Origin of the sequence: Streptomyces sp. NPDC101227 (assembly GCF_044767545.1) — a bacterium.
Classification (GTDB): Bacteria; Actinomycetota; Actinomycetes; order Streptomycetales; family Streptomycetaceae; genus Streptomyces.
In genome coordinates this window covers 57,373-114,839 of record NZ_JBIWOD010000017.1, presented here as the reverse complement: position 1 = coordinate 114,839, position 57,467 = coordinate 57,373, and the positions used below count along the sequence as shown (strand labels likewise).

General features: G+C 71.8%; 47 protein-coding genes and 1 pseudogene (2 of these 48 only partly in view). 28 read left to right on the top strand and 20 right to left on the bottom strand.

The genetic code is table 11. From position 1 onward, the window contains the following. Together ACIRPT_RS31710 and ACIRPT_RS31705 are read right to left on the bottom strand one after the other, a co-directional pair. Window positions 1-923, bottom strand: the 5' portion of a protein-coding gene (locus ACIRPT_RS31710) for a sulfotransferase (RefSeq protein ID WP_403833364.1). 43 nt of this gene lie to the left of the window's left edge; the window shows 923 of its 966 coding nt (coding positions 1-923); the start codon lies at window positions 921-923; its stop codon lies off the left edge, out of view. 58 nt (window positions 924-981) lie between these two features. Then, entirely contained in the window at window positions 982-1,875 is an 894-nt protein-coding gene (locus ACIRPT_RS31705) for a family 3 encapsulin nanocompartment shell protein (RefSeq protein WP_403833361.1), read from the bottom strand. A gap of 282 nt (window positions 1,876-2,157) precedes the next feature. Between ACIRPT_RS31705 and lysW the strand changes: the two genes are divergently transcribed. Genes lysW through ACIRPT_RS31615 form a run of 18 tightly spaced genes read left to right on the top strand, consistent with a single transcriptional unit; the run spans window position 2,158 to window position 19,682 of the window. Continuing rightward, window positions 2,158-2,328, top strand: coding sequence for a lysine biosynthesis protein LysW (gene lysW, locus ACIRPT_RS31700; protein WP_403833358.1), 171 nt, complete (start codon window positions 2,158-2,160; stop codon window positions 2,326-2,328). Continuing rightward, window positions 2,328-3,194, top strand: coding sequence for a RimK family alpha-L-glutamate ligase (locus ACIRPT_RS31695; protein WP_403833356.1), 867 nt, complete (start codon window positions 2,328-2,330; stop codon window positions 3,192-3,194). Before lysW ends, ACIRPT_RS31695 begins: the two co-directional genes overlap by 1 nt. Continuing rightward, a complete protein-coding gene (gene argC, locus ACIRPT_RS31690) occupies window positions 3,191-4,216 on the top strand; it encodes an N-acetyl-gamma-glutamyl-phosphate reductase (protein WP_403833354.1) in 1,026 nt (341 codons plus the stop codon). Before ACIRPT_RS31695 ends, argC begins: the two co-directional genes overlap by 4 nt. A gap of 30 nt (window positions 4,217-4,246) precedes the next feature. Then, entirely contained in the window at window positions 4,247-5,113 is an 867-nt protein-coding gene (locus ACIRPT_RS31685) for a transketolase (RefSeq protein ID WP_403833351.1), read from the top strand. Beyond that, window positions 5,110-6,069, top strand: a complete 960-nt coding sequence (locus ACIRPT_RS31680; protein ID WP_403833348.1) for a transketolase family protein — start codon at window positions 5,110-5,112, stop codon at window positions 6,067-6,069. The genes ACIRPT_RS31685 and ACIRPT_RS31680 overlap by 4 nt, the downstream gene beginning before the upstream one ends. Then, window positions 6,066-7,784: an AMP-binding protein gene (locus tag ACIRPT_RS31675; RefSeq protein ID WP_403833345.1), complete on the top strand. Its 1,719-nt coding sequence runs from the start codon at window positions 6,066-6,068 to the stop codon at window positions 7,782-7,784. The genes ACIRPT_RS31680 and ACIRPT_RS31675 overlap by 4 nt, the downstream gene beginning before the upstream one ends. An 11-nt stretch (window positions 7,785-7,795) precedes the next feature. Beyond that, window positions 7,796-8,941, top strand: a complete 1,146-nt coding sequence (locus ACIRPT_RS31670) for an acyl-CoA dehydrogenase family protein (protein ID WP_403833343.1) — start codon at window positions 7,796-7,798, stop codon at window positions 8,939-8,941. Then, entirely contained in the window at window positions 8,938-9,870 is a 933-nt protein-coding gene (locus ACIRPT_RS31665; protein WP_403833341.1) for an MBL fold metallo-hydrolase, read from the top strand. Before ACIRPT_RS31670 ends, ACIRPT_RS31665 begins: the two co-directional genes overlap by 4 nt. After that, the gene (locus tag ACIRPT_RS31660; protein WP_403833339.1) at window positions 9,871-10,887 is read left to right on the top strand and encodes a ketoacyl-ACP synthase III family protein; all 1,017 of its coding nucleotides are present in this window, start codon (window positions 9,871-9,873) and stop codon (window positions 10,885-10,887) included. Between the two features lie 12 nt (window positions 10,888-10,899). Continuing rightward, window positions 10,900-11,544 (top strand): hypothetical protein, encoded by a 645-nt coding sequence (locus ACIRPT_RS31655; RefSeq protein ID WP_403833337.1) that lies wholly within the window; start codon window positions 10,900-10,902, stop codon window positions 11,542-11,544. Then, window positions 11,531-13,237, top strand: a complete 1,707-nt coding sequence (locus tag ACIRPT_RS31650; protein ID WP_403833335.1) for a GH3 auxin-responsive promoter family protein — start codon at window positions 11,531-11,533, stop codon at window positions 13,235-13,237. Before ACIRPT_RS31655 ends, ACIRPT_RS31650 begins: the two co-directional genes overlap by 14 nt. Further along, on the top strand, window positions 13,234-14,091 hold the full coding sequence (locus tag ACIRPT_RS31645) for an SAM-dependent methyltransferase (RefSeq protein ID WP_403833333.1): 858 nt from the start codon (window positions 13,234-13,236) through the stop codon (window positions 14,089-14,091). The genes ACIRPT_RS31650 and ACIRPT_RS31645 overlap by 4 nt, the downstream gene beginning before the upstream one ends. Window positions 14,092-14,132: 41 nt before the next feature. After that, window positions 14,133-15,548, top strand: coding sequence for an NAD(P)/FAD-dependent oxidoreductase (locus tag ACIRPT_RS31640; protein ID WP_403833330.1), 1,416 nt, complete (start codon window positions 14,133-14,135; stop codon window positions 15,546-15,548). Next, the gene (locus tag ACIRPT_RS31635; protein WP_403833328.1) at window positions 15,545-16,663 is read left to right on the top strand and encodes a hypothetical protein; all 1,119 of its coding nucleotides are present in this window, start codon (window positions 15,545-15,547) and stop codon (window positions 16,661-16,663) included. The genes ACIRPT_RS31640 and ACIRPT_RS31635 overlap by 4 nt, the downstream gene beginning before the upstream one ends. A gap of 8 nt (window positions 16,664-16,671) precedes the next feature. After that, the gene (locus ACIRPT_RS31630; RefSeq protein ID WP_403833325.1) at window positions 16,672-17,439 is read left to right on the top strand and encodes a DUF6182 family protein; all 768 of its coding nucleotides are present in this window, start codon (window positions 16,672-16,674) and stop codon (window positions 17,437-17,439) included. After that, complete coding sequence (locus ACIRPT_RS31625) at window positions 17,417-18,052, top strand: LysR substrate-binding domain-containing protein (protein ID WP_403833323.1); 636 nt, start codon at window positions 17,417-17,419, stop codon at window positions 18,050-18,052. The genes ACIRPT_RS31630 and ACIRPT_RS31625 overlap by 23 nt, the downstream gene beginning before the upstream one ends. Beyond that, window positions 18,049-18,843, top strand: coding sequence for an alpha/beta fold hydrolase (locus ACIRPT_RS31620; RefSeq protein ID WP_403833320.1), 795 nt, complete (start codon window positions 18,049-18,051; stop codon window positions 18,841-18,843). The genes ACIRPT_RS31625 and ACIRPT_RS31620 overlap by 4 nt, the downstream gene beginning before the upstream one ends. Continuing rightward, complete coding sequence (locus tag ACIRPT_RS31615) at window positions 18,837-19,682, top strand: class I SAM-dependent methyltransferase (RefSeq protein WP_403833318.1); 846 nt, start codon at window positions 18,837-18,839, stop codon at window positions 19,680-19,682. Before ACIRPT_RS31620 ends, ACIRPT_RS31615 begins: the two co-directional genes overlap by 7 nt. A gap of 138 nt (window positions 19,683-19,820) precedes the next feature. On the opposite strand, the gene ACIRPT_RS31610 is transcribed toward ACIRPT_RS31615, so the two are convergent. Beyond that, complete coding sequence (locus tag ACIRPT_RS31610; RefSeq protein WP_403833315.1) at window positions 19,821-20,702, bottom strand: LysR family transcriptional regulator; 882 nt, start codon at window positions 20,700-20,702, stop codon at window positions 19,821-19,823. A 228-nt stretch (window positions 20,703-20,930) separates the two neighbouring features. On the opposite strand from ACIRPT_RS31610, the gene ACIRPT_RS31605 reads away from it, so the two are divergent. The 4 genes from ACIRPT_RS31605 to ACIRPT_RS31590 all read left to right on the top strand — a co-directional run bounded on the left by ACIRPT_RS31605 (window position 20,931) and on the right by ACIRPT_RS31590 (window position 26,248). Next, window positions 20,931-21,371 carry a helix-turn-helix domain-containing protein gene (locus tag ACIRPT_RS31605; protein ID WP_403511585.1) on the top strand — a complete coding sequence of 147 codons (441 nt, stop codon included), beginning with the start codon at window positions 20,931-20,933 and terminating at the stop codon, window positions 21,369-21,371. Between the two features lie 84 nt (window positions 21,372-21,455). Then, entirely contained in the window at window positions 21,456-21,974 is a 519-nt protein-coding gene (locus tag ACIRPT_RS31600; RefSeq protein WP_403833313.1) for a hypothetical protein, read from the top strand. After that, a complete protein-coding gene (locus ACIRPT_RS31595; protein WP_403833311.1) occupies window positions 21,971-23,206 on the top strand; it encodes an MAB_1171c family putative transporter in 1,236 nt (411 codons plus the stop codon). Before ACIRPT_RS31600 ends, ACIRPT_RS31595 begins: the two co-directional genes overlap by 4 nt. Before the next feature lie 63 nt (window positions 23,207-23,269). Next, window positions 23,270-26,248 (top strand): glycine--tRNA ligase, encoded by a 2,979-nt coding sequence (locus ACIRPT_RS31590; protein ID WP_403833308.1) that lies wholly within the window; start codon window positions 23,270-23,272, stop codon window positions 26,246-26,248. A gap of 245 nt (window positions 26,249-26,493) precedes the next feature. Here ACIRPT_RS31590 and ACIRPT_RS31585 read toward each other — a convergent pair whose 3' ends face one another. Beyond that, complete coding sequence (locus tag ACIRPT_RS31585; RefSeq protein WP_403833305.1) at window positions 26,494-28,653, bottom strand: RecQ family ATP-dependent DNA helicase; 2,160 nt, start codon at window positions 28,651-28,653, stop codon at window positions 26,494-26,496. Window positions 28,654-29,306: 653 nt separating this feature from the next. Here ACIRPT_RS31585 and ACIRPT_RS31580 point away from each other — a divergent pair. Continuing rightward, window positions 29,307-29,835: pseudogene (locus tag ACIRPT_RS31580) on the top strand (hypothetical protein); the annotation flags it as partial. Window positions 29,836-30,246: 411 nt separating this feature from the next. Here the strand turns inward: ACIRPT_RS31580 and ACIRPT_RS31575 are convergent. The 4 genes from ACIRPT_RS31575 to ACIRPT_RS31560 form a co-directional block, all read right to left on the bottom strand. After that, a complete protein-coding gene (locus ACIRPT_RS31575) occupies window positions 30,247-30,894 on the bottom strand; it encodes a hypothetical protein (protein ID WP_403833302.1) in 648 nt (215 codons plus the stop codon). A 66-nt stretch (window positions 30,895-30,960) separates the two neighbouring features. Next, the gene (locus ACIRPT_RS31570; RefSeq protein ID WP_403511604.1) at window positions 30,961-31,662 is read right to left on the bottom strand and encodes a ribonuclease HII; all 702 of its coding nucleotides are present in this window, start codon (window positions 31,660-31,662) and stop codon (window positions 30,961-30,963) included. 221 nt (window positions 31,663-31,883) lie between these two features. Continuing rightward, window positions 31,884-32,792 carry an ADP-ribosylglycohydrolase family protein gene (locus ACIRPT_RS31565; protein ID WP_403511607.1) on the bottom strand — a complete coding sequence of 303 codons (909 nt, stop codon included), beginning with the start codon at window positions 32,790-32,792 and terminating at the stop codon, window positions 31,884-31,886. Between the two features lie 11 nt (window positions 32,793-32,803). Beyond that, window positions 32,804-33,463 (bottom strand): histidine phosphatase family protein, encoded by a 660-nt coding sequence (locus tag ACIRPT_RS31560; RefSeq protein ID WP_403511610.1) that lies wholly within the window; start codon window positions 33,461-33,463, stop codon window positions 32,804-32,806. 56 nt (window positions 33,464-33,519) lie between these two features. Here ACIRPT_RS31560 and ACIRPT_RS31555 point away from each other — a divergent pair, with 56 nt between their 5' ends. After that, a complete protein-coding gene (locus ACIRPT_RS31555; RefSeq protein WP_403833298.1) occupies window positions 33,520-34,482 on the top strand; it encodes a DUF1152 domain-containing protein in 963 nt (320 codons plus the stop codon). 9 nt (window positions 34,483-34,491) lie between these two features. Here the strand turns inward: ACIRPT_RS31555 and ACIRPT_RS31550 are convergent, their stop codons facing one another. Beyond that, window positions 34,492-36,123, bottom strand: coding sequence for an ABC-F family ATP-binding cassette domain-containing protein (locus tag ACIRPT_RS31550; protein ID WP_403511615.1), 1,632 nt, complete (start codon window positions 36,121-36,123; stop codon window positions 34,492-34,494). Between the two features lie 96 nt (window positions 36,124-36,219). Here ACIRPT_RS31550 and ACIRPT_RS31545 point away from each other — a divergent pair, with 96 nt between their 5' ends. Beyond that, a complete protein-coding gene (locus ACIRPT_RS31545) occupies window positions 36,220-36,969 on the top strand; it encodes a TetR/AcrR family transcriptional regulator C-terminal ligand-binding domain-containing protein (protein WP_403833497.1) in 750 nt (249 codons plus the stop codon). Between the two features lie 7 nt (window positions 36,970-36,976). Here the strand turns inward: ACIRPT_RS31545 and ACIRPT_RS31540 are convergent, their stop codons facing one another. Then, window positions 36,977-37,582: a YdbC family protein gene (locus tag ACIRPT_RS31540; protein ID WP_403511618.1), complete on the bottom strand. Its 606-nt coding sequence runs from the start codon at window positions 37,580-37,582 to the stop codon at window positions 36,977-36,979. Window positions 37,583-37,961: 379 nt separating this feature from the next. Between ACIRPT_RS31540 and ACIRPT_RS31535 the strand changes: the two genes are divergently transcribed. Beyond that, window positions 37,962-38,483: a TerD family protein gene (locus tag ACIRPT_RS31535; RefSeq protein WP_403511621.1), complete on the top strand. Its 522-nt coding sequence runs from the start codon at window positions 37,962-37,964 to the stop codon at window positions 38,481-38,483. Window positions 38,484-38,661: 178 nt separating this feature from the next. Here the strand turns inward: ACIRPT_RS31535 and ACIRPT_RS31530 are convergent, their stop codons facing one another. Beyond that, window positions 38,662-41,538: a vitamin B12-dependent ribonucleotide reductase gene (locus tag ACIRPT_RS31530; RefSeq protein ID WP_403833294.1), complete on the bottom strand. Its 2,877-nt coding sequence runs from the start codon at window positions 41,536-41,538 to the stop codon at window positions 38,662-38,664. Between the two features lie 123 nt (window positions 41,539-41,661). Then, window positions 41,662-42,201, bottom strand: coding sequence for a transcriptional regulator NrdR (gene nrdR, locus ACIRPT_RS31525; RefSeq protein WP_403511627.1), 540 nt, complete (start codon window positions 42,199-42,201; stop codon window positions 41,662-41,664). A 506-nt stretch (window positions 42,202-42,707) separates the two neighbouring features. Between nrdR and lexA the strand changes: the two genes are divergently transcribed. Continuing rightward, window positions 42,708-43,508, top strand: coding sequence for a transcriptional repressor LexA (gene lexA / locus ACIRPT_RS31520; protein WP_403511630.1), 801 nt, complete (start codon window positions 42,708-42,710; stop codon window positions 43,506-43,508). 169 nt (window positions 43,509-43,677) lie between these two features. On the opposite strand, the gene ACIRPT_RS31515 is transcribed toward lexA, so the two are convergent. From ACIRPT_RS31515 to ACIRPT_RS31495, 5 genes are all read right to left on the bottom strand, one after another. Next, window positions 43,678-45,648, bottom strand: coding sequence for an ATP-dependent DNA helicase (locus ACIRPT_RS31515; RefSeq protein WP_403833291.1), 1,971 nt, complete (start codon window positions 45,646-45,648; stop codon window positions 43,678-43,680). Between the two features lie 42 nt (window positions 45,649-45,690). Next, a complete protein-coding gene (locus tag ACIRPT_RS31510) occupies window positions 45,691-47,457 on the bottom strand; it encodes an IucA/IucC family protein (RefSeq protein ID WP_403833288.1) in 1,767 nt (588 codons plus the stop codon). 138 nt (window positions 47,458-47,595) lie between these two features. Beyond that, window positions 47,596-48,297 carry a GNAT family N-acetyltransferase gene (locus tag ACIRPT_RS31505; protein WP_403833284.1) on the bottom strand — a complete coding sequence of 234 codons (702 nt, stop codon included), beginning with the start codon at window positions 48,295-48,297 and terminating at the stop codon, window positions 47,596-47,598. A gap of 87 nt (window positions 48,298-48,384) precedes the next feature. Continuing rightward, window positions 48,385-50,445 carry an IucA/IucC family protein gene (locus ACIRPT_RS31500; RefSeq protein ID WP_403833281.1) on the bottom strand — a complete coding sequence of 687 codons (2,061 nt, stop codon included), beginning with the start codon at window positions 50,443-50,445 and terminating at the stop codon, window positions 48,385-48,387. After that, window positions 50,442-51,836 carry a diaminobutyrate--2-oxoglutarate transaminase family protein gene (locus ACIRPT_RS31495; RefSeq protein ID WP_403833278.1) on the bottom strand — a complete coding sequence of 465 codons (1,395 nt, stop codon included), beginning with the start codon at window positions 51,834-51,836 and terminating at the stop codon, window positions 50,442-50,444. Before ACIRPT_RS31495 ends, ACIRPT_RS31500 begins: the two co-directional genes overlap by 4 nt. Before the next feature lie 284 nt (window positions 51,837-52,120). Between ACIRPT_RS31495 and ACIRPT_RS31490 the strand changes: the two genes are divergently transcribed. Then, window positions 52,121-53,305 (top strand): trypsin-like serine peptidase, encoded by a 1,185-nt coding sequence (locus tag ACIRPT_RS31490; RefSeq protein WP_403833276.1) that lies wholly within the window; start codon window positions 52,121-52,123, stop codon window positions 53,303-53,305. Window positions 53,306-53,428: 123 nt separating this feature from the next. Here the strand turns inward: ACIRPT_RS31490 and hflX are convergent, their stop codons facing one another. The 3 genes from hflX to ACIRPT_RS31475 form a co-directional block, all read right to left on the bottom strand. Next, window positions 53,429-54,916 carry a GTPase HflX gene (gene hflX, locus ACIRPT_RS31485; protein ID WP_403833273.1) on the bottom strand — a complete coding sequence of 496 codons (1,488 nt, stop codon included), beginning with the start codon at window positions 54,914-54,916 and terminating at the stop codon, window positions 53,429-53,431. Window positions 54,917-55,165: 249 nt separating this feature from the next. Next, window positions 55,166-56,698 carry a M1 family metallopeptidase gene (locus ACIRPT_RS31480; RefSeq protein WP_403833271.1) on the bottom strand — a complete coding sequence of 511 codons (1,533 nt, stop codon included), beginning with the start codon at window positions 56,696-56,698 and terminating at the stop codon, window positions 55,166-55,168. A 109-nt stretch (window positions 56,699-56,807) separates the two neighbouring features. Continuing rightward, window positions 56,808-57,467, bottom strand: the 3' end of a protein-coding gene (locus ACIRPT_RS31475; RefSeq protein WP_403833269.1) for a RelA/SpoT family protein. The gene runs 1,518 nt beyond the window's last position; 660 of the gene's 2,178 nt are visible here — the last part of the coding sequence; its start codon lies beyond the right edge, outside the window — the gene reads right to left on this strand; it ends in the stop codon at window positions 56,808-56,810.

Below are 57,467 nucleotides of genomic sequence, written 5' to 3'. Positions count from 1 at the left end.
AGCACGGGGTAGCCGTAGCGGACGAGCAGCGGGGCGGTCAGCGCCGTGACCGTCGCGGTGTCGGCGCGGGAGAGGTCGCGGTGCCAGCGGGCGTCGGGACGGATCAGGGTCTCGCCCTGGCGCAGCCGGTCGGGGTTGCCGGTGACGGTGTGGTTCCCGTTCAGCCACACCGTGCCGGACGCGTCCACGGGGGACTCGTCGTCGAGACCGGCGAACCGCAGCACCTCGGTGACGACCTCCTTCGGGCGGACCACCAGGTCCTCGTGCCGCACCCGCAGATACCGTCCGGGGGCGCTCTCGCCGATCAGCTCCGAGGCGAGGTTGAAGGCTGTCCAGTAATTGCTGCTGCGGGCCGGGCTCATCGGGTCGATGTACTGCTTGCTGCGCCGGTAGGACAGCGCGGTCGCCCGGGGGTCGCGCACGACGTGGAGCACGCGGACGTCGAGGTCGGTGCGGCCCAGCAGTGCCGCCGCCTCCGCCGGGTACTTCGAGCCGTCCACGATCAGCCGCTCGCCGCCCTCTCGGGCGACCTGCCGGTAGATGTCCGCCGTGCGGTCGAGGAGTTCGGGGATGCCGGGCGCGGCCGGCGCCTCGCCGCGCGCCTCGGCGAGGCGGCTGCGGGTGTGGCGGGTTCTGAGCAGTGCGTGCTGACGCATGGTCATGTGGTGTGCGGTGGCGGTGGCGTCGGGCGTCGCCGACCCGGCGGCCTTGAGCACCGCTGACCACAGCGGGCAGTCGCTCAGGCCGAGTCCGCAACCGCACGCGGAGTTGGTGCCGGATTCCAGCACTCCGTTCTGCCACAGGTAATGCAGCTCTCCGACGTGCAAGACCCCGGGAAGTTCGTTGAGGACATTGCCCAGCAGAGTACTGCCGCTGCGCATCCAGCCCGTGATGTAGAGGATGCGTGGGGGCTTTTCGGCCATCAGGGGGAGGTTCCTTCCGTCGTCATCGCAGGGCGGCCGCCTTGGGGATTGCGGGCGCTCAGTCCCGCGACAGCAGCAGGAAGTGCTGCGGCAGGTGCACGGCGAGACCGACGCGGGTGGTGGCCTCGATGAGGTCACAGCCGTCCGGGCCGGCACCGCGGCGCAGCGCCAGCGACGCCACGTCCGGCACGAGGAGCGTGGCCGCGGCCCGGAAGTCGCCGAGCAGCACCTGGTCACGCCCGATCATGCGGGTGCGGGAGACGGTGATACCGGCCTTGGCGAGCAGTTCGAGGACGCCCCCCTTGACCAACTCCCAGTAGGTGAAGGGGTGAACGACGATGCCGTCGCACGAGCCGCCGGTCTCCTCGACCTCGGCGGCCGCGGTGGTGAGGGCCTCGGCGAGGTCCTTGCCGAGCGTCCCCTCGCGGCTGTCGGGGAGGGTCAGCAGTCCGGGGATCTTCTTGTCCGCGGTGCCGTGCAGCAGGGCGTCGTTCTCCCTGGCGGACAGCCGGACCAGCACCCGGTAGTCGACGAAGGCCGCCAGCAGGCTGGGCTCGTCCAGCAGACCGGCGGGCAGCGGGACGGAGACCGACAGATCGGTGAGTTCGGCCTCGCACAGCCGCGGGGCGAAGGCCGCCTCGGGCGTGGTGGCGTACGAGGTGCCGGAGGTGCTCAGGGTGCCGGCGGGGGGCTCGTGCACGAACGGGACGGCACTGTCGGGCACGGACGCGGTCTTCAGCAGATGGCGTACGGCGTAGCGCGGACGCGTCGCGAAGAGCGGGAAGACGGCCGGCAGATGGGCCCGGAAGGGAAGGACGAGGTCCTCGGCGGCGTCCGCGCCGCGCAGGGACCAGGCGAATTCCTCGCCCGGCGTACGCGTGTGCAGTGCCGGGTCGGCGAGTGTGACGCGTACGCCCTCGTGGATGGCGGCGCCGGCGGCAGCTCCCTGCATGACAACTCCTCGTGGTGCGCTTGGAATGCGGTTTAAAGGGTGTGGCAATGGACAGTAGACGTATTCACCGGCCGGCCAGGGCCCTCGCCCGCTTCAGGTCTTTATGGGCCACATAACGCCGACTTATTTCTCCCTTCAAATAAGTTGCGGTGATGGGAACGAAAACAATCCGTGCCTGGTTCGTCCGGCCGCTCCGGCGTTACTGTTTCCTCGCTGCGCCGCGGTGAATTCAGAATCAATCCGCGGCCGAACACTTCCATTTACTGTTCCTTTGGAGGGCGCATGTCCGTCGCGGCGTGTCCTGAGTGCGACGCTCAGGTACAGATCGAGTCGAATACCCGGGTGAACGAAATCGTCGAGTGCGGCGACTGCCGGAGTGAGCTGGAGGTGACCTCGCTGGCTCCGGCGACGCTGAGCCAGGCGCCGGAGGTCGAGGAGGACTGGGGAGAGTAGTGGTGAATTCCCCGGAACCGTCCATAGCCGTGCTGGCATCCCGAGTCCGCACGGAAGAGAAACGCATCATGGATGCACTCGAAAGGCGCGGGGTCCCCTTCGGTTACGTGGACGCACGGGAACTCTCCGTCGTTCTCGGCGGGGGGCCGACGGCCCACCGGGTGTTCCTCAACCGGGAGATCGGGCAGTTCCGCGCCGGCTATGCGGCCACCGCGCTGGAGGCCAGGGGCGCGAAGGTCGTGAACACGGCGGCCGCCACCGCCCTGTGCGGCGACAAGTGGCTGACCTCCGTGGCCCTGCAGCGGCGCGGGCTGCCCACTCCGCGGACCGCACTGGCCATGACCCCGGACGCGGCGTTGTCCGCCCTGGAGGAGATCGGCTACCCGGCGGTGATCAAGCCGCTGGTGGGCTCGTGGGGCCGGCTGGTGACGCCGGTGGACAATCCGCGGGTCGCGGCCGCGGTCCTCGAGCACATCGCGGCCCTGCCGTCCCCGCAGTCCCACATCATCTATGTGCAGGAAATGATCCCCAAACTCGACCGCGACATTCGCGTCATCGTCGTGGGAGATGAGGTACTCGGCGCCACTTATCGCCGGAGTTCCGAATGGCGCACCAATGTTGCCCGGGGCGGCGTGAGTGAATTCTGCGCGCTCAGCGAGGAGGACGCCAAACTCGCGGTGACCGCCGCCGACGCGGTCGGTGCGGATATCGCAGGCGTCGATCTCGTCGTGGACAGCGAGGGTATGACATCGGTTCTGGAGGTGAATCACCGGGTGGAATTCGCGGGATTCCAGGAGGCGCAGGGGGACCGCGTGGACGTGGCCGACCGCATCGTGCGGCATCTGCTGGCCAAGGCGGCGGCATGATGCGCGTCGCCGTGGTGGGCGGTGCCGGATACATCGGCGGCGAATTGCTGCGGCTGCTGCTCGGCCACCCCGGGGTGGAGCTGGCGGCCGCCACCTCCCGCAGCTTCGCGGGACGGGCGGTCGCGGGCGTCCATCCGAACCTGCGCGGACGCACCGAACTGCGTTTTTGCGAGCCGGCTTCGCTCGGTGAGTACGACGTGCTGTTCCTGGCGGCGCCGCACCGGGAGACCATGCGGCGCATGCCGGAATTCCTCGGGCTCGCGAAGACGGTCATCGACCTCTCGGGAGATTTCCGGCTCCGTTCCCCGGAGGTGTACGCCGACTATTACGGCGTTCCGCACGAGGCCCCCGAACTGCTCGACTCGTTCACCCCGGGCCTGCCCGAATTCCACCGGACCGAGCTGGGGACCGCCGACCGTATATCGGTGCCCGGCTGCATGGCCGCGGCGGGGATCCTCACCTTGGCCCCGGTGGCCCTGGCGGGACTCATCGAAGGGGCGGTCACCGTCGATGCGCGGACCGGGTCCAGCGGATCGGGCGCCACGGCGGGAGCGGGCAACCTGCACGCCGAGCGCAGCGGTGCGCTGCGCGTCTTCGCGCCGACCCGCCACCGGCACGAAGCGGAGATGGCGCAGGCGACCGGGCTGACGGTGCGCATGAGCGCCAGCGGTGTGGAGGCCGTCCGCGGCGTCCAGGTGCTGTGCCGGGTGCGGCTCGCTCCCGGGGCCGACGAGCGCGCCGTACGGGCCGCCTATCGCGCGAGCTACCGGCACGAGCCGTTCGTGCGGGTGGTGGCCGAACGCCGCGGGATCCACCGGTTCCCGGATCCGAAGATCCTCTCCGGGTCCAACTTCTGCGACGTCGGGTTCTCCACCGAGCCTGATTCGCCGCACGCGCTGCTGATCGGGGCGCTGGACAACCTCGTCAAGGGCGGCGCGGGCAACGCCGTGCAGTGCATGAACATCCGGCTCGGCCTGCCCGAGCACACCGGTCTGGAATTCACCGGTCTGCATCCGAACTGATGCCGACCGACAGCGGGATGGAGTAGAGGGATGAGTGGTGCGACGGCACCGCCGGACATAGGGACCCCGGCCGACACCCGGCGGCTGAAGGCCGCGGCCGGCCGCATCCGGGAACATATCGTCGACATGTGCGCCGGCCGGGAGGGCGGCCACATCGGGGGCTCGATGTCCCTGGTGGAAATTCTGGTGGCGCTCTATTTCGACGCGCTGCGGATCGATCCGGCCCGGCCGGACGACCCGGACCGGGACGTCCTCGTGCTCAGCAAGGGGCACGGTGGCATCGGTCTGTACGCCACGCTCGCCGAGCGGGGGTTCTTCCCCGTCGAGCGCCTCGCCGAATACGGCACGGCCGGCAGCGAGTTCATGGCCCACCCGCACCCGGAGATCCCCGGTGTGGAGATGCCCACCGGCTCCCTGGGCCACGGGCTGGCCCTGGGCGTCGGTTTCGCGCTGGCGGCCCGCCTCGACCGCAGCGAGAGGCGCTCCTTCGTCGTCATGGGCGACGGAGAGCTCCAGGAAGGCTCGGTCTGGGAGGCCGCCATGGCCGCCTCCAGCCACGGCCTGGACGGCCTGACGGCCTTCGTCGACCGCAACGAGCTCCAGATCACCGGCGGTACGGAACAGGTCGTCCGGCTGGAACCGCTCGCGGACCGGTGGCGGGCCTTCGGCTGGAACACCTACGAGGTGGACGGCCACGACCTGGACGCGCTGCGCGGCGTACTGCACGCGGCGCCCGAGCCCGGCAAACCCACGATGGTGATCGCCAGGACCGTCAAGGGCAAGGGGCTGCCCTTCGTCGAGGGCCAGGCCCGCAGCCATTACGCAAAGCTCAGCGACCGCCAGCGGCAGCGCGCGCTGAACGCGCTGCACGCCACGACCGGGAAGGACGAAGCGTGAGCGGGAACACCAGCGCCGGGCCGGCGCCCGCACTCTCCTCACGGGAGACCTACCGCAACGCCCTGATGGAGCTGCTGCCGTCGGACCCGCGCCTGGTCTGCCTGGACACCGACACCGGGCTGTTCAACGGCGTGGACCTCACCGCGGCAGGCGACCGCTACCTGAACCTGGGCATCGCCGAGCACACGCTCATGGGTGCCGCCGCCGGGCTCGCCCGCAGCGGCCGGATCCCGGTCGTGAACACGATGGCGACCTTCGCGGCGAGCCGGGCGGTGGAGGCGGTGAAGCTCGACATCGCCCTCAACAACCTGCCGGTCAAGATCGCGGCCACGCATTCCGGGCTGTCCGCGGGCCACCTGGGACCCACCCATCACTCGCTCGAAGACCTCGCGGTCATGCGGGCGCTGCCGAACATGACCGTGGTCGTCCCGACGGACGCGGACACCACCGACCGGCTCTTCCGGCAGTCGCTCGAACTGCCCGGGCCCGTCTACCTCCGCCTCGGCCGCAACGCCACCCCGGACCTCCCGGCCGGCGCGCCCCCGGTGGAACTGGGCCGTATCCAGGTCCTGCGGGAGGGCGGCGACATCACCCTCGCCGCCTGTGGGCCCTACCCCGTCCACGTCGCTCTGGAGGCGGCCGACCAGCTCGCCGCCGACGGGGTCGCGGCAACGGTGCTCAACGCCCACACGGTCAAGCCCCTGGACGTCGCGGCGCTGCGGGAGGCCGCGGTGGCCACCGGTGCGGTGATCACCGTCGAGGAGCACTGGCTCAGCGGCGGCTTCGGCGGCGCGGTCGCCGAAGCGCTCGGCGAGCTGCCCGGTACCCGGGTCAGCGCGATCGGTGTGCCCGGAGCGTTCGCCTCGGTCGCCGGAAGCCAGCAGTACCAGCTGGAACGCGCCGGGATCACGTCCTGGGCGGTCGCCGCGCGGGCCAAGGAAGTGCTCGGTTCATGAAGGAGCTCAGCCGGCCCGCGGACAACAGGGGAGGACGAACGGTGACCCACGAACACGACACGGCCGACACGGACCGCATCTCCGCACAGCTCGCCGACCGGTACCGGGAGGCCGGCTGGTGGCGCGCCGAGACCATCCTCGACGATCTGCGGCGGGCGGTCGACGCACACCCCGACAAGACGGCCCTGGTGTGCCGGCACACCGACGGCAGGCCCGCCGAATACCTGACGTACCGGCAGCTGGCCCGGTACGTGGAGCGGCTCGCCGCCGCGCTGGTCGGCCTCGGCGTCGAGCGCGGCGATGTGGTGACCCTCCAGCTCCCCAACTCCTGGGAGTTCATCGCACTGTGCCTGGCCTGCGCGCGGGTCGGGGCCGTCGCCGGTCCCGTCGTGCCGATCATGCGGCGCCGCGAGGTGGAGTTCATGACGCGGCTGACCGGCAGCCCGCTGTACGTGGGTGCGGCCGAACACCGCGGTTTCTCGTACGCGGAGATGAGCGCGGAGGTCGCCGCGGCGGTGCCGACGCTGCGGCACAGGGTGCTGCTCGGCGGCGCGGAGAGCGGGGCCGACGGAGCCCTCGACTTCGCGCGTGATCTGCTCGGCAAGGCGTGGGAGGACGAGCATCCGGCGGCGGAGCTGGACGCCCGCGAAGCGGGTCCCGACGACCCGGCCCAGGTCATGTTCACCTCCGGCACCACCGGTGAGCCCAAGGGCGTCGTGCACAGCCACAACACGCTGTACGCGATGAACAAGGCACAGGCGGACGTGCTGCGGCTGACGTCCGACGAGGTCACCGCGATGGGCTCGCCCACCACTCACCAGGGCGGCTACACCTGGAACTTCGTGATGCCGCTGCTGCTCGGCGCGACCTCGGTCCACATCGACGCATGGGATCCCGAACTCATGCTGCGGATCCTGGAGGACGAGGGCGTCACCTTCTTCATGGGAGCGCCCACCTTCCTGGCCGACCTGATAGAGGCGCAGCGGGCCGGCCGGCGGGACCTGTCGGCCCTGGCCACCTTCGCCACCGGCAGCGCCCCGGTCGCGCCGGTGGTGGTGGAACGCGCCCGGGAGGTGCTGGGCTGCCGGGTGTACGCCCTGTGGGGCATGACGGAGAACGGCTGTGTCACCGTCACCCGCCCCGAAGAGCCCGTGCTGCGCGCGGCCGAGAGCGACGGGACGGCGGTTCCCGGCATGGAGGTGCGGATCGTCCACCAGGAGACCGGAGCGCCGGTCCCGCCGGGCGGGACGGGGCTGTTGCAGGTGCGGGGCGCGAGCCAGTGCCTGAGCTACTTCCGGCGGCCGGAGGTCTATGCGGCGTCGCTGACCGAGGACGGCTGGTTCGACACCGGTGACCTCGCCCGGGACGACGGCCACGGCGGTATCCGCATCGCCGGCCGGACCAAGGACGTCATCTCGCGCGGTGCGGAGAACATCCCGGTCACCGAGGTGGAGGCGGCGTTGCTGCGGCACCCCGCCATCCGCGACGTGGCGGTGGTCGGCTACCCGGACGAGCGGCTCGGTGAGCGGGCCTGCGCCGTGCTGATCGCCAACGGCACCCCGCCGACCCTCGACGACCTGCGCGGCCACCTCGACGGCCTGGCCATGGCCAAGCAGTACTGGCCCGAGCGCATCGAGGTCGTCGAGACGCTGCCCAAGACCCCCTCAGGAAAGATCCAGAAGTTCCGGCTGCGCACCGAGCTGCGGTCGGACTGAGAGGAAGACAGATGGACTTCGAGTTCACCGACGACCAGAAGGCGCTGCGCGAACGGGTGCGCCGCTTCGCGGTGGAGCGGATCGCGCCGGACTACCAGGAGAACGACCGCCGGGGCAGCTATCCGCCCGGGCTTTTGAAGGACATGGCGGCGCAGGGCCTCTTCTCCCTCCGCGTCCCGGTCGCCTACGGCGGTCAGGGCCTGGACGCGGTGAGTACCGGCATCGTCCTGGAGGAGCTGGCCAAGGCCGATCAGTCCGTGTGCTACCCCGTGCTCAACGCCGCGCTGATCGCCGGCGTGCTGACCGCGAACGGCACCGAGGAACAGCTCGCGCGGTGGCTGCCGCCGATCGCCCGCGGTGAGTCCGTCGTGGCCCTGTGCCTGACCGAACCCGGCCACGGCACCGACGCCGCCGGCATCGAGCTGCCGGCCGCGCCCGAGGGCGACGGATGGCGGCTCACCGGTCACAAGACCTCGATCATGATCGGCAGTTACGCCACCCACGGCCTGGTCTTCGCGCGCACCGGCGAGTCCGGCGCACGCGGCGTCACTGCGTTCTTCACGCCGCTGGAGGAGGGCCGGGTCACCCGCACCCAGCTGTCGGACCTCGGGTGCCGGTCGGCCGGGCGCGCGGCCCTGGAGTTCGACGATCTCCTGGTCGGGCCCGAGGACGTGGTCGGCGGACCGGGGCTGGGCTTCGTCCAGGTCATGCGCGGCTTCGACTATTCGCGCGCGCTCATCGCCCTGATGGCGGTCGGTGCCGCGGGAACCGCCATGGACCACGCCTTTGCGCACGCCCGCGAGCGCGTGGCGTTCGGGCGGCCCATCGGCACCCGTCAGGGGGTGGCGTTCCCCCTCGTCGAGCAGGCCACCTATCTGCACGGCGCCCGGCTGCTGGCCTACGAGGCGCTGTGGCGCAACGACGTGGGCAAGGACCACCGGGTCGAGGCCAACATGGCCAAGTGGTGGGCGCCGAAGGCGGCGGTGGAGGCGGCGCACCAGGCGCTGCTCACGCTCGGCCACTTCGGCTGGTCGGAGGACCTGCCGATGGCCCACCGCCTCCGGGACGTGATCGGGCTCCAGCTGGCGGACGGCACCGAGAACGCCACCAAGCTCGTTGTCGCCCGGCAGCTGCTGGGCCGCGAGTACGCGCCGTGAGCGCACCACCGGCCGGCTGCACGGACCTCGGTGACGGGGTGTTCGTCGCGGATTCGACCATGGCCGGCTACCCGGGGATGAACGGTGTCTTCCTGGTCCCCGGCGACCGGCCGGCCCTGATCGAGTCGGGCACCGCGCTGTCCGCCGTCCGCACCCGGGCGGCCCTGGACGCCTTCGGGCTCGCCCCCGGCGACCTGGGCTGGATCATCGTGACGCATGTGCACCTCGATCACGCGGGCGGGGCGGGCGAGCTGAGCCGTGCCTTCCCCGCCGCGAGGGTCGTGGTGCACCCCTCGGGAGCGCGTCACCTGGCCGACCCGACGCGGCTGGAGGCGAGCGCCCGCCGGGTCCACGGTCCCCTGCTGGACCGGGTGTACGGATCGATGAGTCCGGTGGCGGCGGCCCGCATCCAGGCGGCCGAGGACGGTGCCCGCGTCGACTTGGGGGACCGGGAGCTGCAGATCCTGCACACGCCGGGACATGCCCCCCATCACCTCGTCGTGCAGGACACCGGCACCGGGGTCCTGTTCACCGGCGACGCGGCCGGAGTCCGGGTGGACGGCATGACCTCGGCCCGGCCCGCCTGTCCGCCGCCGCACTTCGACCGGGACGCGGCGGTGGCGAGCATGCGCCGCATGGCGGCGATGCAGCCGGCCCGGATCCTGCTGACCCACTTCGGGGATCCGGGCGATCCGGCGGCCTTCCTCGCCGACGCCGAGGAGCGGCTTCAGCGCTGGTGCGCGGTGGCGGAGCGGTCGGCCGCCCGGGGCCTCGAGGAGGACCTGGAGTCGGAGCTGCTGCGCCGGTTCGCCACCGACGAGGGCATGCCGTCCGACGACCCCGAGCGGTTCGCGGTCATGGGCGGCTTCGAGTCCAATGCCGCGGGCCTGCGGCACTGGATACGGACGCGGAACGAGGAGCGCGAGTAAGTGCGTTACGACGATCTCTGGATCAGGAGCACGGGCAGCTACCTGGGCGAACTGCGCCCCGTGGCACCCGACATAGCCGCCGGCCGGTACGCGGAGAAGGACGCGCGGGAGGCGGGTACGGTCTCGGTGTCCGTCGCGGATCTCGCGCCGCCGGAGATGGCGGTGCGGGCCGGCCGGGCCGCCTTGGAAGAGGTCGGCGGCGTCGACGGCGCGTCGGTTCTGCATCTGCACGGCAGCACCTACTTCCAGGGCCTCGACATGTGGCCCGCCTCCTGCTGGATCGCCGGGCAGCTGCTCGGCGAGACCCTCGGTGCCCTCTCCCTCCAGGCGTCCGCGCTGTCGAACAGCTCGCTGGCGTGCCTGGAGATCGCCGGCAGCATGCTGGCCGGGCGTCCCGATCTGTCCGGCGCGCTGCTGACCTGCGCGGACCGATTCGTACCGCCCGGGGTCGACCGGTGGAACATCGACTCCGGGATGGCGTTCGGGGACGGCGCCGCCGCGGCGCTCCTCGGGCGGGGCGGCGGCGCGCTGCGGGTGCTGTCGGTCTCCTCGTACACGGACACGACGCTGGAGGGACTGCAGCGGGGCAACGAGGCGTTCCACCCCGTCTCGCCGACCGCGCTGGAGACGCTTCCCATGCGGCGCAGGGCACGGGAGTTCTTCGCCCAGGGCGGTATGGCGCCGAAGGAGGCCCGGCAGCGCTCGGTGGACGCGGTGCGGCGCGTCGTGGCGACCGCGCTGGACGAGGCCGGGTGCTCGATCGACGACGCCCGCTGGGTCGTCCCGCCGTTCGTGGGCCGCCGGCTGTTCGAGTCGGGCTTCGTGGAACCGCTCGGGCTGGACCCCGACCGGACCCTCTTCCCCTTCGGCCTGACCACCGGGCACCTGGGCTCGGTCGACCAGTTGCTCAGCCTCGACCACCTGATACGGGGCGAGCGGCTGACGCCCGGTGACCGCATCGTCCTGATCGGCACCGGCATGGGCTTCACCTTCACCTGTGCCGTGCTCACCGCGTAGAGGAGGCTCGCAGTGCCGTCCGAACTCCCCGCGTTCTCCGTGCTGTTGGGTGCCGACTTCGCCGGCAAGTCCTCGGTGATGACCGAGCTCGCGGCGACCCGGCCCGACTGGCGCCTGCTGTCCACCGACGGGGAATTCACGAAAACCGCGTTCCCTTTGGTGGCACAGCTCCGACGGCATGTGGTCGACGATGTGCTGCCGGAGCTCGGGAGGTCCTATTCGCCGGAATTCCTTGCGGCCCTTCTCCAGACTGCGGTCATTCACCTCCGCGACCGGATAGCGCGGTGCGGACCCGGAACACCGGTGGTGGTGGATTCCTATTACTACAAGATTCTGGCGAAGTGCCGGCTCGCCGGGGTCGGGGAGAACCCGATGTTCGCGTGGTGGCGTTCCTTTCCCCGGCCGCGCCGCATCGTGTACCTGGAGGTGCCGCACCGCACCGCATGGCAGCGCAGCCGCCACGGCACCCTGCTCAACCCCCTCGAACACGCCGGCCCCCGGCCCACCGAGTTCACGTTCGAGAGCTACCAGCGCGACCTGCGCAAAATCATGCTCGAAGAGACAAGGGACATTCCCATGACGGTGATCGAGGAATGCGGTGACGTGGCGCGTACCGCGGCCGCGGTACGACGGGCGCTCGCCGATGAAGACCGCTGACGGCTGGGGCGCGCCCGGCCATGATCAGCGCTACCGGGAGCGGGTCCTCGCCGAACGCGCGCGGCTGCGCGGGGCCGCTCCGGAATTCATGGCGCATCAACGGCGGGTACTGGCCGACCTGCTGGCATTCAATGCCGGGACGGCATTCGGCCGGGCGCACGGCTTCGGCGGTATCCGCACGATCGACGAATTCCGCCGGGCCGTTCCCGTCCAGGACTACGCGGCCCACGAGCCGTGGATCGAACGCATGGCGGCGGGTGAGGAGAACGTACTGACCGCGGACCGGCCCGCGGTGTACTTCACCAGCAGCGGAAGCACCGGAGCGCACAAGAAGATCCCGGTCACCCCCCGCTTCATGAAGACCACGTTCTTTCCCTTCTATTACGCGGCCTGGGCTCCGTTGATCGAGAGCTTTCCGGACGTACTGGCGCGCCCCGACGCCGTACTGAACCTCAAGCACGATCCGCTCGCCGCCCCTCCCACCACCACCGACGGCCGTCCGCACGTCGGCGCCAGCCAGGTCGACTTCGGCGAGAAGTTCGGCGAGGCGCTGTCCGCCGAGCCGGGGACCGCCGCGCCCTGGGCGTCCCTGCCCGTCCCGGTGGCGGCGGACGCGCATCTGGACAAGATGTATCTGCGGCTGCGGCTGGCCGTGCAGAGCGACGTCCGGTGCCTCATCGGGATCAACCCGGCCATGATCGCCGCCGTGCCGTACCAGTTGGATCTCTGGTGGCCGCGCATCGTCAAGGAGATCCGTGAGGGCACCCTCGGCGGTGTGCCGCACGGTGTCCCGGCACCGGAGCGGGCGGCCGAGCTGGAACGGCTGGCGGACCACTTCGGGACGGTCCGACCCGCCCACGTCTGGCCCCGTATGCGGGCGCTGTTCTGCTGGACCACCGGCGCGGCGGCGCTGTATCTGCCGCGGCTGCGTGAGGAGTTCGGCGCCGGGGTGAGCGTCCTGCCGGCACCGGTGGCCGCGTCCGAGGGCCCCGTCGGCGTCGCCTGGGACCGCCACCCCTCGGCGGGCAGCCTGGTGCCCACCGCCTCGCTGTACGAGTTCGTGGACGCCGAGCACGACCTCGCGCCGGGGGCCGCCACCCTGCTCGCCGACGAACTCGAGCCGGGCCGGGACTACCACGTCATCTTCAGCCACGTGGGCGGGTTCTACCGCTATGCGGTCGGCGACGTGGTCCGGGTCGTCGACCGGGTGGACGGTGCGCCCCGGGTGGCGTACGCGGGCCGCGGCGGCCGGCTGGACGCGGCCGGCGAGCGGCTGCGCGAGGCGCAGGTGATCCGCGCCCTCCAGGCCGCGGCGGGCGACACGGGCCTGGAGCTGCGCAACGCCTCCTGCCGGGTGGCCACACCGCCCGGGCGGGCGCCGCACTACCGGTTCGCGGTGGCCCCGCAGACCCCGTGGACCGCGGAGGAGACCGGCCGCTTCGCACGACTGCTGGACGCCCGGCTCGGCGAGCAGTCGCCCGGGTACCGGACGGCACGCGGGTCCGGGCGCCTCGGCGACCTTGCCCTGCACCTGCTGGCGCGCGACGCCTTCCAGCGCGACTGGCACGAGGCGGTCGGCGCCGGAGTACGGCCCACCCAGGTCAAGGACCGCGTCTTCCGGCAGGATCCCGCCCTCTGGCAACGGCTGACCGGCGTACCCATCACCGACGAAGAGGAACCCGAGAACCCATGACCGAGACCCTGGACGCCGTGGAGCGCACCGCGCTGCTCACCGCCGCGCTGCGCGCCGCCGAGACGCTGCGCACGGACCGCCTCTACGAAGACCCCTACGCGGCCCGGCTCGTCGGGGACATCGGCCCCGAGCTGCTGGCGGAGGTCCGTGCCGCGACCTTTCCGCCGGACCGCCCCCGCACGCTGCCCAGCACACCCGACTACAACGCCATCCGGACGCGGTTCTTCGACGAGTACCTCCAGCGTGCCGCCCGGGAGCCGGGAATGCACCAGATCGTGCTCGCGCCCGCCGGCATGGACTCCCGTGCCTACCGGCTCCCCTGGCCGCAGGACGTCCGCTACTTCGAGGTCGACCGGCCGGCCGTGCTCGGCTTCAAGGCCGAGCGGCTGGGTGAGGCCCGGCCCCGGGTGGCGCACCGGACGGTCGCGGTGGACCTGACGGCGGACGACTGGGAGGACGACCTCGTCGCGGCCGGCTACGACCCCGCGCTGCCTTCGACCTGGCTCCTCGAAGGGCTGCTCTACTACATAGCCGAGCCGGACGCCCGGCGCATGCTGGACCGGGTGGCCGCCATCACCGCGCCCGGCAGCCGCTTCGCCGCCGACATCGTCAACGCCGCCGCGCTCACCCTGCCGCACATGCGGGGCCTGCTGGACGTCTTCGCGGGCTGGGGCTGCCCGTGGCTGTTCGGTACCGATGACCCCGAAGGGCTCTTCGGAAGCCATGGATTCGAGGTCGCGGCCGTCCAGCCCGGCGATCCGGGCGCCGACTTCGGCCGCTGGCCCGACCCCGTGCCCGCGCGCCATGTGCCGGACGTGCGCCGAGTGTTCTTCGTCCACGGGCACCGGCGCTGACGATGGGGAGCGCGGTCATCGTCGGCGGCAGCGTCGCCGGATTGTCCACTGCCCTTGCCCTCGCGGGGGCCGGGTACCGGGTCCGTGTCCTGGAGCGGGCCGCCCCGCCCCCCGAGGGCCCGCCCGGGCAGGTCGCGGCGGTCCGGCACCGCCCCACCGTCCCGCAGGCGAGCCACTCGCACACCCTCACCTCCCTCGGCGTGCGGGTACTGCGGCAGCGGGCGCCGCAGGTCCTGGAGGCGGCGCTGGAAGCGGGTGCCACGCTTCTCGACCTCACCGCCTGCGCTCCCCGGGAGCACGGCGGCTTCCTCCCCGAGCCGGACGACGCCGAACTGGCCGCGCTGGCCGTCCGCCGTGCGGTGCTGGACCTCGTCCTGTACCGCATCGTGCGCGCCGTGCCGGGCGTCGCGATCAGCCACGGCACGACCGTGCGCCGGCTGCTGACCGACCACGGTGGCCGGCGGGCAACGGGCGTCGTGACCGGGGGCGGCAAGCGCTTCCCGGCCGACGTCGTCGTGGACGCCACCGGGCGCCGGGCGGAGGCCCGGTCCTGGCTTGCGGCGGCGGGCGTCCCGGTCGCCGCGGACCTCACCGCGCCCTCGGGCCTGCGCGGGTTCAGCCGATCCTATCGATTGACCGGAACCTGCCAACCGGGTGCATTGAACCGGGGCAACGCGGCCGGCGGCATCTGGGGCCACTACGCCGGGGTGCTGCACCCCGGCGACAACAACACCTTCGCCATCGCCCTGGCGGTACTGCCCAGGGATCCCGCGATGACGGCGCTGAGCCGCCCGGCGGGGTTCACCGCGGCCGCCCGCGCCACGCCGCATGTGGCACCGTGGCTCGCCGGGGGCACCGCGGAGCCGGCCGGTCCCGTGCGGTCGATCACCTGCCCGCCGAATGTGCTGCGAGGTGTCGCGACGCGCCGCCAGCGGCCCGTCGCCGGCCTGTTCTCCGTCGGGGACGCCGCCTGTGTCACCAACCCCCTCTTCGGCCGGGGCCTGTCGCTGGCGCTGGCCCACGCCTTCCAGGTGGCCGACATGCTCGGCGCCGCGCCACGCGTGGACGAGGAGCTCGGCGCCCGGGTGGCCGCCGCGACCGAGGACCTCTTCGGCCCCTGGTACGAGCAGTCCGCGCACGATGACGCGGCGCGCATCGCTGCCTGGTCGGCGGCCGTGCACGGCGAGCCGCCCGCAGCGCCGCCCGCGCCACCGGGACCTTCGGGCCGCCCGTCGCTCTCCGAGGCGGCCGCGGCCGCGGCGGTGGACGGGCACGTCTGGCGCGGGGTGACACGGATGCTGATGAGCCTGGACACCCCCGGCAAGATCTTCGACGCCCCGCTGTTCCGGGCCGGCGTGGCCGCGGCGCAGCCTCCGCCGCCACCGGCGGCAGCACGGCCGCCCAGCCGGGCCGCGCTGCTGGACGCGGTCGCCGCCGCGACGGGAGGCGCCCGATGACCGGTCGCCGCGTGCTGCTGGCCCCCGTCACCGTCACCCCGTCGAAGCCGCTGACGCCCAGCCACCTCAAGGGGCTGCTGTGGACCGATGCGATGTACCGGGCCACCGGCCACCTGGCGGAGGTGTCGTACCGCTACAGCCACACCACGTACGACCCCACCGAACAGACCCTCGGGTTCTGGGAGTACCTGGACCGCGTCGAGGGCCGCGCCGACTACTCCGGGCTGACGGAGGAGGAGATCGGCGAGCTCTACGTCGCCTACCGGGCCGAGGGACGGCACCCGACCGCGGCGGCCCTGCGCCCGTACGCCGACGCCGTGGAGAGATACGGATGGCGCCATCCGGCCGCGGAACGGGTGCTGAAGATCTGGGCGTCGCACTACGCGCGCCTGGGCATGCACGATCCCGGGCTGCTGGCGCACCAGCCGCCCGGCCTGACCCTCGACGGGGCGCTGGACGAGCTCTCCGGCCTCGGCATGTGCCTGGACCACCGGCGGTTCGGCGGGCCCGTCTACCTGGACGCCACCCGCCACGGGCTGCCCCTGCGCCAGATCGTCACCGCGGACGGACGGCCCAACTACCTGGCCTGTGCGCTGCGTGAACTGCTGCCGCTGGCACCGCTCTTCGACGAAGTGGTGCTGCTCTACGACAAGGAGCTGGACCCCGACTACCAGTTGCTCGGCCGCGTCCTGGAACGGCTCGGGCCGGCGGTGCGCCGGACGCCCATCGGCCGGGTGCCGATCGACGGGCAGATCCGGTCCGCGCGCCACGGGAACTGGCACACGACCACCGCCGGCGCCCTGCTGGACGCCGCGGCACGCGACCACGACGCCGCGGCCGTACGGCTCGGCATGCGGCTCTACTTCATCGCGACGCTGGGGCCCGGCCAGCAGCAGTCCTTCAGAAGCGACCTGTTGCACCAGTGCATGGCGCGCGCCGAACGGCTGCTGGCCGCCGCCCGTGAGTCCGGCCCCGACGCGGCCTCCCTGCCCGAGTGCCTGGCCCGGCACCGGCGCGACCACCTCTACGTCGACCCCTACCGCCTCACCTCCTCCCTCCTCGGCAAGCGCCGCCCCGCCCCGCCCCTCGACCTGATCTCGTCGGTGTTCCTATGACCCTGCCCATGCCCCTGTCCGCGGACCGTCTGCTGTCCCTCGCGGCCGAACGGCTCCACACCGCCCGGCCGGAGCTGGCCGGACGCCATGACCTGTCCACTCCCGCGGCGCTGCGGGCCGTCAAGGCCGAGATCGCCGGTGCCACCGACCCGGCCCGGACCACGGAGGCCGTGGTGGTGGCCGTCGTCGGTGAGCTGGACCTGATCGGGTGGGTACGCGAGACCTGCGCGTTCACCTGCTCGCTCACCGCCGAGCACCGGGAGGCGTGGCGCCGCTCCTTCACCCGGACCGTGTATCTCGCGGGCTCCCCCGAAAACCTCCGGGGGCGGTTCCCCTTCGACCACATCGCGCCCGACGGGTCGGCCGCGTGGCTGGGCCCGGCCCCCGCCGCGGCCTCCCACGGGCTGCGGCGCCTGCTCAAGAGCTTCGACGGCCGGCGGGCACTGGGCGACCTGGCCACCGGGACCGTGGAGCTCCGGGTGGGCCCCGGCCCCCGGTCCCGCCCGCCCCGGCACCGGGTGCTGCAGATCGTGACCGCCGGCCTCACGCTCACCGACGCCCTGGTCCACCTCAACCACCTGCTCGCCGAGGCGGTCATGGACGGTCTGATCGCCCCCGGGGACCGGATCACCGTGCGCGGCGTACCGCGGCTCGACGAGTCGTCGGGGCCGTTCGCCGCGCTGCGCATCGACACCGCCCACGACTCGCCCGACAGGCTCCAGGCCTTCGCCGGGCTGACCCAGGAGATCCCTGATGCCGTCCCGCACCACCGTTGACCTCGACCGCATCCGATGCGGCTACCACGGCTCCGCGGACCTCGTCCGCCGGCTGCTCCACGACGCGGGCCTCGACGACGAGGAGGTCGCGCTCAGCCAGTACGACGTGACCGACCCCTTCCGTGCCCTCCGGTCGGGCGAACTCGACGTGATGACGGTCAAGTTCCAGGTCCGGGAGCCGGACCTGGCCGTCAGTCCGGTGCTGGCCCACGACGCCCGGGCCGCGGTCGTCGGAACCGCCCATCCGCTCGCCGGCCGCGCGTCGGTGTCCATCGAGGAACTCGCCGCCTACGAGACGTTCGCCCGGCCGGGCCGGATGCCCGCCTATGTATGGGACGAGGTCGTTCCCCCGCACACCCCGGCCGGCCGGCCGCTCCGGCGTTGCCACCAGGTGTCGACCATCCCGCAGATGATGCGTCTGGTGGCGGAGTCCACCGCGGTGCACATCTCGCTGGCCTCGCTCGCCGATGTGGCGCCCCCGCAGGTGGCGATCGTGCCGATCCACGACCTGCCCGGCGCACCGGTCGCGGTCGCCTGGCGCCGCGGGGCGGAGTTGCCCGGCTGTGTGCGCGCCTTCGTGGAGCGGGTGCAGCGAGGGGGGTGCGAGCGATGACCCGTCCTCAGACCCCCACCGTCGTCCTGCTGCACGCCCTCTCCCTCGACTCGTCGATGTGGCGGCCGCAGCGCCACGCCCTTGAACGCCGCGGTCTGCGGGTGCTCGCGTTCGACCAGCGGGGCTTCGGCGGCGCGCCGCTCGGCGCGGACCCGCCCTCCCTCGACACCGTCGCCGAGGACCTGGCAGCGGCACTCGACGCCGGGGGCCACGGCCGGGTCGTACTCGTCGGCTCCTCCATGGGCGGCTACGTGGCGATGCGGTTCCTGCGCCACCATGCCCACCGGGTCGACGGCCTGGTGCTGACCGGTACCAGGGCGTCCGCGGACTCCGCGGCGGCGGCGGCCGGGCGCGAGGGCTTCGCGCGGACGATGACGGACGACCGGCTGCGCCCCGAACTGATCGCCAAGACCACGCCGCTGCTGCTCGGGGCCACCACCCGGGCCGAACGGCCCGAGGTCCTGACACGGCTGCTCGACGAGGTGACGGCGGCGTCACCGGCGGCCGTGGCCTGGGCGCAGCGGGCCGTCGCCGCCCGCCCCGACTCCTTCGACGTGCTGCGCGCCACCACCGTCCCCGCGCTGGTGATCGCCGGTGCGGAGGACGAACTGGTCCCGCCGGACGAGGCGCAGCGGATGGCCGCCGCCCTGCCCCGGGGACGCCTGGTCACCGTGGAGCGCGCGGGCCACCTCACGCCGCTGGAAGCACCGGACGTCTTCACCGGGGCCCTGACGCGGCTGCTGGACGACATCGCCGGACACGAAACGCTGCCGGAAGGACACACATGCTGACCGACGACCACCGGGCCTGGGGATACGCCTCCTCGACCGGTCTGGGCTTCACCCACCGGGAGATCGTCGAGGCGCACTTCCGTGCCTGCGCCCCGGAGTACCGGCTGGCGCTGGAGGAGGCGGGCCTGCGGCCGGGCAGCCGGGTCCTCGACGCCGGCTGCGGCAGCGGCACCTTCCTGCCCTGGCTCGCGGAACTGGTCGGGCCCACCGGCCGCCTCGCGGCGCTCGACCTGGCCGAGGAGAACGTCGGACGGGTGCGGGAACTGGCGCAGCGGGAGAGCCTGGGGGCTCCGGTCGAGGTGACACAGGGGGATGTGCTCCGCCTGCCCTACGACGACGATTCCTTCGACGCCGTCTGGTGCGCCAATACGACCCAGTACCTCGGGGACGACGAACTGGAGCGGGCACTGGCCGAGTTCGTGCGCGTCGTGCGGCCGGGTGGCCGCGTGGTCGTCAAGGACCTCGACGCAAGCCTGATCACCGCGCGGCCGGCACCTCCGTTCCTCTTCACGGACTTCTTCCGGCGGGCCGCCGAATCCCCGGGGTACGCACGGCAGTTGCTGCGCGCCCGGGATCTGCACCGGTGGCTGTCCCGGGCCGGACTCGACGCCGTACGGCAGCGCACGCTGCTGATCGAGCACTATGCGCCGTTCGATGCCGCGGTGCAGAGGTTCTACGGGCTGGCCTGTGCGCGGGTGGCCGAACAGGCGCTGGCACTGGGATGCGGAGAAGGGTGGCGCGGCTTCGCCGATCCCGATGCCCCGGCCAACCCCCTTCACGACCCCTGTGGGTACGTCAGCGAGGGGAACGTCGTCGCCGTCGGAACAGTGCCCGGATGAGCCGCCGCCGCGGTTTCCGCCCCGTGCCGGGCGGCATGTCCAGGAAGCGGCCGAGGTCGCTTTCCGGCGGCGGTGCCGCGGCGATCCGGGGGTCGAAGTTCAGCAGTACGCGTCGTAAGAAGGACTTCGGGCCGGGTTTCACGAAGTCTGGAGGGCCGCGAAGGGGTACGGACCCAGGGCCTCGCGGACGGACTTCAGGGCGGCCTCGGCGTAGTCCGCCGGCACCCGGGAGGAGATGGCCAGTCCGGTCGGCACCGGTCCCGGCGGCGCGGGAAGGCGGGGGCAGATCGCCGTGGGCAGCCCCCACAGCTCGTCCGCGTTGGCCACCAGGCAGGCGACTCCGAGACCGGCCTGGATGGCGGCCCGCAGCCCGATCAGCTCGGGTCCTTCGTAGGCGCGCTTCCACTCGGTCCCGGACTCCTCGAAGGCCGCCAGGGTCCGCCCGCGCAGGGTGCACGGTTCGGTGAAGAGCACGAGGGGCAGCGGTGCGTCGTTCCCGATCGCCGGCCGCCCGAACCAGGCCATCTCGATGTGCCCGACCTCCTCGACGCGGTAGGCCGGGTCCTCCCACGGGTTGATGAGCAGTGCCAGGTCCAGGGAGCCGTCCGACAGCTGCTCGGAAAGCGATTCGCTCACTCCCGTGCGGATGGTCACCTGGGATTCGGGAGCCACCCGCTTCAGGCTCCGCAGGATCTCCGGGAGCGCGTCGCTGAACTGGTCGGAGATGCCGAAGGAGATGCGCAGGCCGTCGCGTGGCGGCGTGAAGCGCGCGACGGCCTCGTCGTTGAGGGAGAGCATCTTGCGGGCATAGGCAAGCAGCTCTTTCCCGGCGGGGCTGAGGCGCATGTTGCGCCCGGTGGTGGCGAAGACGGGCTGCTTGAGGAAAGTCTCCAGGCGCCGCATCTGCTGGCTCACGGCCGGCTGCGTCAGGTGCAACGCCTCCGCCGCCCGACTGAATCCCCCCAGGTCAACGATGGTCGCCAGGGTCCTCAGGGTCCCTATCTGCAGGTCGTGGTTCATTCGTTCCCCCGCTTCCGTAAGGAGCCGGTCAACACGTCCCGTGAAACCGTCAACTAACGGTTGATCAGATGACGTCACCCGTCGCACATGAGTCGATGACCGCTACGGATCGGGACTGTAGGCAGTACGCGTGATCACTGTCAACTGGTATAGGATGCGCGGGAATTCGGCGTCCACACTAGTGTGATGTTAGGTTGCTTTTATGCCCAACGGGATGGAGGGGTGGTCATGACCGATACGGGCAACACGTCAGGACGCGCGCTGGCCGACAAGTTGAATCACCTCTTCGACACTGTCGTTCCGGCGGGTCGCGGCCCCTACAGCTCGGAGGAGGTCGCGCGCGCCATCACATCGGACGGCGTCCCGATCTCGGGCAGTTACCTCTGGCTGCTGCGCAGGGGGCAACGGGACAACCCGACACTGCGTCATCTCGAGGGAATGGCCAGGTTCTTCGGCGTACCGCCGGCCTACTTCTTCGACGACCAGGTCTCCCAGAAGGTCAACGCGGATCTCACGCTGCTCACCGCCCTTCGGGACTCCCAGGTCCAGCAGGTCGCGCTCCGCACCGCGGGGTTGTCGCCGCAGACACTCAGCTCGATCAGCGAAGTGATCGAGCGGGTGCGGGAGTTGGAGGGACTCCCCCGTGACCCGGCGCCGGGCGAGTCCTAGGGTCCGTCCGATGCGTCAGGGTCCCCGGTGTCGGCCGGACGTGCGCATTGACCGAACTGGGGGAAGTCAGTGAGTTCTCGGGCGATGAACCGGCGCTGCAGAGCTCTGGTCCGCGATCTGGAGATCACCTCGCCGCTGGACATGGGGGTGCTGTGCGACCGCGTGGCACAGCACACCGGCCGGCCGATCCGGCTGGAGCCGATAGCGCTCCCGCCCCACGGCCCCTGCGGCCTCTGGGTCGCGGTCGGCGAGACGGACTACATCTTCTACGAACAGGAGACCAGCCGGCTGCACCAGGAGCACATCATCGCCCATGAACTGGGGCATGTGCTCTGCGATCACCGCACCAGCGCGGCGGTGGGCGAGGAATCGTCACTGCTGATCCTCCCCAATCTGGACCCCCGGATGGTGAAGCGGGTTCTCCGGCGCGCGCAGCACAACAGCGTGGAGGAGCAGGAGGCCGAGGTCATCGCCTCACTGATCCTCCAGAAGGCGCACCGCAGGGCACTGGAACCCACGTGGACGGTGCCCCCGGACTCCGCCGAGGTGATCCAGCGGCTGGACCGCTCGCTGCGGCACACCCGCAAGGGCGACCACCGGTGAATCTCTACCTCCACCCCGTGTGCGCCGTCGTCGCCTGGCTGGCGTTCGCCTACAAGCTCAGCGCGTTACGCAAATCGCCGCGCGACTACGCACTGATCGCACTGTGCGGCGCGCTGCTGTTCTCGGCCCTCAGCTTCACCTTGGCAGAACCCTCCCTCTACCAGGCCATCGACCGGTTGCTGGGCGTCCCCAACAGCGCGGCGCTGATGTGCATGGGGTGTGTGGTGGCGCTCCTGGCCTGCCAGCAGGTCGTCCTCTCCTTCTGGGCGCACCCGCCCGGCCTGGCCTGGCGCAGGGCGCGGCCCAGAGTGCTCGCCGCCGTTCTCGTACTGGCCGCGCTGATCGGCCTGTTCGTGGCGATGTCGCCCACCCATGAACGGCCGACTGACGTCTCGCTGTACTACGCCGGCCGGCCTCTCTACGCCGGCTACCTCCTGATCTTCCTCGCGTACTACACATTCGGCGAGATCGAGACCGGACGGCTGAGCCACCGCTACGCCAACGTCTCGCACCGCCTGTGGCTGCGCAGGGGGCTCCGGCTCACCGCCGCCGGGTCCTGGCTGACCCTCGGTTTCAGCCTGATCCGGATCGCCGACATCGTCCTGGCCGAGCACTCCGCGGCCCTGCGGGAGCTGGAAGCGGTCGCCTGGGTGTGCGGCGACGTGGGCGCACTGCTGACCCACATCGGCTGGACGCTCCCCGGCTGGGGGCCGGCGCTGAGCGCTCCGCGCCGCTGGCTGCGCGCCTGGCGCCAGTACCGGCGGCTGCGCCCGTTGTGGCACGTGTTGCACGAAGTCACACCGACGATCGAGCTGACCGCCTCGGCGAACGGGTTCTGGAGCAGGTTCCGGCCCTCCACCCTCGAATTCAAGGTCTACCGCCAAGTCATCGAGATACGGGACGGCCAGCTGGCACTGCGCTCGTACACCGACCCCGAAGCCGTCCGCATCGCGCGGGAACTGGGCCGGGCGGCCGGCCGCAGCGGCAAGGATCTGCAGGCGATAGAGGAAGCCACGCAGCTCGCCTCCATGGTCAGATCCCGCGAACGAAATACGCTGCCCTCCGCGCATCCCGTGCCGCGTGCCGCCACGGGACCCCAGGGGTCCGACCTCACCGACGAGATCAACTGGCTGGTCAAGGTCGCGGAAGCCATGAGGACTTGCCCCCACGTAGCCGCCGGCGTGGAGGGCATCCAGGCCCGCATGTCCGCGCCGACGGACAACCGACGCTGAGCACCGATGCTGAGCACCGACCGCACACCGTACTTCCCACGGATAGAGCTCTGGAGGGCGCGCATGCCCACGATGCAGGACACCCTGCTCACACTGAACGCATACTGGGCAGAGCAGGGGTGCCTGATTGCCCAGCCGATGAACAGTGAGGTCGGAGCCGGAACCCTCAACCCCGCGACGTTCCTCAGGGTGCAGGGCCCCGAGCCCTGGCGGGTCGCCTACCCCGAGCCGAGCGTGCGCCCGGATGATGCACGCTACGGAGAGAATCCGAACCGGCTGCAGACCCACACGCAGTACCAGGTGATCCTCAAGCCGGAGCCGGGAAACGCCCAGGAGCTGTACCTGGGCAGCCTTCGGGCGCTGGGCATCGACATCGCCGCGCACGACATCCGCTTCGTCGAGGACAACTGGGCCTCGCCCGCGCTCGGCGCCTGGGGGCTCGGCTGGGAGGTGTGGCTGGACGGGCTGGAGATCACCCAGTTCACCTACTTCCAGCAGGCCGGTGGCATCGCGCTCGACCCCGTCTCCGTGGAGATCACCTACGGCATGGAGCGGATCCTCATGGCGCTCCAGAACGTGAGCCACTTCAAGGACATCAGCTACGCGCCGGGCGTGTCCTACGGGGAGATCTTCGGCCAGGCAGAGTACGAAATGAGCCGTTACTACCTCGACGACGCCGATGTGCGCACCCAGCACGCGCTCTTCGAGACCTACGCCGAAGAGGCCCGCCGGATGCTCGATGCCCGGCTGCCCGTCCCGGCGTACACCTATGTGCTCAAGTGCTCCCACACCTTCAACGTGCTCGACGCCCGCGGGGCGATCTCCACCACCGAGCGCGCCCGGGCGTTCGCCCGGATGCGGGCGCTCGCCCATGATGTCGCCGGCCTGTGGGCGGCACGGCGCGCGGAGCTCGGCCACCCCCTCGGCAGCGCCGGGGCCGCGCCCGCCGCGCAGCCGGCGCCGTCCACCGAACCGGCACCGGCCGGCCCCGCCACGCTCGCCTTCGAGATCGGCGTCGAGGAGATGCCGCCCGCGGAGGTGGGCCGCAGCGCACGGGCGGTCGAGGAAGCGCTGGCGGAGAAGCTCGCCGGAACCCGGCTGCGGCACGGCACGATCAGCGTCGTGGCCACCCCGCGCCGGGTCGTGGCACTCGTCGAGGACGTGGCGGCCCAGGAAGAAGATCACCTGCGGACGGTGCGCGGCCCCCGGGTCAGCGGCGCGTTCGACGCACAGGGCAACGCCACCGAAGCGGCGCGTGGCTTCGCCCGCAGTCAGGGCGTCGAGGTGGCCGATCTGGACCGAGCCGTCTTCGGGGCCCACGAGCACGTCGTCGTCACTCGCCGGGTGAGCGGCCGGCCCGCTCTCGAGGTGCTCGCGGAGATCCTTCCGGCGTCGGTGACCGGGCTGCGCGCGGAGAAGAACATGCGCTGGAACGCCCCCGGCCTCGTCTTCACCCGTCCCATCAGGTGGCTCCTGGCGCTGCTCGGCGACCGGATCGTGCCCTTCACCGTCTCCAGCCTCTCCGCGGGCCGGACGACCCAGGTGCATCGCGACGCACCGTCCCCCACGGTCGAGGTCCCTTCGGCCGAGGGCTACCCGGCCTTCCTGGCGGACCACGGGATCGTGGCGGACGCCGCCGAACGGCGCCGCCTCGTCGAGGAAGGTGCCGGGCGCCTCGCCGCCGGGATCGGCGGCCACGTCGACCTCACGAAGTACAGCGGCCTGGTCGCGGAGATCACCGACCTCGTCGAACAGCCGGTTCCGGTACTCGGCAGCTTCGATCCGGAGTACCTCCAGCTGCCCGAGGCGATCCTCACCACCGTCATGCGCAAGCACCAGCGGTACCTTCCCGTCCAGGATGCCGAGGGCGGACTGCTGCCGCACTTCATCGCGGTGGCCAACGGCAACTGCGACGAGGACGTGGTCCGCGCGGGCAACGAAGCGGTACTGCGGGCCCGTTACGAGGACGCCGCCTTCTTCTGGCGCGCCGACCTCGCCACTGCGCTCACCGAGATGCGCGACAAACTGGACCTGCTCACCTTCGAGGAGCGCCTCGGCTCCATGGCCGACCGGGCGGGGCGTATCGCGGCCCTCGCGGCCCACCTCGCCGAGAGCGTCGAACTGGGTCCGGCGGACCGGCACGCGCTCGACCGCGCCTCCCGCCTCGCAAAATTCGATCTCGGCTCCCAGATGGTCACCGAACTCTCCGGACTCGCCGGCGTCATGGCCGCTGAATACGCCGTTCGCGCCGGTGAAGAGGACGCCGTCGGCACGGCCCTCCTGGACATGGAACTGCCGCGCTTCACCGGAGACCGGCTCCCCGCCACCGGCGCCGGCGCCCTCCTGGCCCTCGCGGACCGCTTCGACCTCCTGGCGGGCCTCTTCGCGATCGGTTCCGTCCCCACCGGCAGTTCGGACCCGTACGGGCTCCGTCGTTCCGCTCTCGGTGTGGTCCGCATCCTGTGCTCACGCCGCGAATTCGCTTCCCTCACCCTGGAGAGCGGCTTGCTGGCCGCCGCCGAGCGGCAGCCCGTTCCCTGCTCGAAGGAGGCACTCGAGGACGCACGGCAATTCGTCCTCCGCCGTTTCGAACAGCAGCTCATCGACAACGGCCGTCCCATCGCCCAGGTACGCGCGGTGCTCCCGCATGCCGGCAGCCCGTCCCAGGCCGAACGGACCCTCACCCAACTGGATTCGCTGCTCGAAACCCCCGCTTTCACGGCCCTCGTCGCAGCTGTTCAACGCGTCCGTCGCATCCTCCCGAAGGACGCCGCACCCTCCTTTGACCCGGCCCTCTTCACCACCGCCGCCGAGCACGAGCTCCACACCGCCGTGGAAAAGCTCCGCACAGCCCTGGGAGACGCCCCCCGGCTGGACCGCTTCGCCGCCGAATCGGCCGGGCTCGTCACCGCCGTCAACGGCTTCTTCGACCAGGTCATGGTGATGGCCGAGGATCCGGCCCAGCGCACCAACCGCCTCGGCCTCCTCGCCGCCCTGCACTCCCAGGCGGAACAGGTCCTGGCATGGGACGAACTCACCTGACGCCGCCACCGGCCGGCCCGGCCACACCGACCGGGCCGGCCGCTTCCTTCACCTCCGCCGGCATCGCCATCACACGCATTCGCCGGGGCCGCTCATTGCGATCTACGTGCCCCCACCTGGTGCGACCGCATGTCCACTGTGGCCCCACCTGGTGGGCGAGGACGAACGAGGCGCCCCCTCTTCAATCTTGACGGCGCGTCACCTCACCACACGGGTTGGCCGGAAGCCGGGGCAAGGTAAGCCGCCTACCCGGCCAGGGCAAGGGCGAGTGGGAGTACCTGGTCGGCTCCGGTCTGTCGCAGGAGGCGTGCGCCTACGGCCAGGGTCCAGCCGGAGTCGGTGTAGTCGTCGACGAGCAGGACGGGTCCGGGGGTGTCAGCCAGGGCGGCGGCGAGTTCATCGGGCACGGCGAACGAAGCGGCCAGGGCGCGCAGCCGCTGGGCGGAGTTGCTGCGGTGCGCCGGAAGGTCGCCGGCCTGCGGGGTGTAGGCCAGGCTGCCCAGCAGAGGGAGCCTGCCGACCCGGGCCAGGCCGCCGGCCAGGGAGGAAATCAGTTGTGGATGGGTGCGGGAGGGCATGGCGACGATGCCGACCGGCCGCGCCATCGCGTCAGGGCCGCCGCCGGCCCAGCCGCCCGGCGAGCGCGCCCAGTCGGCCACCACCGTCACGACGGCGGTGAGCACGTCGTCCGGGACCGGTCCGTCCGCTGCCTGCTCCGACAGCAGCGGACGCAGACGGTTGCCCCAGCCGATGTCCGACAACCTGCCCAGCGCGCGCCCCACGGCCGCCTGCTGGCCCGCGGGAATGCGGCCCTTGAGGTCGACGCCGACCGCGGGCATGCCGGTGGGCCACATGCGGCGCGGCTCGACCTCCACCCCCGGGCGGTCCAGTTCGCCGGCCGCTCCCGCGAGGGCGCCGGGTGAGACGGCGGGATCGAGCCAGGGGCCGGCGCAGGTGTCGCAGCGACCACAGGGGGCTGCCTTCTCGTCGTCGAGCTGCCGCTGCAGGAACTCCATCCGGCACCCCGTGGTCGCCACGTAGTCCCGCATGGCCTGCTGCTCCGCCTCCCGCTGACGCGCCACCCACGCATAGCGCTCCGCGTCGTAGGTCCACGGCCGCCCGGTGGCGGTCCAGCCGCCCTTCACACGCTTGACCGCCCCGTCCACGTCCAGGACCTTCAGCATCGTCTCCAGCCGGGAGCGCCGAAGGTCCACCAACGGCTCCAGCGCCGGCAGCGACAACGGACGCCCCGCCTCCTCCAGGGTCGCCAGCGTGCGCCGCACCTGCTCCTCGGGCGGGAAGCCCACCGAGGCGAAGTACGCCCAGATCGCCTCGTCCTCCCGGCCCGGCAGCAGCAGCACATCGGCATGGTCCACCCCACGCCCCGCGCGCCCGACCTGCTGGTAGTACGCGATCGGGGACGACGGAGAACCCAGGTGCACCACGAACCCCAGGTCCGGCTTGTCGAAGCCCATCCCCAGCGCGGAGGTCGCCACCAGCGCCTTCACGCGGTTCGCGAGCAGGTCCTCCTCCGCCTGCAGCCGGTCGGCGTTCTCCGTCTTGCCCGTGTACGAAGCCACCGGATACCCGCGCTGCCGCAGGAACGCCGTGACCTCCTCGGCCGCCGCCACCGTCAGCGTGTAGATGATCCCCGAGCCCGGCAGATCCCCCAGCCGCTCCCCCAGCCACGCCAGCCGGTGCGCCGCATCCGGCAGCTTCAGCACGCCCAGCCGCAGGCTCTCGCGGTCCAGCGGCCCCCGCAGCACCAGAGCGCCCCCGCCTCCCGTCCCCAACTGCTCGGCCACATCCGCGGTCACCCGCGCGTTCGCCGTCGCCGTCGTGGCCAGCACCGGCACGCCGGGCGGCAGCTCCGCCAGCATCGTGCGCAACCGCCGGTAGTCCGGCCGGAAGTCATGCCCCCAGTCGGAGATGCAATGCGCCTCGTCGACCACCAGCAGACCGGTCGTGGCCGCAAGCTTGGGCAGCACCTGATCCCGGAAATCGACCGAGTTGAGACGCTCCGGACTGACGAGGAGAACGTCGGTCTCGCCGCGCTCTACCTCCCCGTAGATGGTGTCCCACTCCTCGGGGTTGGCCGAGTTGATGGTGCGCGCCTGGATACCGGCCCGCGCCGCCGAGTCGACCTGGTTGCGCATCAGCGCCAGCAGCGGCGAGATGATCACCGTGGGGCCCGAGCCCCGGCGCCGCAGCAGGGCGGTGGCCACGAAGTACACCGCCGACTTGCCCCAGCCGGTGCGCTGCACGACCAGTGCGCGCCGGCGCTCCTGCACCAGAGCCGCCACGGCCTGCCACTGGTCCTCGCGCAGTCGCGCCGAGCCTCCCGGGTCACCGACGAGCTCGGCGAGGATGGCGTCGGCTTCGGTGCGGAGCTCCAGATCGTCCATACCCCCATGCAACCCGATGGCACTGACAATCCACTAACTCACCCAGCGTGACAGGCAGCTTGCGCACGGCCCACCCGCCACGCACCGATCGAGGACGGTCCGGCCCAGCGCCGGGCCACCTCGCCCCCGATCCGCACGTTTACGCAGGTCAGGGCTCCAGTTCCGCCTGGATCCGAATGCCCTCCCGGTTCCGTTGCCCCGTGCCGGCCCGCCTGCCCACTCGCCCGCCGGGCGAACCACGGCAGGATTCCGCGCGGTGACGGCGCCGAGCGGGTGCGCGCCCTGCACGGTTCGCCGACCGTGCCGCCGGAGCCGGCCGCAGGAATCGGGCGGTGGCCGCCCGTCCGCTGCCCGGGGCGAGGGCGCCGAGGGGCGTGTTTCCGCTGGTCGTTGCCGTACCGGAAGAGCCGTACCGGGAGAGGGCGAGAGTGCCGCCGGGCATCACGGGCCGGTGCGGCGGGCAGGGATATTGACGGCGCACCGGTCGATTCCGGCCCGTGCGCGGAATTGCTCGTTGCCGCATGCGTGTACGACAGGAAGAATTGGAGCCGCTTCCCCGTACCGGCCCGTCCGCGGCCAGGCAGGGCCATGCCGTGGTGCGCTCGCGCCCGGCCGAGGCCCGCTGCGTGGACGCGTAGACGAAGGGAGGATCCGTGACCTTCGGTTTTGCCCCGCCCATGAATGTGTCCCGGCCCGCGTCCGCCGATTCCGTCGCCCGGCTGGGCCGGATGCTGGAGCCCTCCGAGTGGGCCTCGGCCGGTATTCCGCTGCTGCGCAATCCCCGTGAGATCGTCACCGGCCTGCACGATCGTCATCGCCCGGGGCCTTCGACTGCCATCGTGGCGGTGCTCGATCCGCTGGAGCGGGTAGCTGCCAGCGCCTCGTTCACGGAGCCCGCGGCCCTGCCCGACGGCTGGGAGTTCCGCAATGTGCTGCTGGCGCATCTGCGCCGGGTCATCCCGCACGATCTGCGGCTGCGTGCTCCGGTCCGGACGGCCGTGCTGCTCTACTGCCGTGAGGGCGAGCCCCGTTGGACGGAGGCGGACGGGGCGTGGATGTGGGGTCTGCGGGACGCCTGCACCCTGCACGGGCTGCGGTGCGGGGCGTACATCACGCTGACCCCGGACCGCTGGCAGGTGCTCGGGGAGGATCGCGGCGGACGGCCACCCAGACCGTCCCGGAGCACCGACCAGGTGTCCCGGAGGACCGGCCGGCTGTCCCGGAGGGCCGAGTCGGTGTCCCGGCGGACAGACCCGGCCTCCCGGCAGGCTGCCCCGGCGTCCAGCCGTACGGAGCCGTCGCGTGCCCGGGCGCCGCGCGCGATGTCACCGCGTACGGCCGCAGCAGATGTGGCGCTGCCGCGCCTGCCCTCGCCGCGTACGCCCCCGGCGGAGGCCTTGCCCGCGGCCGGGTCGCCCTCGCGGAGCGGCGAACCGGCCATGCCCCGGCGTTCCGGGGGCGGGGCGCGGGAGGCGCAGCGGCACACCGCGGCCCGCTGAACCCGGGGGCGGCTCCCGGAAGCAGCAGGGCTCCGGGAAACGCAAGCAAGCCCGACCGACCGGATGGCCGACGGGCTGCTTCGAGCGCGGGCTGCTAGGCGTTCGCGCCGAGGATGCTGTTGATCCGCTGCGGGTCGCCACAGACGACCAGCAGGGTTCCGGCACGGGCCATCGCCGAGGGCAGCGCCTGTGCGGTGACCTCGTCCGTGCCACCGTTGACGGCGACGACCACGACGGGTCGCCCGGTGGCACGCTCGGCAGCGGCGTCCGCGTAGAACACATCGTCCGCGGCGTCCTGTTGGGCCCAGTAGGACGCCTCGCCGAAGGACAGCTCATGGGCGGCCCACGGGTGGATTCCACCCGTGGTGAGCACCAGGATCTCGGCCGGCGCGCGACCGGAGTCCAGCAGCAGATCGACGGCTTCGTCGGCGGCGTCGATGGCGCCGTCGACGGGTGCCGGGATCAGCTGGAGCTGGACTCCTGCGGCGGCGGGGGTAGCGGCTGGGGGCTGCGGCGAGCTGGTGCGCTGCGCCGGCGGAGCGGCGACAGGCCCACGCGACGGGGCAGCGGGTCCGGGCTTGCCCGGACGGGCACTGGACGCCGGGGCGCCACGCGGAGGCGCGGGGCGGGGGCCGGGACCAGGGACGGGACGGGGGGTCGGCGCGGTGCGGCCGGCGGCCGGAGTTGCGCGGGGACCCGGGACACTCTCGTGAATCTGAGGCTCCTCGGGGATGAGAGGCATAAAGGGATGTCTATCAAACGTAAGTGCGGGACGCGTCATCGGGTACCGATTTGATGCCCGTACCGCTCAGAAGTCGAAGCCGAGTTGGCCACCGGCCTCCAGAGCGGCTGCTTCGGGAGTGACGCGCACCTTCTTCAGATGCCGCCACCGGGGCAGAGCGTCCATGTAGGACCACGACACTCGGTGGTGCGGCGTAGGACCGTACTCCTCCAGGGCGATGCGATGGGTCGGGGAGGGGTAGCCGGCGTTGGCCGCAAAGTCGAAGTCGGCGTATTCCAGGCCGAGTTCGGCCATCATCGCGTCGCGTCGCACCTTTGCGATCACCGACGCGGCGGCAACCGCGACACAGGACTGGTCCCCCTTGATGACCGTGCGGACCCGCCACGGCGCGCCCAGATAGTCGTGCTTGCCGTCGAGGATGACCGCGTCCGGACGGACCGGCAGCGCCTCCAGGGCGCGTACGGCCGCGAGCCGCAGCGCCGCGGTCATGCCCAGCTCGTCGATCTCTTCCGGTGACGAGTGCCCCAGGGCGTAGGCCGTGACCCAGTCGCCGAGCAGACCGCAGAGTTCGGTGCGGCGCTTGATGGTCAGCAGCTTGGAATCGGTGAGTCCGGTGGGCGGCCGACGCAGACCGGTGACGGCCGCGCAGACGCTGACCGGGCCGGCCCAGGCTCCGCGCCCGACCTCATCGACACCTGCAACGATCTTGGCGCCCGTCGTGGCGCGTAGTGATCGCTCGACGGTATGGGTGGGGGGCTCGTACGGCATGGCGCCAGCCAGGTTACGCCTATTCGGCCCAGCCGTCCTCATCGGATCCGCATCGGATACCGATCAGATGCAGATCGGATGAGGATCGGATGCGGATCCGCCGCTGCCGGGGTACGCAACGGGCTCCCCGCCGCCCGGCCGTCCGCGGCGCACGGGGGACCGTACGGGAGGGAACTCGCCGTCCGGCGCCTCCCGTTGGGGGCGTGCGCGGCGGGCGGCGGTCAGTCGGCGAGCGTCGGTGCCCAGGCGGGGAGGGGTTCGGTGCCGTCCAGCCAGGCCCGGGGCGGGGCGCCGGCGGGGCTCGCCGCGACGATGCCGCCGACGATGGCGCAGGTGGTGTCCACATCGCCGCCTGCCTGGACGGTGGCCCAGAAGGCCTGTTCGTAGTCGCCGAGGTGGCGGGCCGCGGCCCAGAGCGTGAAGGGAACGGTGTCATGGGCGCTGGTGCGCCGGCCGCAGCCGAGCACGGCGGCGACGGTGCCGGAGTCGGCGTAGTCGAGCATGTCCCGGGCCCGGCGCAGTCCGGCCTGTACGGCGCTGCGCGGGATCAGCGCCAGGACGCCGTCGAGCAGGTCCTGGGGGCTGAGGGACCGCGACGGGTCGGCCACCAGGGCGGCCGCGGCGGCCACGGCCATCGCGCCGACCACGGCCTCGCGGTGCTGGTGCGTGGGGTAGGCGGAGATCTCCGCCTGGTGGGTGGCCTGCTCGGGGTCGTCGGCGTACCAGGCGCCGAGGGGGGCGATGCGCATGGCGGCGCCGTTGCCCCAGGAGCCGTGGCCGTTGAAGAGCGCGGAGGACAGTTCGCGCCAGTCGCCGCCCTCACGGATCAGCCGGAGAAGACGGTTGACGGCCGGGCCGTAGCCGCGGTCGAAATCGTGGTGATCGGCGAAGGAGCGGGCGAGCGCGTCCTGGTCGATGCGGAAGTGGCTGGTCAGCACCGCCAGGATGGAACAGGCCATCTCGGTGTCGTCGGTCCACTGCCAGGGGGACGGCGGCAGCTCTCGGCGCTTGAGGGCGGGGTAATGGGCGGGGACGAAGAACTGGGACCCGAGGGCATCGCCCACGGCCAGCCCGCGCAGGCTGGCCAGCGCCCGCTCCCAGCGGTCTGCGTCACGGTGGTCGGCGGTCATCGCTGTGCACTCTAACCGGTGGCGCCATAAGGCTCGGGTTTGCACCAGCGCTCAAACGGCCGATCGAGCGAGTAGCGTCCGTCCGGGCCGAGGAGCAGGGCGCGCCACTCCGCGTTGCCCGGATTGGACAGCGACTCGAAATCCGCCACCGTCCAGTGGAACCAGCGCATGCAGAACAGCCGCATGGTGAGGCCGTGCGTGACGATCAGGACGTTCGGCGGATGGTGCGGGTCCTCGAAGCTGCGCCACAGGCTCTCCAGGAACGCCCCGACCCGGTCGTAGACGTCCGCGCCGGACTCGCCCTGGGCGAAGCGGTAGAAGAAGTGGCCGTAGGCGTCGCGGTAGGCCTTCTGGCGGCGTACGTCGTCCCGGTCCTGCCAGTTGCCCCAGTCCTGTTCGCGCAGCCTCGGCTCCTCCCGGACCCGGACCTGGGCCGGGTCCAGGCCCAGCTCGTGGAAGGTCTGGTGGGTGCGGCGGTAGGGCGAGACATAGGCGGAGATCCGTTCGCCGCCGAACATCTCGCGCAGCGGGCCGCCCGCCTCCTCGGCCTGCCGCCGGCCTGCCTTGGTCAGGTGCAGCGCATGGTCGGGTGCCCGCTCGTACACGGTGTCATCGACGTTCCCCTCCGACTCTCCGTGGCGGATGAGGACGATGCGTCGGGGCCGGGCCATGCCGCCAGCCTAAAACGCCTGCCCTGTACATTCCGCACGCTGCTACGGTCGCGGCCGTGCCGCAACTCCACATACCTCCCTTCTTCGCCCGTCTGCAATCCGCGCGCCGGGTGCTCATCGCCGGGGCGGGCGGCGGCTTCGACATCTACGCCGCCCTGCCGCTCGCGCTGTCTCTGTGGGAGCAGGGCAAGGACGTCCATCTCGCGAATCTCTCCTTCAGCCATCTCCATGGGGTGGATCTGGACGCCTGGGTGGACATGGACGTCGCCGCGATCACGCCGGGGACCGTCGTACGCGATCCGTACGCTCCGGAGCTCGCCCTGGCCCGCTGGCTGGACGGGCAGGGGCTGCCCGCAACGGTGTACGCCTTCCCGCCGACCGGGGTGCAGCCGCTGCGTGCGGCGTACCGGGCGCTGATCGGGCACCTGGGCGGGGTGGACGCCGTGGTGCTGGTGGACGGCGGGACGGACATCCTGCTGCGCGGTGACGAGTCGGGCCTGGGCACGCCCGAGGAGGACATGGCCTCCCTGGCTGCCGTGTCCGGTCTCGAGGTGCCGGTCAGGCTGGTCGCGTCGATCGGCTTCGGGGTGGACGCCCACCACGGCGTACGACACGCGCATGTGCTGGAGAACATGGCCGCGCTGGAGGCGGACGGCGCCGCCCTCGGCTGCTTCTCGATTCCGCGCACCAGCCGGGAGGGCGAGCTGTTCCTGGACGCCGTGGCACATGCCCAGGCCGCGACGCCGATGCGGCCCAGCATCGTCAATGGCTCCATCGCCGCCGCTGTGCGCGGGGAATTCGGCGATGTGCACTGCACGGAGCGGACCCGCGGCAGTGAGCTGTTCATCAACCCCCTGATGTCGGTGTACTTCACGTTCGAGCTGGCGGGGCTGGTGCGGCGCTCCCTCTATCTGGACCGGATCGAGGACACCTGTCTGATGCGGCAGATCAGCAGCCGGATCGAGGAGTTCCGTGAGGGGCTCCCCCGGCAGCGCCCGCCGCGCTCGATCCCGCACTGACCGGCGCGGTCACCGGGCCCCGCAGTGCTCCGCGAGGACCGGCCGGCCGTCGCGTATCTCGAACGTGCGGCCGCCGAAGCGGCTGCGCAGCAGACGGTCGTGGGAGACGACGACCAGGGCGCCGGGCCATTGCGTCAGGGCTTCCTCCAGTTCTTCGACCAGGCCGAGGGCAAGGTGGTTGGTGGGTTCGTCGAGCAGCAGCAGGTCCGCCGGGCGGGCGAGCAGCCGGGCCAGGGCCAGTCGGCGCCGCTGACCGGCCGAGAGGGCTCCGACGGGCACCCGCAGATCGCGCTCGCGGAAGAGCCCGAAGGACAGCAGGAGGGCGGACAGCTCGTCGGCGTCCCCCGCCAGGCCCCGGCCGAAGGCGGCCAGCAGCGGCTCGGCGGGGCGGGAGACCGGTATTTCCTGAGCCAGGTAGCCGATCCGCCCGCGGCGGTCGACGGTGCCGCGCTCCGGTACGGTGACGCCGGCCAGGACCCGTAGCAGGGTGGTCTTGCCCGCGCCGTTGGCACCGTGGACCAGCAGCCGTTCGCCGGCGGATACGGAGAAGGAATCCACCGCCAGCCTGGATCCCACCCGCACTCCGTCGAGGGCGACGAGGGTGCCCTCCGCCTCGCCGACGCCCGGTGCCGCACGGAAGCGGAGGGGATCCGGCGGCCTGGGAACCGGCTTCTCCCGCAGCCTGCGCAGCCGTTCGCGGGCGTTGCGCACTCTGCTGGACACGGACGCCTGGACGCGGCCCTTGTCCCGCTCGTACGCCATCTTGTTGCCGTCCTTGATGGCCCGCCCCTGGGCGACGTTGTGGGCCGTACCACCCGCGAAGTCGCTGAGCTGCGTTATCTGCTCGCACCAGTCGGCGTGGTCCTGCTCCCAGCGGCGGCGGGCGGCGGCCTTGGCGGCGACGAAGGTGCCGTAACCGTTGCCGTAGCGGGCGAGGCTCCGCCGGTCGCCGTCCACCTCGACGACCGCGGTGGCGATCCGCTGGAGGAAGAGCCGGTCGTGCGAGACCGCGAGGACGGTGCCACGGTGGGCGAGCAGCGCGCCCTCCAGCCACTCGAGGGCGGCGGCGTCGAGGTGGTTGGTCGGCTCGTCGAGGAGCATGACCTCGGGTGACGCGGCGATCAGGCAGGCGAGCCCCAGCCGGGCCTGTTCGCCTCCCGAGAGGCTGCCGAGCCGCCGGCTGTGGTCCAGTCGCGCCAGGCCCAGACCGTGCAGCGCCTTGTCGACCCGGGCATCGGCTTCGTAGCCACCGCGCAGGGCGAACTGCGTGAGCAGATCGCCGTACTCGTCGAGCCGCCCGGCCGCGGCTCCGCCGAGCTCCCGCTCCAGCGCTCGCAGCCTGCCTTCCATGTCTCTGAGGTCCGCCAGGGCGGCGTCTATCGCGTCCTGAACGGTGTGGTGCGGCGGAAGCTCGGGGGTCTGGCCGAGGTAGCCGATGCCGCCGTCCGCGCTGCGCACGACATGGCCGTCGTCGGGCCGCTCGGCGCCCGCGATGATGCGGAGCAGGGTCGACTTTCCGGCGCCGTTCTCCCCGACGATCCCGACGCGTTCGCCGGGCCGTACCGACAGGGAGACCGCGTCGAGCAGCGTTCGGTCGGCGTAGGTCTTGGTGACATCGCGTAACGAGATCTGGGTGGGCAAGCAAACCTCCGGGGATCCGGGCGATGGACATGAGCGAGCGGACGCGGCAGCGAACCACCGACAAGCAAATGCAACTGTCGTTGCATTACGATGATGATGACACACGACACCGCACTAACGCAACTGGAGTTGCAATTGACTGACGAGAGCGACGACGAGACGACGGGCGCCCGCCGCCCCGGCACCCAGCGCCCCGGCGGCCGTACCGCACGCACCCGGGCCGCCGTGCGCGACGCCGTACTGGCCGGGCTCACCGAGCACGGCTATCCCGGCCTGACCGTCGAATACGTCGCCGAGCACTCCGGGGTGCACAAGACGACGCTCTACCGCCGCTGGGGAGACCTCGAGGGGCTGGTGGCCGATGCACTGGATCTGGCGGGCGAGGACAGCTGGGCGCCGCCGGACACCGGGACCCTGGAGGGCGATCTGCGCGCCCTCGCGCGCGAGGTCGTCGAGTCCTTCGGCGACCCGGCGGTGGCCGCTTCCGGATCAGCACTGATCGCGGCCGGGTTCCAGTCGGAGCGGGCCGCACAGGCCCTGCGCGCCTATTACACCGAGCGGTTCCGGCGCTGCGAGACGATCGTGGAACGCGCCCTCGTGCGCGGGGAGGTGCCGTCTCCGGTGGGCGCCGGATCGCGGGAGGCGGCCCCGGAGGCCGCGGTCGACGCCGGTGCGCTGGTCCGGGCCGTGACCGCGCCGCTCTTCCTCCGGTTGTTCATCACCCGCGAGCCGGTCGACGAGGCCCTCGCCGATCAGTCGGCCGCGGCAGCAGTGGCGGCGGCCCGGGCCGGGGCCTTCACCACGAGCGGCACCGCCGACGCTCCCGCCCCCGGAGTCGTTTCCTGACCGCCCCTCACACCGTCCACGACGGTTCGAGCTGCACCACATCGCCGGCGATCGCCTGGACATCGGCGGCTATCTGGGCCCGCAGCGCGAGCCGCTCGACCCGTTCGGGCCGGTACTTCCCGCGCTCGGCCGCCGACTGCCACAGGGACACCACCAAGAACTCCTCCCCCGGAGCCCTCCCCAGCATCCCCCGCAGCATGCCCGGCGAGCCCGCCATCGCCGGGTTCCAGACCTTCTCCTGCATCAGCATGAAGTGATCGACCCGGTCCTGGCGCACCTGGCAGTGCGCCAGCCGGAGCACATCCGCATCGCCGAACGACGGCCGGAAGCCCACCTTCACATCGAATTCGTGCTCAAAAAGCCGCGCCTGCCGGTCTTTGAAGGTGCCCACCTGGGCGGCCGCCAGCCGGTCGTGCGAGCGGGCCATGAAGGAGTCGTAGAACGCCCGGCTCTCCCAGAAGGCCACCAGATGCGCGACGCCCGGCCGGCTGCGGCTCCACCCCCCGCCCTGCCCCCGAAACCCCGGCTCACCCAGCAGCCCCGCCCATTTCCGCTGCCCCCGCTCGAACCCTCGACGGTCCACAACGGTGAGGCGAATCCACTTGACCAGCACCGCGCCATCGTAAGGCCCCGGACGCCCACGCCCTCACGACGCGTAACCCGGCGACCACCATGAACTCCCCCGTGGACGCCGGGCGATGGGCGTCAGCGCCCCCGGGCACCACTCCCCCGCCACGGCCGAGGTCTCGCTGCTCCCGGAGGAGCGCCGCGCCGAGGCCCGGGCCGGCCGGCATGCGTGGCCCAGGCCGCGGGCCGGACGGCACGATCCAGCCACGCCGCGCCCCAACCTGGTTCCGCCCGGCCGCACTTCGGCCCAGCCGAAGGATGCCCGGCGTGGCACCATGGTCAACCAAGGGGAACGCTCGGGGAGTTGTCCGCACCACGAGGTGGGCGAGCCGCGGGCGCACAGCATGCGAAGAAGGGGAAGCCCGGTGAGCAATCTCAACAAAGGAATAGAGAAGGCCGAGGTAACGCTCAAGTGGGACCCCAGCCCCATCGGCACTCCGGACAATGACCTCGACATCATCGCGGCGACGTACACCGGGGACGCACCACACGGCGAACCGGCCTATCTGGTGCACTTCGACAGCAGGTCGCCCGACGGCACCATCATCCTCAACCGGGACAGCCGGACCGGTAAGGGATTCGGCGCCGACGAGATCATGACACTGGAACTGAACCGGCTGTCCGAGACGTATACGCGCGTGGTCGTCGGGGTTGCCATCCAACAGGGCGAGGGCCGGAAGGTGTTCGGCGACGTGGAGAACACCGCGGTGCTGATCCGGGAGGGCCACACCGAGCTGGCGGAGAACGATTTCTCCGACGTCGCGGAGGCCACCGCAGCCACCGTCGCCGAATTCGCCCGGGACGAGTCGGGCGAATGGCGATTCCGTACGGTACTCCGCGGATTCGACGCGGACCCGAACGCGTTCGCCGGGCTGATGGGCGCCTGACGCGATAAAGGCCGGTCAAGGTGATCCCTCGAGCCACCTGACTGACGGACCAACGAACCACTACGAATTGCAGCGGCTATCGGCGCCGATAAGACGAAGGCGGCGGCCGGAGATTCCTCCGGCCGCCGCCTTCGTCTGCTATTCGGTTATCTCTTCAGTTACGGCGCTGTGTCCGGAATCAGCTGCATCCGCTCGTGGACCCGCAGCCCTCGCACAGGTAGCAGCTACCGGCCCGCTGCATCTTGGTACCGCAGGAGAAGCAGAGCGGTGCGTCGGCGTTGATGCCCAGCTGCATCTCGACCAGTTCGGCGTTGGTGTGCGCCTGCTTCGGTGCCGGGACCGCGGTCTCCTCGACGACCTTGGCCGCCGGGGTGGCCTTCGGGGTCTCGATCTGGAGCGGTGCGGACTGGGCCAGGCCTTCGACGTCGACCTCGTCGTCGGAGGGCTCGTACGAGCCGGTCTCCAGGTGGCGCGTGCGCTCCTCGACGGAGTGGATGCCGAGCGCCGAGCGGGTCTCGAAGGGCAGGAAGTCCAGCGCCAGGCGGCGGAAGATGTAGTCGACGATCGACTGGGCCATCCGCACGTCCGGGTCGTCCGTCATACCGGCCGGCTCGAAGCGCATGTTGGTGAACTTCGAGACGTACGTCTCCAGCGGCACGCCGTACTGGAGGCCGACCGAGACCGCGATGGAGAAGGCGTCCATCATGCCCGCGAGGGTCGAACCCTGCTTGGACATCTTCAGGAAGACCTCGCCCAGACCGTCGTCCGGGTAGGAGTTGGCGGTCATGTAGCCCTCGGCGCCGCCGACCGTGAAGGAGGTGGTGATGCCGGGACGACCCTTCGGAAGGCGCTTGCGGACCGGGCGGTACTCGACGACCTTCTTCTCGGCGACCGGCGCGGCCTCGACCTTCTTCTCCTCCTTCTTCTTGGCGGAGAGGGGCTGGCCGACCTTGCAGTTGTCGCGGTAGATCGCGAGCGCCTTCAGGCCGAGCTTCCAGCCCTCGAAGTAGACCTCCTCGATCTCCTCGACGGTGGCCGTCTCGGGGACGTTGACCGTCTTGGAGATCGCACCCGAGAGGAACGGCTGCGCCGCGGCCATCATGCGCACGTGGCCCATGGCGGAGATGGAGCGGACGCCCATCGCGCAGTCGAAGACCTCGTAGTGCTCCGGCTTGAGGCCGGGGGCGTCGACGACATTGCCGTGGTCGGCGATGTGGGCGACGATCGCCTCGACCTGCTCGGGCTGGTATCCGAGCCGCTTGAGCGCCTTGGGGACCGTGTTGTTCACGATCTGCATGGAGCCGCCGCCGACCAGCTTCTTGAACTTGACCAGGGCCAGGTCGGGCTCGACGCCGGTGGTGTCGCAGTCCATCATCAGGCCGATGGTGCCGGTGGGAGCCAGCACGGAGGCCTGGGCGTTGCGGAAGCCGTTCTTCTCGCCGAGGCGGAGGACGTCCTGCCAGGCCTCGGTGGCCGCGGCCCAGACGGGGGTGTCCAGGTCGTCCATGCGCACCGCGGTGCCGTTGGCGTCGGAGTGCTGCTTCATGACGCGCTTGTGGGCGTCGGCGTTACGGGCGTAGCCGTCGTACGGGCCGACGACCGCGGCCAGCTCGGCGGAGCGCTTGTAGGAGGTGCCGGTCATCAGGGAGGTGATGGCACCGGCGAGCGCGCGGCCGCCGTCGGAGTCGTAGGCGTGGCCGGTGGCCATCAGCAGGGCGCCGAGGTTGGCGTAGCCGATGCCCAGCTGGCGGAAGGCGCGGGTGGTCTCGCCGATCTTCTCGGTGGGGAAGTCGGCGAAGCAGATGGAGATGTCCATCGCGGTGATGACCAGCTCGACGACCTTGGCGAAGCGCTCGGCGTCGAAGGACTGGTTGCCCAGGTCGTCGTCGCGCAGGAACTTCAGGAGGTTGAGCGAGGCGAGGTTGCACGAGGAGTTGTCCAGGTGCATGTACTCGCTGCACGGGTTGGACGCGGTGATCCGGCCCGACTCCGGCGAGGTGTGCCAGTGGTTGATGGTGTCGTCGTACTGGATGCCGGGGTCGGCACACGCCCAGGCGGCCTCCGCCATCTTGCGGAACAGACCCTTGGCGTCGACCTCTTCGATGACCTCGCCGGTCATCCGGCCGCGCAGCCCGAACTTCGAGCCGGACTCGACGGCCTTCATGAACTCGTCGTTCACGCGGACCGAGTTGTTGGCGTTCTGGTACTGGACGGACGTGATGTCGTCGCCGCCCAGGTCCATGTCGAAGCCGGCGTCGCGCAGCGCGCGGACCTTCTCCTCCTCCTTCACCTTGGTCTCGATGAAGGCCTCGACGTCCGGGTGGTCGACGTCCAGGACGACCATCTTGGCCGCGCGGCGAGTGGCGCCGCCCGACTTGATGGTGCCGGCCGAGGCGTCGGCGCCGCGCATGAAGGAGACCGGGCCGGAGGCGTTGCCGCCGGAGGAGAGCAGCTCCTTGGAGGAGCGGATGCGGGAGAGGTTCAGGCCGGCGCCGGAGCCGCCCTTGAAGATCATCCCCTCTTCCTTGTACCAGTCCAGGATCGACTCCATGGAGTCGTCCACGGAGAGGATGAAGCAGGCGCTGACCTGCTGCGGCTGCTGGGTCCCGACGTTGAACCAGACCGGGGAGTTGAAGCTGAAGACCTGGTGGAGCAGTGCGTAGGCCAGCTCGTGCTCGAAGATCTCGGCGTCCGCCGGGGAGGCGAAGTACGCGTGGTCCTCGCCGGCCTTGCGGTAGGTCTTCACCACGCGGTCGATGAGCTGCTTGAGGCTCGCCTCGCGGGTCGGGGAGCCCACCGCGCCGCGGAAGTACTTGCTGGTGACGATGTTGACCGCGTTCACCGACCAGAAGTCGGGGAACTCGACGCCTCGCTGCTCGAAGTTGACCGAGCCGTCGCGCCAGTTGGTCATGACGACGTCACGACGCGCCCACTCCACCTCGTCGTACGGATGCACGCCGGGGGTGGTGTGGATGCGCTCGATGCGCAGCCCCTTGCTCGCCTTGCTGCCCTTGGCGCGGGAGCCTCGTGCCGGGCCGCTCGCCGTCTCTGTCATTCCGCCTCCCTGTATACGGGCAAACGCCCATATGTGCGCACGCATTCCGTGGCACGGTGTATGTCTTTCCGATACCGGGGCCGCCTGCTCTGGCCCCGGCCAGGTCCTGGATGTGCGCCGAGCTCAGTCGGCGGTGGGGGCAGGCCCCACGGGCACGGCGAGGGCCGGTCCTCCGGCCTCCCCATGCGCTCCGCAGTCCTGCCCGGGCGGGCTCTGCTCGCGCTGCTCCCGCAGCTCGGCGATGGCCGCCTCGAAGTCCTCGAGCGAGTCGAAGGCCCGGTAGACGGACGCGAAGCGCAGGTAGGCGACGAGGTCCAGCTCCTGGAGCGGGCCCAGTATGGCGAGCCCGACGTCATGGGTGGACAGCTCGGCGCTGCCGGTGGCACGCACCGCCTCCTCGACCCGCTGGCCGAGCTTGGCGAGGGCGTCCTCGGTGACCGGTCGGCCCTGGCACGCCTTGCGCACTCCCGCGATGACCTTGTTGCGGCTGAAGGGCTCGGTGACCCCGCTCCGCTTGATCACCATCAGGGACGCCGTCTCGATGGTCGTGAAGCGGCGGGCGCAGTCGGGGCACTGGCGGCGCCGGCGGATCGAAGTGCCGTCATCCGTGGTGCGGCTGTCGACGACCCGGCTGTCGGGGTGCCTGCAGAAGGGGCAGTGCATGGCTCCACCCTCCTCACCCTCGTATACGGGCGTACGCCATCGAAACCCCGGCGTACGACTGAATGGCACCGACCGGTCCTCGCAGGCCCTTCGGAGCAGCCACCAGCATAGGCGATCCCCGGAGCCACGAAGGACCAGGCACCACAACTTGTAGGCGGCGAACCGCATCTAAGCACTAGATGTGGTGTCTCGGCGCTTATAGCTGCCTACCGCGTGTCGCGGTGGAGGCGGGCCGGCCGGTCGCCCATGAGCGTACGGGAAGCCACCCGGGCGGCGGGGCACAGGGGCGGGAATGACAGAATCGGCCACGGCGCGGTCTGGGAGGTCCGGCGGAAATCGCCGACGAAAGCCTGCACCAAAAGCCCGAATTGCCTTTTCGCCATACACCCAGCTACTTGATCGGGTCAGCCAATCAGCGAATTTTTCACTCGAACGTGTGTTTGGCGCAACCTTTCGAAAGCAACTACCGTTGGCTAACTAGGGAGAACATTTCGAGAGGGGCCGACGTGACCACCACCGCAGACAGCGCGACCATCACCGCACAAAGCCACTCCCAGAGCCGGTTCGAGCATCCGCAATCGGGACGCAACACGCCGATGGACGACGCCACGTTGGACTCCGAAGAGCCGAAGCCCGCTCGCTCGCTGCCGGGCCGGCCGCCAGGGATCCGGGCCGACAGTTCGGGGCTCACCGACCGGCAGCGCCGGGTGATCGAGGTGATCCGGGATTCGGTGCAGCGGCGCGGCTACCCGCCGTCGATGCGGGAGATCGGCCAGGCGGTCGGGCTGTCCAGCACGTCATCCGTCGCCCACCAGCTGATGGCTCTGGAGCGCAAGGGCTTCCTGCGGCGCGATCCGCACCGCCCCCGCGCATACGAGGTCCGCGGCTCGGACCAGACCACCAGTGCGACGACGGAGACGGCAGGCAAGCCCGCGGCATCGTATGTGCCGTTGGTCGGCCGGATCGCCGCCGGCGGTCCGATCCTCGCGGAGGAGTCGGTCGAGGATGTCTTCCCGCTCCCCCGCCAGCTGGTCGGTGACGGCGAGCTGTTCGTGCTGAAGGTCGTCGGCGACTCCATGATCGAGGCCGCGATCTGCGACGGCGACTGGGTCACCGTCCGCCGCCAGCCGGTCGCGGAGAACGGCGACATCGTCGCCGCGATGCTGGACGGCGAGGCCACGGTCAAGCGCTTCAAGCGCGAGGACGGCCACGTCTGGCTGCTGCCGCACAACGCGGCGTACCAGCCCATCCCCGGCGATGAGGCAACGATCCTCGGCAAGGTGGTGGCGGTACTGCGCCGCGTCTGACCTCCGCCCACAGGACAGCCCCGGGACCACTGCGCCGGTTCCGGGGCTCTTGCCTGTCTTTGCGCCTAAGCCGGCGCCGCTATCGCGGAGGTGGTTGATCTTCGGTGGGGGTTACTCAAGCGGTGGGGGTTGCTCAAGCGGTGGTTGCGGTGCGGGCAGGCGTCGCTGGCTAGCGGTCCGCGTCCTTCGCGGCCTTGTCGATGGCTGACAGCGATCGTCGTACCTGGTTGCGGTCCGTGGTGTACCAGAAGTCCGGCATGGACTTGCGCAGGAAGGAGCCGTAGCGGGCGCGCTCCACGCGGGGGTCCAGGACCGCGACCACGCCTCGGTCGCCGGTGGCGCGGACCAGGCGGCCCGCTCCCTGGGCCATCAGCAGGGCCGCATGGGTCGCGGCGACCGCCATGAAGCCATTGCCGCCGGCCTCCTCGACGGCCTTCTGCCGGGCGCTCATCAGCGGGTCGTCCGGGCGCGGGAAGGGCACCCGGTCCATCACCACCAGCTGGCAGCTCGGCCCCGGTACGTCGACGCCCTGCCACAAGGACAGCGTGCCGAACAGGCAGGTGCGGGGATCCTCGGCGAACGCCTTGATCAGCTCGCCGAGCGTGTCCTCACCCTGGAGGAGAATCGGCATGTCCGTGCGGCCGCGCAGCGCCTCGGCGGCGGCCTGGGCGCCACGCATCGACGAGAAGAGGCCAAGGGTCCGCCCGCCCGCCGCCTCGACCAGCTCCGCGAGCTCATCGAGCATGTCCTGGCGGTTGCCCTCGCGGCCGGGCTGGGCGAGGTGTTTGGCGACGTAGAGGATCCCCTGTTTCCCGTAGTCGAAGGGGGAGCCGACGTCCAGGCCCTTCCAGGGCGGCACGTCCTCGCCCTCGGTGCCTTCGGGGGCGAGGCCCAGGGAAGCCCCGACGCCGTTGAAGTCGCCGCCCAGCTTGAGGGTGGCGGAGGTGAGGACCACCGAGCGGTCGGCGAAGAGCTTCTCCCGCAGCAGCCCGGAGACCGACAGCGGCGCCACCCGCAGGGACGCGCCGAAGCGGTCATGGCGCTCGTACCAGACCACGTCGTACTCGGAGCCATTGGCGATGCGCTCGGCGACCGCGTGGACGCTCTCCACCGAGGCGATGGCCTGCTTGCGGACGGCATCCTCGTCCTGGACGGATTTGTCCCGGGTCGAGCCGAGCGCGGTGATGACCGTACGGGCCGCATCGCGCAGCGCCATCAGGCAGTAGCCGAGCTCCTCGGGGATCTTCTCCAGGCGGCCGGGCAGGGCCAGCTCCATCAGGCGCTCGAAGGTCTCCGACGCAGTCTGGAGCTGGTCGGCGGCCTTTTCGTTGACGAGCTTCGCGGCCCGGCGCACGGCGCGGTTGACCTGGCCGGGGGTGAGCTCGCCGGTGGCGACACCGGTGACCCGGGAGACCAGCTCATGCGCCTCGTCGATGATCAGGACCTCGTGCTGCGGCAGGATCGGCGCGCCCTCGATGGCGTCGATGGCGAGGAGCGCGTGGTTGGTGACCACCACATCGGCGAGCTTGGCGCGCTCCCGGGCGGCCTCGGCGAAGCACTCCGCACCGTAGGCGCACTTCGAGGCGCCCAGGCACTCCCGGGAGGAGACCGAGACCTGGCCCCAGGCGCGGTCGGAGACGCCGGGGGTGAGCGCATCGCGGTCGCCGGTCTCGGTCTCGTCCGCCCAGTCGCGCAGCCGCAGCAGGTCCTTGCCGAGCTTGCTGGTGGGCGTCGCCTGCTCGAACACGTCGAAGAGACCGTCCTCCTCTTCCTGCGGGACGCCTTCGTGCAGACGGTGCAGGCAGAGGTAATTGGAGCGGCCCTTGAGCATGGCGAACTCGGGGCGGCGGCGCAGCTGCGGATGGAGCGCCTCGACCGTGCGCGGCAGATCGCGCTCGACCAGCTGGCGCTGCAGCGCGAGGGTGGCCGTGGCGATCACCACTCTCTCGCCGTGCGCGAGGGCCGGGACCAGATAGCCGAGCGACTTTCCGGTGCCCGTGCCGGCCTGTACGAGGAGATGCGACTGATCGTCCACCGCCTGGGCGACGGCCTCGGCCATCGCCACCTGGCCGGGGCGCTCGGTGCCGCCGACGGCGGTGACGGCGGCGTGGAGCAGATCGGGGAGGGAGGGCTTCGTCATAGCGCTTGCAAGCCTACGCGGGACCACTGACAGCCGGACCGGTCACGGGGCGTGCAGGGGGTTGGGCACGGTGCCGTGCACCGCGGCGTGCGGGCGCTCGTGGCGGTCGCGGTAGCCGTCGACGTGCAGCCGGTTGCGGTTCAGACAGAGCCGGGCGATGCGCGGGGTGAGCAGGTCGAAGGTCTCGTGCCGCTCCTTGAGCCGCGGGAAGCGTTCGTGGTGGCGCAGGATCTCCGCCCGCACGAGTGACCAGAACTCCCTCTCGGGGACACCGAGTTGTTCCTCGCACAGCGGCCCCAGATAGCGGAAGACGCCGACGAACAGGCCGGAGTGGAGGAACTGGATGAGGAAGGACGGCGGTTCGGTCAGCAGCACCGCCCGTACGTCCTCCGACATCGAGTCGTGCTCGGGCAACGGCAGGGAGCTGGTGTTGACGTCGTCGACGAAGTCCTTGACGGCGAGGCGGGTGGGGACGTCGTGCTCGTCGAAGACGACGATGGCGTTCTCGCCGTGCGGGGAGAAGACCGTGCCGTACTGGTAGAGGAAGTGCAGCAGGGGCGGCAGCAGCGCGGCGAACAGCCGGCGCAGCCAGACGCGCGGGGCCAGGCCCGAGCGGCGCACCAGCTCCGCGGTCAGGGCCCGGCCGTGCGGGTCGGTCTGGAGCAGCGAGGCGAGGGTGCGGGCGCGTTCGCCGGGGTCGAGGTAGGGGGTGACCGGTTCGCGCCAGATGCAGCCGAGAAGCTCCTTGAACTGGTACGGGACGCCGGGCAGCCGGTCGTAGAGGGGGTGCTCGACGGTGACGGAGGCGATCTCGCCGAGAAGGATCACCCGGGTCTCGTCGCGCAGGTACGGGTCCTCGTCGCGCAGGCCGTGGACCCAGCGGGTGACGGCGGGGGCGGCGAGGGTGCGCTCGGTGGGCAGGCCGCGCCAGACGAGGGTGTTGAGGATCGACAGCGGCAGCTTGACCGTCCGGCCCTGGGGGCGGCTGATGTTGGTGAAGGTGCGGATCGACTGCTGCGGGAGCCGGAGGTCGTTGTCAGTGGGCAGCGCGATGATGGATCCGTCGGCGAGCTGTGGCGCGAAGAGCGGGGCGATGGTCTCGTCCCACTGCCAGGGGTGCACGGGGAGGTAGAGGTAGTCGGCGGGGTCGCGGCCCAGCGAGACGACGGTGCGGGCGAAGGTGTCGCGAACGGCGGGGGTGAGTTCCTCGCGGTAGAGACGGTCGGGGGTGGCGAGGGTGGGAATACCGCGGTAGTGGGCCAGGCTGTGGTGCGCGGCCAGCCAGGGCAGCCGCTCGGGGGTACGGGCCTCCGGCGCCCAGTGCGCCGCGTCGGCGGCCGAGAAGCCGAGCCGGCCCTTGTTGGCGACGAGCCAGGGGTGGCCGGTCTGGTGGCCTTCGAGGGTGGCGTAGTCCAGGTCGGCGAGGTCGGCGGCGCTGAGGGAGGCGGCGTCGAGGCGGGCGTCGGCGGCGAGCGTGGCGGTCAGCTCGCGGATGAGGTGGCCGGTGGTGTCGCCGGACAGGCCCAGCACGGTGTCGTGGGCGTGGGTGAGGAAACGGAGGGGGTCGGTGTCGGGGGTGAGGGAGTCGGGGTCGACGCGCCAGTGGCCGTAGGCGCCGCGGCGGGCACGGAAGCGGTAGACCAGCTCATCGGTGACCGGCAGGCGGTAGCGGGGGGTGCCGTCGGGGGCGGTGCCGTCGGGCTCGGGGGTGAGGATTTCCTCGTACGCGAACTCCGCCAGCATCTTGGCGAACAGTCGGCGCCCGGCGTGCTGCCAGGCGGTGTGCGGGGGCTGGGGCGCGGGAGACAAGGCGGGACTCCTCAAAGCGGGACGGGCCCGGCACGTTCGGGGGACAACCGGGGCGGGGTGGACGGGGGTGCGGGGTGCGGTGGGCTGCGGGGCGGGGCCGGGGGCCGTCGAGGGGCGGCCTCCGGGGCGGCGCGGGACTCAGAGGACGTGCCGATGGGCGCGGTCGCGGATCATCAGCGCCGCGCGTTTGTCGGGCAGTTCGATCTCGTCGGAGTAGCGGAATCCCGCGCTCAGGAACGCCGCCACGGAGGCGGTGTTGCGCAGGTCGGGCTCGGCGATGACGCGGTGGCAGAGGGGACGGTGGTCCAGTACGAGATCGGCGGTGGCGCGCAGCAGGGTGCTGCCGAGGCCGCGGGCGCGGTTGCCGGCGCCGCCGATCAGGAGGTGCAGGCCGGTGTCCTGGGACCGGGCCGGGTAGTGGCGGGCGACGGGGTCCAGGTCGGCGCGGTAGATCTCCCAGTAGCTCATCGGGACGCCCGCCAGCACCCCGAGACAGGGCAGGCTGCGCCCGTCGCCGTCCAGCTGGGCGCGCAGATGGGCGGCGGTGATCTCGGGGGCCCCGGCCAGCTCCCAGAAGGCGGCGACGGCCGGGTCGTTCATCCAGCCGGCGATCCGGCCGAGATCGCGGTCCAGGCGGACGGGGACGAGCGCGAACGGCCCGGCAGGGGTGTCGGCCGTGGCCCCGTCGGCCAGGTTGGCGAGCGGGGCGCCGGCGGTCGGGGTGACGACCTGGTCCGGCGTCCGGGGCTCCTCGGCGTACCACGCGCTCCATTCCGGCGGGAGGTGCGGGTCGAGGGTGTCTTCGGAGCCGGTGCCGAGGCCGGGGTCGGTGGATGGCACGGCGACGCTCTCCTCTCGTGGCCGTCTCCCGCGGGGCCTTGTGGGGCGCGGGCGGCGCCTGGGGCTGGGGGCGGTGGGTCGGCGGGGCTAGGTGGATAGGGGGTTGGGCACGGTGACGTAGACGGACTGGGTGTCGACCGGGCCGACGAGTTCGTCCAGGCCGTGCAGCCGGGTGGCGAGGTTGGCCTTGCAGCGCAGCGTGCGGGCGGTGAGCAGGTGCTCGGGCAGGGCCGAGCGGTGGGCGCGGGGGGCCGCGGCGGCGTCGGTGAGAAAGCGGCGGAAGGCGGCCAGCAGGATGTCCTCGCGGATCAGGCGCTGTGCGCCGAAGGCGCCGATGAGGCCGAGGACGTTGTTGATGCCGAGGTAGTAGGCGAAGCGTTCGTCGGTGACGTCGTCGGAGACGAAGGTGTCGCTGGTGGCGCCGATGCCGGGCAGCCGCCGCTGGAGGTCGGCGCGCCGCGAGGCACGGAAGTAGTAGCCCTGGTTGTCGCGGTAGCGGCCGCCGACGGGCCAGCCGTTGGGGTCGAGCAGGACGAGGGTGTTCTGCTGGTGGGCCTCCAGGGCGACGCCGGCGGTGCCGTCGAGCCACAGGACGGGCCGTACGACCGCCTCGAGATAGCGCAGGAACCACTCGGTGGCGACGGCGTCCTGGGGACGGCCGGTGCGGGCGCTGAGCGTGCCGACGAGGTCTTCGAGGCGGGAGCGTACGCCCGGTTGTCCGGGCCAGGGTCGGGGCGAGGTGAGTCCGGCGATGCAGACGGCGTCGTCGGTGGTGGTGAAGGGGTTGTGGCGGATGACGACGTCCAGGCCCTGGACGGGGCGGCCGTCGAGGCCGTCGACGGCGAGGTAGGCCGGGTCGCGGATGATGTCGAAGCCCGGGTGGACGGCCCCCCACTGCTCGGCGAGGCCGGTGCGCAGCAGCCGGTGGACCTCGACGCCGCGCTCGAGTTCCTTGCGGAGGTTCTCCCGGCGGGAGTTGGTGATGCGCAGGCCGAGGGAGAGCTTGAGCATGGCGTCCGCGTCGGGGCGGTAGACGGTGCGCACGGAGGAGGTGGGGTGCCAGAGGGAGCCGTGCGGGCCCAGGTCGTGGAGCAGGCCCGCGTCGCGGAGGGCGGCGATGTCGGGGCGGCCGGCGAGCTCGCTGGCCTGCCAGGGGTGCAGCGGCAGCGGCACGGTGTCGTCGGGGAGGTGGAGGGTTCCGTCGGTGAGGCCGAGGGCGAGCCGTTCGGCCGGGACGGGCTTGCCGCGTTCGGTCCAGGCGGAGTCGGTGGCCAGGACGGAGCGGTGGACGGCCATCCAGTGGAGTGTGAAGGCGCCGCGCAGTTCGGGCGAGTAGGCGCGGGTCTCGGCTTCGGTGAGGCCCTCGCGGCTCTTGGGGGTGGGGTGCAGCGGGTGGCCCAGGAGGAGGGACTGCTCGGCCTCGAGGAAGAGGGAGGCATGGGAGTCGGCCGGGCGGGTGCGGCGGTCGGCGAGGAAGACGGCGGTGCTGCGGACGGAGGCCGCGACCCGGCCGACGAGTTCGGCGCCGTCGCCCTCGGGTGCCTGCGGCCGCTCGCCCTCGGGCGCGTGGTGCCGCTCGCCGGCCGGCTGCGGCTCCCCGCCGTCGGCCGTCCGCTCCTCGCCGTCCGGTGCCCGGCGCTCGCCGCCGTACGCGGCCTCGCGGCGCAGCAGTGCGGCGACGGTGACGGCGTCCAGGGGCTCGGCGGCGGGCGGGGCGCCTTCGAGGGACGGGGCGCCGAGGCGGTGCCAGCCGGTGGGCGACCAGTAGCGGACGGGGAGGTGCAGGGCGGTGCCGCTGGCGTAGAGCGGGATGCGCAGCCGGCCGCCGGCGGGGCGCCGGGCGCCGCTCTCGCGGATCCAGCAGCGCAGCAGGCTCTCGATCCCGGCGGCGTCGGCGGCGGCGGCCGGGTCGGGGTGGTCGAGGGGGTCGGCGGCGCGGGCGTCGGCGTGGGGGGTGCCGCAGGGGCGCGGGGCGCCGTGGCCGACGGCCGGGGGCCGGGTCTGGCGTTCCTCGAGCGGCTGGTGGCAGGCGTCGTCGTCCGCGGTGTGCCGCTGCTGGCGCGGCACGGTCTGTTCCGTGGTGGCGCCGCCCTGGTGGGCGAGTCGCTCGGCGGCCGGGGTCCCCTCGGGACCGGGGCGTTCGTTCATGGGGTGGTGCCTCGCATGGTTGTGGGGGACGAGCCCGTCGGCCCGGGGGTGGTGCGGACCGCCGCCGCGATGGCGTCGGCGAGGCGGTCGAGGATCGCGTCCGCCTGTTCGTCGGTGATGGTCAGGGGTGGCAGCAGTCGGACGACGGCGGAGTGCCGGCCGCCCAGTTCGACGATCAGGCCGCGGTCCAGGCAGGCGCGCTGGACGGCGGCGGCGAGTGCGGGGTCGGCGGGGCGGGCGCCGCCGTTGTCGGCGTCGGCGTCGCGGTCGACGAGCTCGACGCCGAGCATCAGGCCGCGGCCGCGGACGTCCCCGATGCAGTCGTGGTGGGCGGCGAGCGAGCCGAGCCGGGCGAGCATCCTGGCGCCCAGCTCCTGGGCGCGGCGGGCGAGTTGGTGTTCGCGTACGTAGGCGAGGGTGGCGCGGCCCGCGGCCATGGCGAGCTGGTTGCCGCGGAAGGTGCCGGCGTGCGCGCCGGGCTGCCAGGTGTCGAGTTCCGCCCGGTAGACGATGACGGCGAGCGGCAGGCTGCCGCCGATCGCCTTGGACAGGACGAGGACGTCGGGCACGATCCCGCTGTGCTCGATGGCCCAGAAGGTGCCGGTGCGGCCGACGCCGGTCTGTACCTCGTCCACGATCAGCGGGATCTGCCGCTCGGTGGTGAGCTGCCGCATCCGCCGCAGCCAGGTGTCGGGCGCGGGGATCACTCCGCCCTCACCCTGGACGGGTTCCAGGATCATCCCGGCGGGCCGGGTCACTCCGCTCTTGTCGTCGTCGAGCAGGCTCTCGGTCCAGCGGGCGGAGAGTTCGGCGCCGCGCTCGCCGCCGGTGGCGAACGGGCAGCGGTACGCGTAGGGATAGGGCAGCCGGGTCACGGTGGTGTGCCGCGCTCCCCCGGAGGCCGCGAGCGCCTCGGCGGTCATGCCGTGGTAGGCGCCGGAGAAGGCCATCAGGCCGTCCCTGCCGGTCGCCGTGCGGACGAGTTTGAAGGCGGCTTCCACGGCGTCCGTGCCGGCCGGTCCGCAGAACTGGACCCGCGCCGTTTCGGCCAATTCCCGCGGCAGCGTGGCGAACAGCTCGGTGACGAAGTCGTCCTTGACGGGGGTCGCCAGGTCGAGGATGTGCAGCGGCGCGCCGGAGTCGAGGACCGTACGGATCGCTTCGAGCACGACGGGGTGGTTGTGCCCGAGCGCCAGGGTGCCGGCACCGGAGAGGCAGTCGAGGTAGCGGCGGCCGTCGGCGCCCTCGATGGTCAGCCCGCGGGCGCGCACCGGGACGATGGGCAGGGAGCGCGCGTAGGTACGGGCGGCGGATTCACGCAGGGACTGCCGGCGCAGGATCCCTTCGTGGGCCGACGGCACCGCCGTCGGCACGGTTTCGGTCAACGCCACGGCAGTTGTGTCCTCCTGCTGGTGTGCTGTTGGATGCCCCGCGGGCCGTATGAGCTGCCCGGCGGTCCCCCGTACGTACCAACGACGCTTCGGACGGTGGATCACGGCCGCCGTCAAGATCCTTGCGGTGGCGGAACCGGGGACCCGGCTGCCGCCGTCTTGGTCGGCACCGGCATAGTGAAGGGCCGCGCCGGGGGTCTTGAGGTTCATGACAAGTTCAGACGGCGCAGCACGCGTCGGGCCGCACCGGCCCGGTCAGAAAAACCACCAGGGGGAAGTCACCCATGCGATCGATACGTCGGCCAGTTCTGGCCGCCGCCGCCCTCAGCGCCGTCGTGGCGCTGACCGCGACCGGCTGTGGACCGGACAGCGGCAGCACCGACGCCAAGCCGACCCAGTCGGCCCAGGACACCTCGGGCGGGGGTGACTTCAAGATCCCCAAGGACATCCAGGACAAGCTCAAGGAACACGGCATCGACCTGGACAAGTGGAAGAACGGGGAGTGGAAGAACTGGGACAAGGACAAGTGGCTCCGCGAGGCCGGCCAGTTCATCAACCCGATCATCAAGGACTTCTGGAACCCGGACAAGATCGGCAAGGCCAAGCCGCCGCAGGACAACACCCGGCCCGGTGATGTCTCCGAGGACCAGGGCAAGACCGATCCCGAGCCTTCCGCCGTCCCGGCCAAGGCCGTCGCGACCCCGTACGACGAGACGGCGCCCGGCATCGGCCTGCTCGCGTTCAGCACGCCGGAGGGTGACGCCCGCTGCTCCGCCACGGTCGTCAAGGACCCGGCGCACCCGGGCAAGTCCAACCTGGTGTGGACCGCGGCGCACTGCGTGCACGCCGGCAAGAACGGCGGCTGGTACCGCAACCTGATCTTCGTGCCGAGCTTCAACAAGACGGGCGGCACCGCCGACAAGATCAAGGACAAGCCCTTCGAGGAGCGCGTCCCCAAGGGCAAGTGGTGGGCCGACGACCTGGCCACGTCCAAGGAGTGGATCAAGGACGGCGGCGCCGTTCCGGGCGTGCCGATGGCTCCGTACGACTTCGCGCTGATGCACGTCAAGCCCGAGGAGAACACCGGCGGCAAGTCGCTGGAGGAGATCGCCGGGGGTGCGTACCAGGTCAACTTCAACGCTCCGCCGATCGGCAAGATCCCGAGCCTGACCGCGCAGGGCTACCCGGCCGAGGCGCCGTTCGACGGTGCGTCGCAGCAGCAGTGCACGGACAAGCCGACCCGCCTGTCGATGGACGCCAAGAAGCCGACCATGTACCGGATCGGCTGCACCATGACCGGTGGCTCCTCCGGTGGCCCCTGGTTCGCCAAGGGTCCCGACGGCAAGCCGCAGCTGATCTCCAACATGTCGATGGGCCCGCGCCCGGCCAAGTGGGCGGCCGGCCCGCACCTGGGCCCCGAGGCCAAGGCGATCTTCACGGCGATGAGCCAGAAGTGGGCCAACAAGTAGGACGCTGAGGACGAGGTGCCCGCCGCGCGCCGGCGGGCACCCTGCCCCGCACCGCCCACGGCATGACGAAGGCCCGCCCCCGGTTTCCCGGGGGCGGGCCTTCGTCCGTATGCGTCCTGCGGGTTATGCGGCCGGCACGAACGGCTGGAACTCCGCGGCCAGCTCCGCGTGTACCCGGGCCTTGAGGACCGTGCCGTCCGCGGTGTGCTCCTCGGAGATGACCTCGCCCTCGGCGTGCGCCCGCGAGACCAGGGCGCCCTGGGTGTAGGGCACCAGCGCCTCGATCTCGACCTGCGGCCGGGGCAGTTCCTCGTCGAGCAGGGTCAGCAGCTCCGCCATGCCCTGGCCCGTACGGGCCGAGACCGCGATGGCGTGCTTCTCGTTGCGCAGCAGTCGCTGCAGCACGAGCGGATCGGCGGTGTCCGCCTTGTTGATGACCACGATCTCGGGCACGTCCGTCGCGCCCACCTCGCGGATCACCTCGCGTACGGCGGCCAGCTGCTCCTCCGGCACCGGATGCGCGCCGTCGACCACATGGAGGATGAGATCGGAGTCGCCGACCTCCTCCATCGTGGAGCGGAACGCCTCGACGAGGTGGTGCGGCAGATGCCGGACGAAACCGACGGTGTCGGCGAGGGTGTAGAGCCGCCCGCTGGGCGTCTCGGCCCGCCGGACGGTCGGGTCCAGGGTGGCGAACAGGGCGTTCTCCACCAGCACGCCGGCGCCGGTGAGGCGGTTGAGCAGGGAGGACTTGCCGGCGTTGGTGTAGCCGGCGATGGCGACCGAGGGGATCTTGTTGCGCCGGCGTTCCTGGCGCTTGATGTCCCGGCCGGTCTTCATCTCCGCGATCTCGCGGCGCATCTTCGCCATGCGCTCGCGGATCCGCCGCCGGTCCGTCTCGATCTTGGTCTCACCGGGACCACGGGTGGCCATACCGCCGCCCGAGGAACCGGAGCCACCGCCACCCATCTGACGGGACAGCGACTGGCCCCAGCCGCGGAGCCTGGGGAGCATGTACTGCATCTGCGCCAGCGAGACCTGCGCCTTGCCCTCCCGCGACTTGGCGTGCTGGGCGAAGATGTCGAGGATCAGGGCGGTCCGGTCGACCACCTTGACCTTGACGACGTCCTCGAGGTGGATCAGCTGGCCCGGGGAGAGCTCACCGTCACACACCACGGTATCCGCGCCGGATTCGAGCACGATGTCGCGCAGCTCCAGCGCCTTGCCCGAGCCGATGTACGTGGCGGGGTCGGGCTTGTCGCGCCGCTGGATGACGCCGTCGAGCACGAGGGCGCCTGCGGTCTCCGCCAGCGCGGCGAGCTCGGCGAGCGAATTCTCCGCATCACCCACCGTGCCCGTGGTCCATACGCCGACGAGCACCACCCGTTCCAGCCGGAGCTGGCGGTACTCGACCTCGGTGATGTCCTCGAGCTCGGTGGACAGACCCGCGACGCGGCGCAGCGCCGCACGGGCCGAGCGGTCGTACTGGTCGCCGTCGCGCTCCCCGTCGATCTCGTGGCTCCAGGCGACGTCCTCTTCCATCAGGGCGTCGGCCCGAAGGCTCTCCGGGAGGCGCTGCCGGTCCTGCGGAAGGGAAGAAGAGGAGGTCATTTGATCCTTTGTGTCGTTGGGAAGTCCCGTCGGGGACCGGGCGGTCCCGCTGGGGCTGTCGTCGCTGGTACTGCGGCTTTCGACAAGCACAACGTCCCGGCCTCCCGGGAGATTCCCGGCCGGCCGTCGGCGTCGTCGACCCGAAGATGGTCGCACGGCCCGTTACGGCCCGTCACCCGGGTTTCCGGCGTTTTCCGGCGGCGGGGCCCGCTGTGCCTCGGACGGCCCACGGGGCGGGCCCTCGCCGGGTCAGTGGGGCTGTTTGGCCCGCCACTGCGGGTGGCCCGGCATCGATGGGGTCTTCGCGCCGTAGAGCCAGCCCTGGAAGAAGCCGGTCAGGTCCTGGCCGGAGATCTCGGAGGCCAGCCGGACGAAGTCGGCGGTGCCGGCGACGCCGTCGTGGTGGCGGGTGACCCAGGTGCGTTCGAGGCGGTCGAAGGCTTCGGGGCCGATCTTGTCCCGCAGGGCGTAGAGGACCAGTGCGCCGCCGTCGTAGATGGACGGCCGGAAGATGCTGATCTTCTGGCCGGGCTGGGCGGCCTTGGGCTCGGCGGGCGGGCCGCCGTCGGCGCGCCAGCCGTCCGACTGCTGGTAGGCGCGCTGCATCCGGGTGTCGAGGGAGGCGGAGGCGCCGCCCTTCTCCTGGGCGTAGAGCGCCTCGTACCAGGTGGCGTGGGCCTCGTTGAGCCAGACGTCGGACCAGCGGTGCGGGCTGACGCTGTCGCCGAACCACTGGTGCGACAGCTCGTGCACCATGACGGACTCGATGTACCAGTCGGGCAGCCGGCCGGTGAACAGGCCCTTCTCGAAGAGCGAGAGGGTCTGGGTCTCCAGCTCGAAGCCGGTGCGGGCGTCCGCGATCAGCACCCCGTAGTTCTCGAAGGGGAACGGGCCGATCTTGCTTTCCATCCAGGCCAGCTGGCCGGGGGTCTTGGCCGCCCAGCGGGCGAGCTCGGCGCGGTGGGCGGTGGGTACGACGTTCCGTACGGGCAGGCCGTGCGGTCCCTCGGCCCGCAGCACGGTGGAGTGGCCGAGGGAGACCTGCGCCAGCTCGGTGGCCATCGGGTGGGCGGTGCGGTACGTCCAGACGCGGCGCGGGCCGCGCTCGCTCTGGCCGTAGGGCTCTCCGTTGGCGACGGCCGTCACGTCCTGGGGGGCGGTGATCCGGAAGGTGAAGTACGCCTTGTCGGAAGGGTGGTCGTTGCAGGGGAAGACGCGGTGTGCGGCGTCGGCCTGGTTGGCCATCGCCAGCCCGTCACTGGTGCGGATCCAGCCGCCGTCGCCGCTGCCGCGCGGGTCGCTGGTGTGCCGTACGACGATCTTCAGCTGCTCTCCGGGGGAGACGCCGGCGGACGGGGTGATCACCAGGTCCTCGCCGTGCTGCTGATGGCGGGCGGGCCGGCCGTTGACCTCCACAGACTGGACCGTGCCGCGGGCGAAGTCGAGGTTGAGCTCGTCGAGTGCCTCGGTGGCACGGGCGGTGAGCTCGGTGACGGCGTTCAGTGGGCGGTCGTTGTGGCCGGAGTAGTCCAGGTCGACGTGGTAGGACGTGACGTCGTAGCCGGGGTTGCCGAGGTTGGGGAACAGGCGGTCGCCGATGCCGCGCGCACCGGGGGAGCCGGCGGGCGGGGCCGCGCCGAGGAGGGCGACGGCGGCCAGCGAGAGGGCGGTGGCCCGCCGGCCGGCCCGGGACCGGAGCCACCGGCGCGAGCGGCGGGGCGCGGGAGCGGGAACGGCGGGACGGTAGGGGTCGGGGGACGGTTGACGCGAGGGAAGCGACATGGGCTACGGCTATCAGCGCGGCTCCCCGGCCCGCGGATGGCACGGCAATACGGCACCCGAAAGGGCGGTGGTTCGGGCGTCCGGCTTACGCCCGGGTGCGGCGGTGCGATCAGGGGCGTAGGGCCGCGGTCGGCCTGGCCCGGCCCGCGCGCAACACGTCGAAGACGCCCGGGACTTCACGCATTGCGCGCATCAGGGAGGGCAGCCCGGCGGCGTTCGGCAGATGCAGCGTGTACGTGTGCCGTACCCGCTGCTCATGCGGGGGTTCGACGGCCGCGGACACCACGGCGACGCCCTGGGCGGCGATCGCTTCGGTGAGGTCGGCCAGCAGGTGCGGGCGGCTGAACGCCTCGGCCAGGAGGGTCACCCGGCAGCCGTGGCCCGCCTTGCCCGCGCGCCGCCAGCGCACCCCCACCGGCTGCCGGCCGCCGGCGGCCATCCGTGCCACGACGGGGCACAGGGCGCGGTGCACGGTGACCATGCCGCCCCGTACGGCGAAGCCGGTGACGTTGTCCGGCGGCACCGGCGTGCAGCAGCCCGCCAGCCGTACGGAGGCGCCGGGCAGGTCGGCGACGGCCAGCACGGCGGCGGGGGTGATCGCGGCCGTATCGCCGGGCCCGGGGGCGTGGCCGGGGGCGGCGGGGGCCGTCCTGGGGGACACAGGGGGCGGGTCGCCTGCGTCGTCCCCGGTGGGCCGCGACAGCCAGCGGGAGATGGCGAGCCGGGCGGCGGGGGTGCGGGCGTGGTCGAGCCACTCGGGTGCGGGGCC

Bases quoted from the DNA above. Each gene is read 5' to 3' on its own strand.
- ACIRPT_RS31620 (WP_403833320.1), top strand. From the start codon at position 18,049: ATGACCCGTCCTCAGACCCCCACCGTCGTCCTGCTGCACGCCCTCTCC.
- ACIRPT_RS31600 (WP_403833313.1), top strand. From the start codon at position 21,456: ATGAACCGGCGCTGCAGAGCTCTGGTCCGCGATCTGGAGATCACCTCG.
- ACIRPT_RS31575 (WP_403833302.1), bottom strand. From the start codon at position 30,894: ATGCCTCTCATCCCCGAGGAGCCTCAGATTCACGAGAGTGTCCCGGGT.
- nrdR (WP_403511627.1), bottom strand. From the start codon at position 42,201: ATGCACTGCCCCTTCTGCAGGCACCCCGACAGCCGGGTCGTCGACAGC.
- ACIRPT_RS31615 (WP_403833318.1), top strand. From the start codon at position 18,837: ATGCTGACCGACGACCACCGGGCCTGGGGATACGCCTCCTCGACCGGT.
- ACIRPT_RS31705 (WP_403833361.1), bottom strand. From the start codon at position 1,875: ATGCAGGGAGCTGCCGCCGGCGCCGCCATCCACGAGGGCGTACGCGTC.
- ACIRPT_RS31610 (WP_403833315.1), bottom strand. From the start codon at position 20,702: ATGAACCACGACCTGCAGATAGGGACCCTGAGGACCCTGGCGACCATC.
- ACIRPT_RS31490 (WP_403833276.1), top strand. From the start codon at position 52,121: ATGCGATCGATACGTCGGCCAGTTCTGGCCGCCGCCGCCCTCAGCGCC.
- ACIRPT_RS31635 (WP_403833328.1), top strand. From the start codon at position 15,545: ATGACCGGTCGCCGCGTGCTGCTGGCCCCCGTCACCGTCACCCCGTCG.
- ACIRPT_RS31670 (WP_403833343.1), top strand. From the start codon at position 7,796: ATGGACTTCGAGTTCACCGACGACCAGAAGGCGCTGCGCGAACGGGTG.
- ACIRPT_RS31565 (WP_403511607.1), bottom strand. From the start codon at position 32,792: ATGACCGCCGACCACCGTGACGCAGACCGCTGGGAGCGGGCGCTGGCC.
- ACIRPT_RS31545 (WP_403833497.1), top strand. From the start codon at position 36,220: ATGACACACGACACCGCACTAACGCAACTGGAGTTGCAATTGACTGAC.
- ACIRPT_RS31560 (WP_403511610.1), bottom strand. From the start codon at position 33,463: ATGGCCCGGCCCCGACGCATCGTCCTCATCCGCCACGGAGAGTCGGAG.
- ACIRPT_RS31500 (WP_403833281.1), bottom strand. From the start codon at position 50,445: ATGAACGAACGCCCCGGTCCCGAGGGGACCCCGGCCGCCGAGCGACTC.
- ACIRPT_RS31570 (WP_403511604.1), bottom strand. From the start codon at position 31,662: ATGCCGTACGAGCCCCCCACCCATACCGTCGAGCGATCACTACGCGCC.
- ACIRPT_RS31530 (WP_403833294.1), bottom strand. From the start codon at position 41,538: ATGACAGAGACGGCGAGCGGCCCGGCACGAGGCTCCCGCGCCAAGGGC.
- argC (WP_403833354.1), top strand. From the start codon at position 3,191: ATGATGCGCGTCGCCGTGGTGGGCGGTGCCGGATACATCGGCGGCGAA.
- ACIRPT_RS31675 (WP_403833345.1), top strand. From the start codon at position 6,066: ATGAAGGAGCTCAGCCGGCCCGCGGACAACAGGGGAGGACGAACGGTG.
- hflX (WP_403833273.1), bottom strand. From the start codon at position 54,916: ATGACCTCCTCTTCTTCCCTTCCGCAGGACCGGCAGCGCCTCCCGGAG.
- ACIRPT_RS31645 (WP_403833333.1), top strand. From the start codon at position 13,234: ATGACCGAGACCCTGGACGCCGTGGAGCGCACCGCGCTGCTCACCGCC.
- ACIRPT_RS31685 (WP_403833351.1), top strand. From the start codon at position 4,247: ATGAGTGGTGCGACGGCACCGCCGGACATAGGGACCCCGGCCGACACC.
- ACIRPT_RS31650 (WP_403833335.1), top strand. From the start codon at position 11,531: ATGAAGACCGCTGACGGCTGGGGCGCGCCCGGCCATGATCAGCGCTAC.
- ACIRPT_RS31625 (WP_403833323.1), top strand. From the start codon at position 17,417: ATGCCGTCCCGCACCACCGTTGACCTCGACCGCATCCGATGCGGCTAC.
- ACIRPT_RS31480 (WP_403833271.1), bottom strand. From the start codon at position 56,698: ATGTCGCTTCCCTCGCGTCAACCGTCCCCCGACCCCTACCGTCCCGCC.
- ACIRPT_RS31605 (WP_403511585.1), top strand. From the start codon at position 20,931: ATGACCGATACGGGCAACACGTCAGGACGCGCGCTGGCCGACAAGTTG.
- lysW (WP_403833358.1), top strand. From the start codon at position 2,158: ATGTCCGTCGCGGCGTGTCCTGAGTGCGACGCTCAGGTACAGATCGAG.
- ACIRPT_RS31630 (WP_403833325.1), top strand. From the start codon at position 16,672: ATGCCCCTGTCCGCGGACCGTCTGCTGTCCCTCGCGGCCGAACGGCTC.
- ACIRPT_RS31585 (WP_403833305.1), bottom strand. From the start codon at position 28,653: ATGGACGATCTGGAGCTCCGCACCGAAGCCGACGCCATCCTCGCCGAG.
- ACIRPT_RS31590 (WP_403833308.1), top strand. From the start codon at position 23,270: ATGCCCACGATGCAGGACACCCTGCTCACACTGAACGCATACTGGGCA.
- ACIRPT_RS31515 (WP_403833291.1), bottom strand. From the start codon at position 45,648: ATGACGAAGCCCTCCCTCCCCGATCTGCTCCACGCCGCCGTCACCGCC.